Consider the following 57,671-nt stretch of genomic DNA (forward strand, 5'->3'; position numbering starts at 1 on the left):
GGGTCTATATTGATCGCTTACTTTACAAAGGCACCCTACTCTCGCAGCGCTATATATCACCAAATTTACGCAAAGACTTACATGAAACCCAGATTAAAACGGTGGAGTTAACGGCTGAGGTATGGCGTAAACGACTATTTGATATCAGCTGGTTTATGCGTGCACTAAATGAATATATTGCCAGGGCCGCTAATAAAGAGGATGACTCCACTGGGCATTTTTGGGAAGGGCGGTTTAAATCTCAAGCGCTATTAGATGAGTCGGCCCTGGCCGCCTGTATGGCTTATGTTGATTTAAACCCGGTACGGGCAAAAATGGCCAAAACACCCGAGACATCAGACCATACCAGTATTAAATACCGTATTAACGCAGCCAAGGTAGGCAAAACCCCCAAACGACTTATGCCTTTTGTGGGCAATCCAAGGCAAAAGATGCCACACGGTTTACCTTTTACCCTCCCCGACTACTTACAGCTTGTAGATATAACCAGCCGATATATTCATCCAAACAAGCGCGGCAAGGTTGAACATAACCTGCCTACTATTTTAGAACGTCTCAATATTGAACACGAACATTGGCTAACTTTAACCACGCAGTTTGAAACATGCTTTAAGCAGGCTGCTGGCAAGGTGATTCACCTAGAGCAATACGCACACAATCAACATCAGCAACGAGTTCAAGGGCGACAAAGCGCAATGCGATTGCTGGGATAGTGTTGCATCTAAATAACGAACCTCGCAAAACTGATTGTCACCTTACGCTGCTGAAGAAATAAATACGCTTAAGCACCTCACCCCCCCTACACGCACTTCTGCTTTTTCTAACCATTGACTAAAAAGAGACGTTTACCTAAACAATGAGAGACGAATATAGACCTCATAAAAGCAGCTTTAACTTTCTAAAAATGCCTGTCTTGTTTAATCGCAGAATGTATACCGTTGCACACAAAGATGCCTGTCTTGGTTAGTCTAAAACATTTTATTTCGCCACTCCTTTATCAACCATAAGCTTCTTGCTACTAGTTGTTAAAGCGTATACGTAATCATCGTATTCGCTCATGTAAGTCCCATGCAGATACCCACTCTCTTCTAATGATTCAAGTAAATACTCTGTTTTTACTTTATCGTATTTAGATTTTCGAATAATGCCCCGCTTTGTACTCTCACCCCCCTCTAATGTAATTTCTTGTATGATATTTTCTTGTTCCGAGGTTAGGCTTTTAACCTTTTCTTTTGATATAGTGTCAGTTGTATTGCGGAGTGACTCTCTCTCAATTCTTAACTCATCGATCTCTTTCTTGAGTTTCTCTCTAACATCGTCACTATCAATATCTTGAAGTTTCTCGTCTCTTTTAGCCCGATCTATAAGTTCCTCTTCTGCCTTGCGAAGAATCTCAGCTCTCGCATCTTCAAGCTCCTGCTTTTTCAAAAGGAGGTTATGTTCAGACTCAGCCTGCAACGAATTCCGTAATGTAGTTGGTTTTGTAGAAAGATACATAACTAGATATTGCAGCCAAGGGTAAACAATTAAATAACTGACAGATATCAAAAATGGAAACAAAAAAAGAGTTAAGTAATCTGTACCATTTTGAAAGTATTCAATTCGCTCGGTAACCTTACCTTTGTCGACTAATAAATAAAAGATCTCGCTCCAATTCACTGCCAAGAGAGAGAATATATAATATCCAAATAGAGGACTCTTAATCCTTGAATCTATCGCTTCGATAATATCTTTCAACAGAACTCTTCCATACGTTTAACGCCGCAATAACCGGCGCGTAGTTAATTGCCTTGTTATACGTTTCCAATAATCTCAACAAATTTAATCCTATCAGGAGACACAATAACATTTCCTGAATCGAAAAATGTATTTGCGGATGAAGCTGCTTCGAAATGCGTTTCTCCATCTTCAACCAGCTTTAAGTAAAGCAATGCTTGAGGTACTTCATATCCTTTAGATTCAGATGTGAAAGAGACTAGGCAAGGAGTACTTATCTCTTTAAAACTATTTACTAATTGTGAATAGTTTTCACCAAGTAATGTTCCGGAAAAATCCTCTACCATTTCAGGGGAATCTAGATAATTATGGTTTGGTGAGGGGGCATGAATAGCAATATCTCGCATTAGAAATGCAAATGGACCTTCATCATGATCCCCTTGCTTTCCAGAAATAGACATTGAGAATGGATTGGAGCCAAAGCTTTCCATCCCTTCTGATAATTCTTTGAGCCGTGGCTCTATGAATTTTCTTGCCTCACTTTTAGTAAGGATGCCAAGTTTATTAAACAGGCTCAAATCTTCGGTTCGCGTTCCGTGAAACCAGACAACGCTTATATTATCTTTTGGGTGCCCGAGAATATCACAAGCCTCCTCATATAAGACCTCCTCAGCGGGCTTATAGATGCTTTCGAATGGATTTATAGATTGCAAAACTGATGCTAATTTGTCCTCAGTGGTACTAAAAATATCTAATATAGATGTTTTGGTGGACTCATAATTTGAACAATCTAAAATCACGTACGGTTCATCCTAATTATTTACGTATAACGCCCGCATTTGCAGCTGGTTTGGAGCGCAGCGGAAAACCAGTCCGACAACATGCGCTTGTTAAGTTTTCTCTGCATTGGCGACAAAGTGATCATAATATTTACGCGCCTCTTCCTCTGGACCAAGCGCAACATCAATAAGCATTTGAAGACTCCAAACGGGTCCAGGGATTACCTGCTCTAAGTCTAGGTCTTCGGGATACGCTTCTGGATCTATTGCCATTTCTAAGTTTTCAAACCACCAAATTTCTATTTTCCGTAGTAAACCGATCATTTCATCAAACGCGCCTGCGACATCAAAGTCGACACCAGATGATGCAAAGGTGAGCATTTCGTGAGCCAAGGTGTTGCGACATTTTTTTATATGCTCGAATTTCTCTAAGTCTTTATCATCAATCGCATTCATATCTTGTAGCCATTTCAATGATGCATAAAGAGGACTTCTGTTAAGGGAAAGCACCTTTTCTTTATATTCTGGGCTAACTATCATTCCATTTTCATCAAATCCATTTGTAAAAAACCCCTCTATCTTTTCAATAATGCCGCTTTTGAGCATTTCGAAAGCCATTGAAAATATTGAGGCGGTAATAATATTTGTCTTAAGCGTCTCGGGATGAAGTGCTCGTTCCCATGATGCTTTCACTTTCTCGTCCATGCTCGATCTCGATAAAGAAACTTAACGCCTCATTCAGAGGCAATAAAATAGCTGGTGAAATTAGCGAGGCACGAGCAAAAACCAGCTGTTTTTTGTCCTGCTGAAATGACTTTATGCGTTTTTGAAGTTAGCTTTATTGTTAGCTTGTAGTTCTGCAATCGGCTTAGCCCTGCCGTATAGAGCGAGTAACATTTTTAATTGAACTAATTCGTCGCCTTTCGATATTTTATGCAGCGACTGAACCTGACTACTTGTCAAACTGAAACCTTCTTGCAATTGTTTAATAGATTTTTGTACAAAAATAATTTCTTCTCTTAATTGCTTAACTTCAAGGTCTTTAATCTTTAACTGAGTCAATTTACGTTTTTGATATTGAGAATAAATTAAATTATAGGTTCCTGCGATGCTAGCTATAGAAGCACATATAGATGAAACAATAATACCAATGTCTTTTGCTACATCTGAAATTAATGTTAATTCGATAAACCCTGGTGATGCGTATTGAATTTGTTTTACTTCTGGTTTACTTTCGGGAGGAACAAGTTTCCCCATTATGCTAAAGAAACCAACTACACTACCACCGCCTAACCACGGCATTCTTTCGAATTCTAATTGTGAAAGTTGATTACTCTCAACTGAACGCAAGGCATAGAAAAAACCATACAGCTGCATGTACTCTTTTGTAAGAATAGAAAAATCTTCTAATTTCCATCTTTCATCCAAAAGTATGTATGAATTACCTTTTTGCATGATACTCCTTAGCTGAGATTAACATTGACGCATAACGCCGCGCTCTGCGGAAAATTTGTCCGACAGCAGCGCCTTGTTATGCATTGTCTTGGAGATCTTGAAGTAACACATCGAGTTGGCGCGTAAGTTGAGGCTGGACCGAGTGACAACTAAGTGCAGAGGCCAAGTAATCAGCAACGTTCTCCCGTTGTTCCTTAGGGATATCATCAGCTTTCATGATTGAGAGTTCTGTATTGATTTTTTGGCAATCTTGGGGAGACAGCTCTCCTCCATTTTTAACTTGATAAAGTTTTCTAATCGCTGGATTCATATCATGCCCTTTTTTTAAAACGGAATGTCATCATCAAAATCGTCAAATTTGTTATCGACTGGAGCAGGGTCAACAGCCTTCCAAGTCACTCCACCTTCAATGTTCGCGATTGGAATCATCTGGGTTTCACCAAAATAATCACTTCCGTTTCGATATATTCCGGCATGAGCAAACATCATATGAACATTGTGATCTAACATGATATTTTTTGGATAGAATCCGTTTTCATCTTTATAACCTGCTATATAGCTTTGAAGCGCTCGAACAAGGTCTTGAACACTAGGTGGTTCGTGATGAGGCTGGGAAGAAAGAAAACGAGACAGCTCAAAATAACTGATAACATTGTCCCAATCCATTACATGGCATTCTTCAATTTTAGGCATTAAAAATTCTGCAAATGATGCATCGAATCGTTCGCGACTTTTGATTATTTGATAATCACATCGTGCATCCTCAATACATCTTGCCACCTCAAGCAGGTCTCTATCTGGGGAGAGAAGACCATTATTTTCCACATTGATTGCCTTCTGTGCTTTCGCTAACAGAGCTTGTTCTTCACCAGTAAAAAGAAGCCTGCTTTTTTGAGCCCGCCTAGCTTTTAATAGGCCCATTGGAATGGCGAGCACAATAACTACTGGAATCATTATTATATTAATGATCAATCCAATTATTTTTCCTATTAATCTAGCCACTTTTTCCGCTCATGAGTTGATGTGTAAATGCGAAATTTTCACTGCTTACATCCAGCTAAGGATACAAAACGATCGAACAAAATCAGAAATTTATTCTTGGTTTTAATCAGTGTTGCCGCATTTTCATTGTCTGGGCACTGAACCATGAATTTAGCGCTCCCCCCTGTGGAGGCGAAATGTTGACCAGAAAATTGACTAAAGCGATGCGTTGCCTCGCAAACGCACTCATATGGAGCCCCATCGTAAAGTGAGAAGTCTCGATTTTGGAAAGGGGAGTCCCTGCGGCCTTTTTGAACTCTTCCTTATCAAGTATTTTCATAAATTTCTCCAGTGCTTCATAGATGCATAGCAGCTCATTATACGAAAAAAATCCTTCATACAAGATGGAAAGTTTCCGTACATCATTTCCCTAATCAACAAACTTTCGCACGAAAACACTCTATTATCAATCTACTACGTTCCTGCCTTTCAAAACCGCTCCAACATTCCGGAATAATTCCTTTTTATTCCCAACTGCTCAAAAACAGCAGCAAACTGTATAAATACACACCCCACCAATATCCCCCAACCCACTCACTCAAACACTAACCTATTCCCTTCAAAAGCAACTCGGTCTTTCACCTCCAACCGCATATATTCCAAACCCCCTACCTCTTCCAACAAACTCATCAATTCTAAGCTTGGCTGTTCAATGCTATTAAACACATCTAATACACGTTGTAATTTGTATTGATGAAAGCTGAATACAAAACGTTGCTCTTCTACATTTTCAGTTTCGCTTCGCCCTATTTTGAAGTTGTGCTGCCCTATTGTTCTTGGAATAAAGCGTAAAGTATTTTCATTACTCGCATTCTTCTCTCGCCAATCAGCTAACGCTTCTGAAGTGTTTTTCAACACCGGCCATTGCTGGGCAAACATATTCTTTAATAGGGGCAATAAGGTTGAGGGTATTTCGTCGTTTTCTAAAAAGTCAGGGGTATTTATGTCGTTCCTGGCAGCAGCACTTGTGTGCTGTTCAGCGCTTGGGTTATTCATTCGCTTAACCCAGGCGGCTACATTGGGTGCTAGCTTATCCATTAATTGTTTTGGTGCAGGGTCGCGGTATAAATGAGCATACAATGGGCCTAATAAACCAAAGTCGCCGGTGCAGGGTTTATCGCCCAGCAAATAGTTATGGGTGGCGAAATGTTCGTTTAAATAATGCAGAACGGTGTTTTCGTACCAATCTTCAATATGTGGAATGCTTTTCTCGGTAATGCCTAACAGTGGCACGAACCCTTGAAACTTTTTGGCTAGTTTCTTTCCAAAATACGCTTTAACAAATTTTGGTGCTTTAGGGGTAACTACTTGGCCGAACTCTTCATATATAAAAGGGAAGTTATCTTTGTTCCAGCGGTAGTGCATGGCGGGAATAACCAGCCATTCGTCTCCCCATAGGGCGAACAGTTCACTTACAAGGTGCTGTACCGGTGTGTTGGGCACTACTGATAGATGATTGGTGTTGGTATCTGCCTGTGTATTAGCCCGAGCCTGCGCTTCAAAGTAATCAATAATGCGGGCGGTATCTTGTAAGTATTCATCTGAAGGGGTTTTTACCACCGGAATAAAGGTAACACCGGTTTTCGGGCGAATAATTTTTTTGTAAACCGATACGGTAGACAGCACCTCGGTAAAAGGCAGTTGCTTATAGTTAAGGTAAGCGCGAATTTTACCCGTATACAAAGACACTTCAGAACCATACAAAATATACACTACAACATACTCTTAAACGCTGAATAACAACAAGATAATAGTAAGTCATGTTCACGTCTATGAAATGCCTATTTTGTTCAATGATATAGCGCTATAAGGATGGCTATTTATTAGCCATCTACTCTTTACTTACTACCCAGCTACGCACCAATAACTAGCCATCTATGCACCACCAATTAGTCATTTACCAATCGTTTCGTAGCTATACAAACGAAAAATGCAAAAAATATTTCACATCACAATTGTTACAATATAACATATCACCAACTTTCGACTTTATACCGTAAATCAATGACATCAAAATCTGTAATTAGTGCTAGTGAATTATCGGTACGTATAGGCCAACGTACTATTCTTGATAACCTTAATTTTGAAGTAGGCAAAGGTGAAGTGTTTGCCCTTCTTGGTGGAAACGGTGCGGGTAAATCCACAACCCTCAAAACCTTTTTAGGGTTAATGAAACCTAGCGCTGGCACAGCGTCTGTTATGGGTATGTCGGTAGCAGACAATACCAACGAAGTGCAAAAGTCGGTGGCTTATTTGCCGGAATCGGTCACGCTTTATGGTCACCTTTCAGGGTATGAAAACATTCGCTACTTTTTGTCGGTTGCGGGTGTCGAAAAAACGGACGATGCTATACATGAAGCCCTTAAAAAAGTAGCGCTTCAAGAAAATGCGTGGCACAACACCTTGTCGAACTATTCAAAAGGGATGAGGCAGAAAACCGCCATTGCATTAGCCATTCTTCGTAATGCCCCAGTGCTGTTTTTAGATGAACCTACTTCTGGCCTCGACCCTGCTGCTATTGATGAATTTAACTCGCTAGTGTCGGAGTTAGCAAACAATGGTGCCACCATATTTATGGTAACCCATGATGTGTATGGAGCTTGTCAGGTTGCGCACCGTATTGTGTTGCTAAGTAACGGCAAGCTTACGGGGTCGTTTGAACGCTCGGGCGATACGCCTATCGATACCGAAGCCGTTCACGCAGCCTTTGCAGGGCGCAAGTAATGGTTTACAAAGAAAAAAACCACATGGTAAGCAAAACAGTAAAAACCATTTGCGCTGAACAGTGGCGTTATTGGCTTCGAACCAAAGTTGCTACCACGGTGTTAATTTTGGGCAGTGTACTCACCCTAGCTGCACTTGTGGTAAATAGCTTTCATATTGAAGAGGCAGCGCACGCCAGAGAACACCTTCAACATGAAGCTGAAGAACGCTTTTTATCGCAGCCCGACAAACATCCGCACCGCATGGTGCATTACGGGCATTATGTGTTTCGTACACCTACCCCGCTTAGTGTAATAGAACCGGGTGTAGACACGTACACAGGTAACGCTATTTTCTTGGAAGGCCACAGGCAAAACAGTGCCATGTTTGCCGAGCAGCGTCAGTCTGCAGGGCTAACCCGTTTTAGTAGCTTAACGCCAAGCTTTTTGGCGTTGGTGTTAGCGCCACTGTTTATTATTTTAATTGGCTACGGCAGCGTTTCACGGGAACGTGAAGCACGCACTCTCACTTTATTACTTACCCAAGGTGCTAGCCGTTGGCAGTTGGTGTTGGGAAAACTGGTGGCCTTAATGCTGGCTAGCGGTATATTTTTACTGCCCTTGTTATTAGCTTGCGTGTACGTTGCTTTTTCCAATGAAAGCGCCTTAGTGGTAACGCTTTTTTGTTTAGGTTACATGCTTTACTTCATGTTATGGGCTGTGGTGGTTACCGCCTGCTCTACGTTATTTGAAAAAAGCAGTGCCAGCTTTACAGTGCTTATCGTTATTTGGATGAGCGCTTGCATATTGCTACCTAGAATGGGCAGCAGTGTGGCGACCAGTATAGAGCCCTCTATTGGTAAGTTAGAAGCCGACTTTAAAGTAGAAGAAAAGCTTCGTAGCTTAGGTGATGGTCACGATGTTAACGATCCGGCTTTTGTGGCTCTTAAACAAGACTTGCTCGATAAATACAATGTCGATTCGGTAGACGACCTTCCCGTGAACTTTCGAGGCATAGTGGCGCAATATTCAGAGCAGCGCCAAGCGGTTGTCATTAATGAATTTGCTGAAAGCCGCATGCAAGAAGAACTAGCCCAAGCCCGTATTGCAAGGCAGTTTGGCTGGCTTTCCCCTACCGTGGCACTGCGTTCGTTCTCTACCCTACTTGCGGGCACCAGTATTGAAACTCACCACCGCTTTTTGCGTGAAGCCGAAATGCTACGTATGCAGTTTGTACAAGGCTTAAACAAAGTGCACGTAGAAAAGCTTGATTACAAACTTGATATGAACCGCAATGCTAGCGAAGAAGCCGCAAACAAAGCGGTAGTACAGGCCAGTAACTGGGCAGTATTGTCTGAATTTAGTTTCCAGCCCGAAGCCCCCATGGCGCGCTTAAGCAGTGCTGCCATGTACTGTTTACAACTTCTTCTTTGGGTGGGTGTTGCTGTACTACTTCTTAATCTTGCAGTAAGGAGGCTAAACCCATGATGCGGTTTAACGATATTAAGCGCGAAGCGGGGTTTGTGTTTGCACACCGCCAATTTAAATTAACCTTGTTGGTGGTATTTCTATTAAGCACCGTAGCCTTGTGGTCGGGTCATGCTGAAATGCAGGCGCAACAAGCTACTATTGAACGCTTATTAGAAAAAGACACTGTAGAGCGTGAAGCGGTGCTTTCCCATCAAAATAGCTATGGCATGGTGGCGTATTACGCCTTTCACCTAACCTATGCGCCGCCGTCGCCCCTCGCCTTTGCTGTTGTGGGTGAACGTGATGTGTTTCCGTGGAAGCATCGTATACGTATGTTAGCCCTTGAAGGCCAAATATATGAAAGCGACACCGACAACCCAGAATTAGCCTTTTTAGGGCGTTTCGATTTTGCCTTTGTAGTAAGCGTGTTACTACCGCTATTTATTATTTTGTTGCTGTACGACTTAAAAGCAAAAGAGCGTGAAGCCAGACGTTTCGATTTACTTAATGTAACGGCGCGCAATAGCCATGCGGTATGGACCTCTCGTACGCTAGTTACCCTGGTGCCGTTAGCTTTAGTTACACTTATTCCTTTTATTGCCTTTGCCATTGTGAATGGCGCATCGCTACGTTCTATCTTGCTAGCCTGCGTTATTGTACTGGGTACTATAAGCGTGTGGTCTGCCATTGTATTGGCCATTGGCGCGGCGCAACGTTTTGCTAAATACAGTGCCACCCACCTTGCCTCGTTAATGTTGGGTGTATGGCTTATTACCACCGTAATAGTGCCGGTAACCGGTCATACCGTTATTAATGCGATTGTCGATACACCGGAAGGTGGCGATATTGTGCTTACACAACGTGAAGCCGTAAACGGTGCCTGGGATAAGCCGATAGAAGTCACGTGGGAAAAGTTCATTGAAACTCACCCACAGTGGGCTAATTACACGGCGTACGATCCTGAACGTGATGGTTCGTTTAACTGGAAATGGTATTACGCTTTTCAACAAGTTGGCGATGAACGGGCAAGCGAACTTTCTAACGCTTATCAACAAGCCACCCTTAGAAAAAACCAGCTGGCAGGTTATGTGTCTTTGTTATCGCCTTCGTTGCTAACCCAGCGTTTGTTGTCGAACACCGCTAACACCAACGTGCAATCTATGATTGATTATGAAAATAAGGTGCGCGCGTTTCACGCATCGTTGCGCGAGTTTTATTACCAACAACTTTTTGCTGCGCCTGAGTTTACAGAAGCCAGCCTTAAGCAGCTTCCACAATTCACTACAACTTCACAATTTACTACAACAAAAATGAACACACAGGAAAACACCAATGAAAAATAACTGGGTGAAATCTACACTCGCCATCAGTATTGCTGCATTTTTCAATGCCCCTGCTTTTGCTCAAACAAATGACGGTCAAACAAATGCCCAAGGCGCGTCTCAAAAAAACGAAGAAGCAAAGGTCGAGAAAATTACGGTACACGGCATGCACCGCGCTTATCAAGGTGCATTTGAATACAAAGAAGTGCCTGCCGCCGCGCAAGATATCGACTTAGGCTTAATTGGTGATGCAGGTGCCATTAACTTAAATGATGCATTAGATCTTTCTGCTTCGGTAGCCAGGCAGAATAACTTTGGTGGGTTGTGGAATAGTTTTGCCATTCGTGGTTTTTCTGGTGATGAAAACCTACCAAGTGGTTTCTTGGTAAATGGGTTTAATGCTGGCCGTGGCTTTGGTGGCCCTCGTGATTTGGCGGGTATCGACCATGTGGAAGTATTAAAAGGCCCTAAAGCGGCTTTATTTGGCCGTGGTGAACCTGGCGGTGCGGTAAACTTAGTGACAAAGCGCCCACAATTTGTTTCAGGTGGCGAAGTAAAAGCCACTTATGGCAGTTGGGATCAAATGCGCATTGAAGCCGACGTGCAAACGGTAGCGGGCGCAAAAGAAGATGTTGGCGTTCGCTTAGTGGGCTTTTACGAAGACGCTGAAAGCTTCAGAGATACGGTAGAAACCGAAAAGTTAGGCTTTTACCCTTCTGTTACCTGGGAATTTTCTGAAGATACCCGTATTACCTACGAGCTTGAATACACAAATCAAAAAATCCCCTTCGACCGTGGTGTTATTGCGGTGGATGGTAAGTTAGGTATACAGCCTATTGAAACCTTCGTGGGCGACCCATCTGGCGATAGAATTACTACCGACGTGGTTGGTCACCAGCTTGAGATTTCTCACGAACTCAACGATGACTGGAACCTACTTATCGGCGCTGGCCTGCGTGACACTACCTTTGAAGGTAATGCACTAGAAACCAACTTTGCAGGGCGTCAAACCTTGTTTATCGACCCAGATCAAACCTTGCTTTCACGCTTTAAACGCTACCGCGACTTTGAAACCGATTATGTAGTACTGCGCGGCGAAATAGCCGGTGAGTTTGATACGGGTTCAATTAGCCATCGCGTTATTATTGGTGGTGATTACGATAAGTTTGAAAACGATCAGGTTATCTTGCGCTACCGCCCATCTTATTTTTCTGGCGACACAGACATTAACGATTTGGATTTAAGCCAATATCTTGTGGTAGATATTCTTAACCCAGATTACTCGCCTGTGGCTGATGTTGAGTTGTCAGACAACCTAAACCGCCTAGAAACCCAAGAAGCGTGGGGAATGTACATTCAAGACCAAGTGAACATTACCGATAAATTTCAAGTGCGCTTTGGTGGTCGAATTGACAAATTTGAACAAGAAATTCAAAACCGCTTAAGCGATCCGGTAGCCATTACCTCGCAAGATGACACCCAATTTTCACCTCAGTTAGGTGCAGTGTATTTACTTGATGACAGCATTAGTTTTTACGCCACCTACGGTGAAGGATTTCGCCAACTTACGGGTTCTGATTATGCAGGTAATCCGTTTAAACCAAACCAATCTGAGTCTACCGAAGTGGGTGTTAAAACCGACCTAACGTCGTTCTTTAACAACGTTCGCGGCGACATCACCCTGTCTATCTTTAATATCGATCAAAGTAATATTTTAGTGTTCGATAGTAGTGATGAAGCGTCTGACGGTTTCTTTTTAACCCCTGGCGGCGAAGCGCGCAGTCGTGGTGTTGAACTAGATATTAACGCTGAGTTCAGCAATGGTATTGCGTTGTGGGTGTCTTACGCGTATATCGATGCACAAAGTACTAACGATGCGGCTGACGCTAACTTTGTGGCGGCTATTGAAGCGGGCGATCCGCTAATTAACGTGCCTGAAAATCAGCTTAGCGTTCAAGTAGGCAAAAGCCTTATGGTTTCAGATATGCCGGTGCGCTTAGGCACTGGTTTGTTGTACGTAGATGAGCGTTTAGGCCAAACAGCAACAGACTTCTATTTACCTAGTTACACTACCGTGCGCGCGTTTGCGCAAATTGAACCGGTTGAAAACTTAGTGGTACGTGCAGAAGTAGACAACCTTTTCGATAAAGAGCACTACACCAACTCTTTTGCCGATGTATGGGTTGAGCCAGGTGCACCGCGCCGCTTTAGAGTATCGGCGTCTTATCGTTTCTAGGCTTTATAGTTAAAAGCTTTGTAGTAAAAGCGAGAAAAGACGGCTGTAATAGAAAATGGTAATAGCGTGTTGTTCACTCAACCGCTATAACGTAACCGCTCTCATTATAGCTCCATCAGTTGATAAATGACGTAGATAAGCTTTGTTTCCCTCATGCTTGTCTACGTCATTTTTTATGTGTTGAAAGCCTAAAGCTCAGCTTATTGACTAGGCGTAGATTGCACTTTTAATTTGTAGTCTTTCGCTATGCCCTCAACAATGCGGGTTAAGCCCACTATCTCGCCTTGGTCGTCCTTGCTCCATGTGCAAGTAAGCGTGCTGGTGCCTTTTCGAAGTTTGCCCTGCCAGCTTTCACGGCTTACATCTAGTTCGCCTCTAGCATCAGTTAATTCCCAGCCTTTATCTTTAAAGTCGAAAACAATGGTGGCAAACCTTTCGCCTGGGATAGCCTCAATAATTTTTAAGTCTTTACGCTGAAATTTAGAAGCAATTAGTGCACGCCGAATGTTAGTCAATAAGCCCACGTTAATCCTTTATAGTAATGGTCGAAGCTGCGGTTTTTAGTCTGAGCTGCCGCTCATATCAGCGCTGCGGCTTTGTATAGGCGCTGAGGCTCCGTATAGGCGCTACGGCTAATGGGATAACAACCCAGTTCATCGACATCTACATTTAACTACTTTTTAACATGCTTTGCCAATTACTGCTACTTTGCCTTTTATTAGTAGTGTCCAGCGGGCGTACTTTTCTCCTAAATTAGGCTTCGATTAACACAGCTTCGTTAAACTAAGATTTGCGCATTTTAATAACCAACCAAATACCGCCTAATGTCATTAAAGAGGCAACCATAATTTGTACGCTAATGGCTTCGGCAAGAAACGCCCAGCCCATCAGTGTAGCAATAACCGGAACACTTAACTGAACGGTGGCAGCCGTTGTCGATTGAATTAAAGGTAATGCCTTGTACCAAATGGCATAGCCACAGCCAGATGCCACTATTCCAGATGCCAGCGCAAATAACACCCCATCGTTGCTCCATTGCCAGGTATCGGTTACCCATAACCAAACAATTAAAGGCAGGGTAAGAAGCGTGGCATATAAAAAGTTACCCGCCGTTAGCAATAAGGGCGCATTACTCTTTTTACCTAGTAAGGAATAGAAACCCCATGCAATACCGGCGCTTATCATTAATAGGGCTGAAAACAATGGTGGCGCACTAGCCCCTGGAAGCAGCAAGATAACTAAGCCTGCAAAAGCCAGTAAAAACCCTAGCCACTGAAATGTAGCAAAGCGTTCGCCTTTTAATAAGCCCACTGAAATCATTGTGAGCTGCACCGCCCCAAACAATAGCAACGCGCCTGTGCCTGTCGACATCGAGATATACGCATAAGAAAATGCAATAGCGTAAATAAATAAGCTTAACGCCCCTGCTATTGATGCTTGTTGTTTAATTGCTGCTATTGGGCTGGTGTTTTTTGATGAACGGCGGGCAGTAAAGGCCACTAAAAGGGCTAAGCACAATGCGCCACTGGCTAAGCGTATTGTGGTGAAAAGACCCGGGTCGATATCGGTATTAGCCAATGCCATTCGGCATAATAACGAATTGGCCGCAAACGCCAGCATGGCAATACATACTAATCCGTACGGGTTACCCATTCGTTTTCTCCAGCAGCGTATACATAAAAGCCCTTTTTATAATGATGATAATTTTATAACGTTTAGTTGTGCATTTAGCTTTATATAAAATGCACAAAGCTCTTTTTGAACAAGGCTATTTTAAATAAAGCGTTGTTTAATCAAAGCTATGTTAATCAAAGCGATGCTTAATTTACCTTTTTACAGGCAAAAGAAAAGGACCGCAATGGGTCCTTTTTTCGTTCAATCTTTACATTACTATGTAAGTTACAGTGAAACACCTAAGCGTTCTGCAACTTCAATGTAAGTTTCAACTACTGAGCCTAGGCCTTGTCTGAAACGGTCTTTATCCATCTTCTTACGGGTTTCTTTGTCCCACAAGCGACAACCGTCAGGGGTAAATTCATCACCTAAAACAATGTTGCCATCAGGATCAACACCGAATTCAAGTTTGTAATCTACTAGCAACATGCCTGCTTCATCAAACAGCGATTTAAGTACGGCATTTACTTTAAACGTTAACGACTTCATTTCAGCAATTTGCGCTTCAGTCGCCCAACCAAATGACACAATATGATAATCGTTAATCATAGGGTCGTGCAGTGCGTCGTTTTTAAGGAAGAATTCAAACACAGGCGGTGCCAACGTTTGCCCTTCTTCTACACCAAGACGACGAACCAAAGAACCAGCCGCTAGGTTACGAACAACACATTCCACTGGGATCATGTCTAGCTTTTTAACTAAAGATTCAGTGTCAGAAAGCAAGGCTTCTACTTGCGTAGCAATACCCGCTTCTTCAAGTTTAGTCATAATAAAATGGTTAAACTTGTTATTCACTTCGCCTTTACGGTCTAGCTGTTCAATTTTTTCACCATCGAAAGCTGATGTGTCGTTTCTGAAATGCAGAATTAACTTATCGCTGTCATCGGTAAAATACACAGTTTTTGCTTTACCGCGGTAAAGCTCGTCACGTTTTTCCATTCTCAGTCTCAATTATATATCAAGGTTATCTTCTGACATGACCTCGGCAAATGCGCCGTAAAGGTCTGAAACCTGATTGGCTTCAAAAGGTTCGCTTTCATTATTCATGAAAGTCACTGAACTGCGTCTCTCACCGGCACGTGAAACTTTTAAACGGTAGTCACCTTTTTCAAGTAACTCGTTGTCGCTGGAGAACAAGCCGCCCCACCAACCCGTGTCACTACCATTATAGGTAACAAACAGTAAGCCGTTTGATTTGTCTAAATCTTTTACGTCGAAACCAAGTTTACGCAATACTAGCAACATACGTGGCCATACCACGTCGTACTGTGCATCAACCATAAATGCTGGGTTGCCGTCATCGTTAAAGCCCATTTCGGTATTTAAGCCTTGGCGAATACGTGCAATACGGCGGGTTTCTTGTAACTGAATTTGGTATTCGTAATGACCAATCACTTGGTTCAGTACGTCTACTTCTTCGCGGCGCTCTTGCATGCTAGAAATTTCTGCAACAACATCGTCACCCGTGGTGGCCATGTAGTCTTTTAAATCAACAGAAAGCGCTGCGGTTCTACCGTGAGGTTTTACGTCTAGAACGAATTCAAAGCGGCGACCCACTTCACTTTCGGTGCTGGTCCAGCTGTACCAAGGGCTATCCACTTCTTTTTTGATGATCATCCAGTCAGTGTTTAACACTTGCTGTTCAGGATCGAAGAAATCTACGCCAATGCCTTGTTCTTCTAGGAAGCTTAACAAAGAATTCCACACGGCTTGGCTTAACGGCTGGCTATCATCAACTTGGTCAAACCAAATTGTTGCTGTGCTTTTGCCTTCTTCAACGTGTGAACCAGTAACAAGCGGCAATACTAATGCAGGAGACTGCACAAGTAATTTCTTTCCAACAAGACTTTCATCTACGCTTTCGTCTAATTCAGGTACTGCAAACTCTCTAGAAAAAGTGGGCGCATCTAAGTCGGCTGGAACACGTACTGGGGTTTGTTCTTTTGTTTCTAAGTATTTGTACGTTCCTGAAGCCGTCTTTCTATCTGTTTGGCTTGAACAACCTGCAAGTGCGATTACAACCATCGAACTCACTATAGCCAGCGTTCTATTCATCTGTGTTCCTTATTAACCCGAAATCAATGCGTATTTTTGTAATAGTTCTTCGATATGTTTTTGGCTTACAAGTTCCGGTAAAACCATAGGTAATCGCATTTGTGCACTTTCCATCATGCCCATTTTGTATAAAGCCCACTTTGGAATAACTGGATTAGGCTCGATAAATAGCGCGCTGTGAAGCAATTCGATGCTTTCATCTATAGTGCGACATTTATCAAAATCTTTTGCTAAAGCGGCTTCGCACATTTGTGCAATTGCTTTAGGTACCACGTTTGCTGTCACAGAAATAACACCATGACCGCCTTCACACATAAACTCACAACTTGTGCCGTCATCGCCACTTAGTAAAACGAAGTCTGAAGGAACAAGTGCTTGCGTTGCTTTAAGGCGAGCAATATCACCGGTTGCGTCTTTTAATCCAACAATGTTTTTGTGAGATGAAAGTTCGGCAACGGTTTCAGGCAGCATGTCAGCAACGGTTCTACCCGGTACATTGTATAACAACACCGGTAAATCGCTAGCATCAGCAATGGCGTTGAAGTGTGCCACCATGCCTGCTTGTTGAGGCTTGTTGTAGTAAGGAACTACACTTAAGAAGCCGTCGATACCGGCCGCACCCAATTGTTGGGTAAGAAAAATCGCTTCGGCAGTTGAGTTTGCGCCACTACCTGCAATAACAGGAATAGCGCCAGACACCATAGCAACGGTCTCTTTAACTACGTTTACGTGTTCATCAAACGGTAAGGTGGCCGACTCGCCAGTGGTGCCAACAGACACAATACCATGTGTGCCTTGTTCAACATGAAAGCGCACTAGCTTCTCAAGTGACTTGTAATCGATGTCGCCGTTTTCAAACATCGGCGTGACGAGTGCTACGTAACTACCAGTAAACATAATCTCTCCGCAAAATATGAGCGCACATGGTAAATATGTCGGTAGCTAAACACAAGCTATCTCACGCCTAAATGCCAAGAATTTGACAATAATCTGTATCAATACTACAAAAAGCCGCTGGTACTAAAAAAAAACTCTATGCTACCATCACGTAATACGTTTCTTGTGATGTAGGTTTTAATGTCTCAGCAACAACTGATTGTTACCATTTTAGGTTCAGATAAAACGGGTATATTAAGTGAAATTGCATCCACGGTATCAGAAGCCCAGTGCAACATTTTAGATAGTCGGCAAGCTATTTATGGCCAAGAGTTTTCACTCACTATGATTTTAGAAGGCTCGCAGTCAGCCATTACGCGCGCTGAGTGTACTGTGCCTCCCCTTTGTCAGCGTCTCGATCTGCTTTCCATGATGAAACGTACCAGTCACCACGAAAAGCAAAACCTCGATCACTTATTTCACGTTGAATTCAGCGGCGAAGATACCGCTGGCCTTATTGAGGCAGTGACGGGCTTTTTCGCAAAACGTAACGCATCAATCAGTGCATTTAGACAAGCCACGTACAAAGCGGCCGAGTGTAAAAACGAATGTATGCGATGCAAGTTTGTTGTGAACATGCCCGCCTCGGAAGATTTTGCTGCTCTAGAATCAGAACTAACCGCGTTGTTTGAAGAACTCAATGTAACCGGTAAAGTTGTAGACAAACATATTAAGGAATCTAATGAACACGCTTCAAGCTGGTGACAAAGCACCACAGTTTTCACTTCAAAACCAAAATGATGAAACCATTACGTTATCAGATTACCTAGGTAAAAAAGTACTGGTTTACTTTTACCCTAAGGCGATGACGCCTGGTTGCACCGTGCAAGCACAAGGCTTACGCGACAGTAAAGAGGCGTTAGACGGTTTGAATGTGGAAGTAATGGGTATTAGCCCTGATGCGGTTAAACGCTTGCCTAAATTCGCTGAAAAGGAAAGCCTAAACTTTACTTTGTTGTCTGACGAAGACCACGCCGTAGCAGACGCTTTTGGCGTATGGGGTTTGAAAAAATTCATGGGTAAAGAGTATGACGGCATTCACCGCATGAGCTTTTTAGTAGACGAAAACGGCGTTATTGAACACGTTTTTAATAAGTTCAAAACCAAAGAGCATCACTCAGTAGTTTTAGATTACTTAGCCGATAACAAGTAACTCTTTATAAATGTATTTCGTTAGCGGTTTGATATCGATTTAACATTGACAAAAAGATTCATAAAAAGCTCACAAAAAAGGCGGTAGTTCACACTACCGCCTTTTTCGTTTCTATTGGCTTTGTTATTAAAGCCCTATTCGCTTTCAGCCACCGGTAATCCAGCAGGATTACTCGACCACGCTGTTATTACCGCTTTTACCAATGTTGCCAACGGTATGGCAAAGAAAACGCCCCAGAAGCCCCAAAGGCCGCCAAATACCAGCACAGCAATAATAATATACAGTGGGTGCAGGCTTACTGCTTCAGAGAAAAGCAAAGGCACCAATAAGTTTCCATCTAATGCCTGAATAATTGAATAAGCAATAAACAAATACCAGAAATCAGGTGTTAAGCCCCATTGAAACAATGCAACTATGGCAACAGGAATGGTAACCACCGCTGCGCCTATGTAAGGAATTAGCACAGAAATACCTACCAATACGCCAAGCAAAATAGCATAGCGTAAATCCATGAAGGCAAAGGTCACGCACGACACTAAGCTAACAATCACAATTTCTATTACTTTGCCGCGGATATAATTGGCAATTTGTGAATTCATTTCATGGCCAACTTGCGTAATCAACCGGCGCTCTTTAGGCAACAAGTTAGATATGCTTTCTAAGAAATACATTTTGTCTTTCAACATGAAAAACACCATTAAAGGCACAAGCACCGCATAAACTAATAGCGCAGCCACATTCGCAATATTGCTAAAAGATGCCGAAATTAATGTTTCGCCTACACCAACAAGTTTGTCGTTTAGCCCTTCCATCATTTGATGAATTTGGTAAACCTGCACGTAATCTGGGTATTTTTCTGGCAAGGTTAAGATCCAATCTTGGGCCTTTTGCCATATTAAAGGGGTTTCTTGAATAAGATTAATGCTTTGCCGAGTGACAATGGGCACTAAACCAATCAACATGAAAATGACGAGGGTAATGAACCCCATTAATACGATGCCGCAAGCTATCGCGCGGCTTACACCGAATCTAACGAGGTGGGTAACCGGCCAATCAAGTAAATAAGCCACAATGGCTGCCACTAAAACAGGCATGATAAGCTCGCCCCACAAAAGTAGCGCGGCGGTTGTAATAAGTATGAGTATAAGCAGCATAGCTGCATCAGGATCGGAAAATTTGCGTCGGTACCAGCGACCAAACACACTGATCATAAAAGCTTCCTGAGAAATTTGAAGAATAGGATACGCATCATAGTGTAAAGACTTAGCATCGGGCAATACACTTTCTATTTAAATCAATCTGGTAAGACGATTTAATAAGCAATATTCAGGTCAAATGCCAAAGTAATTGATGAGGGTAAATTGCACTAAAACTGGCATAAACCTACTTATCTAGGCAGAATGATAAAATTCATAATAAATAATTGAAACTGAAACGGTACTTTGGTGCTCTAATACGTATTCCAGTATTGTTCAGTAAATCACAGGTACATGAAGAAAAGGTTATCTCAAAAACTCTTGGTGCTGTCTTTCCTTATTACAGCAAGCTTGTCGAGTATTGCGCAAAGCGTGAGTTACACGAATAAAAATGCGCTGCCCGAAATTGGCGTAGTGGCGTCTGACGCTATTTCTTTAGACAAGGAAATGATTGTTGGCGATGCCGTTATGCGTCAAATGCGCGGGCAAAGCCCGCTAATCGCCGATCCAGTTTTAGACGAATACCTACAAGATTTAGGTAACCGCCTAGTTATTCATGCCGAAAATGCTAAATTCCCCTTCCGTTTTTTCTGGGTAAATAACGACGCGATTAACGCTTTCGCTTTCTTTGGTGGGCATATAGGTGTTCACACGGGCCTTATGCGACGGGCAAATACTGAAAGTGAGTTGGCCTCGGTGCTGGCTCACGAAATTTCTCACGTTACACAACGGCATATCGCTCGAAGCATGCAAGCGCAACAACGTTCGTCGCCCTTAGCGATTGCATCTCTTATTGGTGGCGTATTAATTGCCATGGCAAACCCTCAGGCGGGTATGGCGGCAATGCAAGCTGGCCAAGCGGCTTCAGTGCAAATGCAAATTGACTACACCCGCTCTAATGAACAAGAAGCCGACCGCATCGGTATTGCCATGCTGTCTCGAGCAGGTTTTGATGCCAATGGCGCTGCCGACTTCTTTTCAATTATGGCTGAAGAGTATCGAAACGTTTCTCGCCCGCCAGCGCGTTTGTTAACTCACCCATTAACTGAATCTCGTATTGCCGATGCCCGTTCGCGTGCAGACGACTATCCTTCTCGCTTTGTTCCGGTAAGTAAACAGTTTGAACTTGCTAAAGCAAGAATCATGGCCAGGTACTCATTCGAACCTGATTACGCGGTAGAGTATTTTACCGCACAGGTAGATAAAAAGGCTTATCGAGTAAGAGAAGCTTCGCTTTACGCCTTAGCATTGGCGTATATGCGAACGGAAGAGTACGACAAAGCCCAAGAAATCATTATGGGTGAATTGTTAACCAAAGATAGCGGTAATTTGTTTTACTTAGACGCCGCGACAGATATTTACATTGCTAAAGGCGAGCCTCTGAAGGCAGTGGAAATGCTGTCACCTTTTGTAGAGAACAGCCCACGCAATCAAGTACTGGCGCTTAACCAAGCGAATGCCATGATAAGTGCTAGTCGCTACGATGATGCCATTAGCTTGTTGAAAGACTTTTTATTGGTGAACGACGAATACCAAATTGCGCATCAGTTGATGTCAGAAGCGTATCAAAAAGCGAAGCGCTTTTCGCAAATGCATCAAAGTAAGGCAGAAGTGTACGCCTTGTATGGCGCTTATACTCGCGCCGTAGATGAATTACAGTATGCTTATAATTTTGCGAAAGACGACGACCATCTTCAAAAGCAGCGCATTAGGGCAAGAATAAAGCAATTTAGAGATCAAGAAGAGCGGTTACAGCGTTTATAGCGCCTGCGCCTGCAACGCCGCAATTTTGTCTTTTAAGATGTCAGCGGTTACCTCACCTAAAATCTCGGCTTGAACCTGCCCTTTCGGGCCCACAATATAAGTCGCCGGTAAATACGGCGGCTTTGTAATGGGAAGCTGGGTTTCTTCATTAGCCACAATCAAATTTAGCGTAATATCAAACTTGTTTGCCATGGCCTGTAAATCATCTTCCGGTAGCACGTCGTAATTAATCGCGAATAACAAAGTGTTTGGCGGTAGGTTTTCGCTTAAATGATGTAACTCAGGCATTTCTCTTAAACACGGCGCACACCAGGGTGCAAAGTAATTAATGATCACCCAATTACCTTCTAAATCACGCCATTTATATGTTTCGCCCTGAAGGGTTTCAAAGTCGGTTTGATGGTAATGGTAAAACCATACTCCAGCGGTTGCCGAAAGTAACATCACCAATATAATCAACAGCCCTTGCTTCACAGCGTTCGTCATTTTTAGCGCACCTTTTTTGCCGTACTTCTTTACCGTACTTCTTTGCCATACTTCTTTACCAAAAGAGCAGCGTTATTATTTATAAATAATATAAACAACAATATAGATAACAACGGTGTGCAAACATGCCTTGCTGCGTATTTAATAGCAAGTATTTTCATGTGTTTGAGAATGAGATTACCTTGGTATTTACGCCAGATTAACCACGTAGTTTGCACAAGCAGGGTTAATTGCTTAGCATCACCTTTCATTTATGGGGCCTACACACCAATATTATTGCGCTTTTGTCACTAATAAGGCCTTAGCACCTTGAAAAATACCTTCAAACAAGCAATAGTCAGCGCCAAAATTTGGCAATGATTTAACGATGAGGCGACATTATGTCTTCGGTTACTATTTTACATAACCCGCGCTGCTCTAAAAGCCGCCAAACCTTAGCACTACTTGAAGAAAAAGGTATCTCGCCTACCGTAGTAGAATATTTAAAAACGCCGCTGAGTATCGCTGAACTTAAAACCTTGTTTGGGCAACTTAACATAGAAAATGTGCGAGACATGATGCGTACCAAAGAAGAAGCCTATAAAGCGAATGCATTAGGTGGTGCAGATATTACCGATGAGCAGCTTTTTGCCGCTATGGTAGAACACCCTAAGTTAATTGAGCGCCCTGTGGTGATTAACAACAATGCAGCCCGTATTGGAAGACCGCCAGAGGCCGTACTGGAAATCGTATAATGGGCCCTATTTTAATTCTTTATTACAGCCGCCATGGCAGTACCAAAAGGTTAGCCGATGCTATAGCACAAGGTGCAATGGCTGAACTATCAAGCATGGAAGCGAATGCTATCTCTGCATCACCTGCTACCGCTGCATCATTTGTGCGACCTGAAGTAATAGTGCGCAGCGTGGCAAGCCTAAACATTAACTCGAATAGTTCAAGTGATCAGGGCTCAGGCGAAGAAAATGCAGACGCCAGTTTAAAAGAGGCAAACCCTAACGCCGCCCCTACGGTAACCTTACAAGAACTCGAGCAGTGCAGCGCGCTTGCCCTAGGAAGCCCTACGCGATTTGGTAACATGGCTGCACCAGTGAAGCACTTTTTAGACAGCACCAGTAGCCAATGGTTAAAAGGCTCGTTAATTAATAAGCCTGCGTGTGTATTTACATCAAGTTCTTCTATGCATGGCGGTCAAGAATCAACGCTGCTGTCTATGATGCTTCCGCTATTTCACCATGGCATGGTGATGTGCGGCCTGCCCTACAGCGAGCCAGCGCTTCATGAAACTCGCAGCGGTGGAAGCCCTTACGGTGTGAGTCACGTCGCACTCGACAACGCTGTCACACTCACTGAAGATGAAAAATCTTTATGTATTGCTCAAGGTAAACGTCTGGCAAAATTAGCCAATGCTTTGTGGCATGCGAATAACCCGGAGACAACACATGGCGCCTAACACTCGCTTTTACCGTTATTTGGCACTTGGTTGTCATACCCTCTTAATAGCGTGGATTATTGCGTGGCAGTTTTTTCTTAATAAAACGCTAACGTACTCACCAATATTTATTACGCTAGTTTATTTAGTGCCATTACTTTTACCTTACAAAGGCGTTATACAAGGTAAGCCGTATACTCACGCTTGGGCAAATTTCGTGGTACTGTTTTATTTAATGCACGGCTGTACGGTGGCTTACGCTGTACCTGAAGAGCGCTGGTATGCAGCCATTGAAATTCTACTATGTGTGGGAATGTTCGTTGGTTGCAGTGCGTTTGCGCGTAAACGTGGACGTGAGCTTGGCCTAGGATTGAAAAAACTTAAACAAGTTATGCAAGAAGAAAAGGCGCATTTCGAACAAGGGGAATAATGATGAAGTGGCTACTACCGATTTCACTGTTGGCATTATATGGATGCGGCGGTTCAACAGGAGATAGCAACACCACTACACCTACCCCATCTTCACCACCCAGTTTAACCATACAGGGCGCCAGCGAACTTATTGCTGGCGACTCTGCTGATTTTGCCGTTATTGCCCCATCGGGCACATCAATCACCAGCGTAAATTGGACCGTTAATGCGGTGAGTGGTGCAGGCAGTATCGCCCCTCTTGCCTCTCACACCCAAGCCATAGGCTTCGATGTTACGGCGGCCGGCGAATACCTTGTTTCGGTTACCGCATCGTTTTCAGTCGGCGAAACTTCTCCCAACGAAACCTCTACCCAAGAAACCTCTACCCAAGAAACCTTTACCCACGAAACCTTAACCCAAGAGTTTAGCCTTAACGTTATTGAAGGTCAGCCTCCTGAAGCCATTTTACGCTTAGGTCACGAAGCCAGCGAAGGTGGCCGCGTTTCACTGCACGTAGATAACAACAGTTTAAAAACCGTAACGGACATTACCTGGGAACAGCTATCGGGGGCATCCATACCCGCATTTACCTTTGATGACGACGATTTATCCTACAACCTTTATTTTCAAGCACCACAAGTCAGCGCCGACAGCATTGCAGAAATTCAAGCTACGCTAGCTTTCGATGATGGTTCTGTTGCAACCGATACCGTTCAGGTAGTGATAAAGAATATTGATATAAATTCGGATGCGTATTTCGTTGACGACTCAGGCAGTATTCTAGAAACCGTTACTTCGCACATGCAAGCGTACCGTCCCAATAGCCCCTATGCCGCTGCGTTAGAAGCTTGTGTATACAACAATGAACTAACATCAAGCTGCACTTTTGCCCAACTTCCTCTTATTGGGCAGCAAACAGAATCGCCTACTATTGATGATATTTTAGATAGAACCTATGTGTCACACCCTTGGATGGGAGAAGCATTCGAGCAGTTCTTACAAACATCTGACAGCAGCGAAGATTTGCTACAAATGCTAAGAGCAACCAGCGCAGTCGTGATTTCTTACGATATTCGCCCCTCGTTTTATTGGGCCGTAACGGGTGCTATTTATCTGGATGCGAATAATTTTTGGCGCAGCCCTGAAGAACGAGACACCATTAATACCCAGCCCGACTATCGCAGCGGCTTTGGTAGTGATTTAGATTTTTCTATCTTTTGGCGATATGTAAAAGAGGGTGAATACTACTACCCACAAACTGGCTTGGCAGCGTCAACAAGGGCAACCCGCACTCAACAAGGTGTCGATGCCGCACTAACATGGTTGATGTACCACGAACTCGCCCACGCAAATGATTTCTTCGACTATACAACTTGGTCGACCTTATCTAACAGCAATACCCCTTTAAACTACGTTAACAACAACACGCCTCTATCTACAGGCCTTGAAAACACCTTGCCACTGACTTCATCGCAACTTCATGCGCTGGCGCAGGTACGCTACGGGGGCGATGCGGCTAACAGTACACAGCGCGCTTATTCAGCGGCTCAAGTGGCTAATTGGTTTGCTAACGACGGTGCAGTGACCTTTTATTCCTATTATACCGAAAGAGAAGACTTTGCTAATTTGGTCGAGCGCTTCATGATGCTTTATCGAATGGGCGCCAGTGCCGATGTGGGTATATTTTCGGGTGATGCAGTAGACGATGGTTCTTATAATGTCACATGGGGGCAACGAGATCGTATTAACGACGACAACCTTCAATTACGCGTAGATTATGCGGTTAGCCGCGTATTACCCTTGCTCGACATTCCGGCTATTCAAGCGGCGATGCCAAAACCGACTTTATTTCCTGACGGCAGTACGTGGTTTAATACGGTGAATTTAGACAATGAAGAAAGTGTCGAGCTAACTGGCGATGAAAAGAATGCGATTATAGAAGCACAAAAGAAGCTTGAGGAAAGTCAGTATTAGGGGAGAAATATTAGGCGAGAAACGCGGTACTGATATTACGGCAGAGATATTATGGCAGAGCAATAGCGGCAGGAATAAAGCTGTGTTAATTAAGCCCGAGTTCTCGCTTAACCATAGCGACAGAGAGCTTTTTTTGTTCTTGCAATGAGCGGGTATCAAGCCTGGCTAGTAAGTTTAATAAGCTTCGCAAATCTCGGTCGCTGTGGTGCAGCAAAAACTGCAATGCCTGTTCTGACAACCGCAATCCCCGTTGATTAGCCCGCAATCGAACTACTTCCTTACGCGATTCATCATTCAGCGCCGTTAAATGATAAATTACGCCCCACGCAAGCCTAGAGCTTAAATCTGGCAATTGAAATGCGGGGTGTGAAGGGCCGTGCTGACTGCTACCCACAATAAGTGCGTGAGGGTTTTCTATCACCCGATTGAAAAGGTCGAATAAGGCTTCTTCCCATCGTGCATGACCCGCTATGGCATGTATATTATCTAAACAGATAACCGAGAGGTTTTCTAACCCATCAAAGATATCGAAGGACCACTGGGCATGATGGTTTAAATTTAAATAAAGGTGGTTTACGTTCTGCTGCGCCAGTTGATGACACAATGCATACAGTAAATGGCTTTTACCCAATCCTTGCCCACCTAGCAATGTCACTAATGGCAAGTGTAACGCAGAAAGCGACGCTAAAGACGGCGCATCCTGCCAGGCAGGCATAGCACTTGGAATACCCTTCAGCAATGCCACCACTTCTTGGTTTCCCGTATCAACAAAACTGTCAAAGGTTTCATCTGTGGGTAGCGTTACAGGGAGAGTTAGCTGCATAGCAAAAGGGTCATTCATTCCAGTAAAAGGTATATCCTTCTACCACTTGACCGAAAGAATCCGTTACAGGCCGAAGTTTAGATTCAAGCCTTACGGTATTGAGTAAATCTTCCGGGGTGCCAAGCAAAGTTAAATTGTAAGTGGCTACTGAACCAGTTTGCCCAGTTAACATCGCTTCTTCTATCACGCTTAAGCTCTTCAAATACGCATTAGCGTTAGCGTATTTTTTTAATGAATCTATATTGGCAACCGACACAGAAATTTGCACTCTTTCGGCATCTACCGCACCTGGGATCACCGCGTATTGTGAAGATAAGTAGTTGGCATAGGCATCAACCAACTGCTGAGTAAGTGAGGTAGGTTCGTCGGCAAAAATAGACCCGTAGCTTACCTTGCCATTACCCACAAACACCCAATCAAGCGCATATTCACCTTCTTGTGCTTTTTGGGCGTGTTGAGTGAATTCATCCATCGTGAAAGGCGGCATTTCTTGCGCTTCATTCACCAAAGCCGCCGTGGCGGTCACTTCATCGTCTGCAAGGCTGGCTTGTTGCTCTTCGTTTACCTGCAGGTTCGTGCCATCAACCATGTTGTCAACGTCACTTAAATCGAGTTGACCACTTAATGGCTGCGCTGTACCTGCAATAGCGTTTTGGCTTTGATTTTCAGAGTTGGTATTGTCTTGGTAATTAGTATCTTGGTAAGCACCGGACGAAGTAGGTAAGCCTTCAGGAATAGACGGCATTTCACCCGCGGTATTTTTATACAAACGAGCGCCAATAATATTATCAACACCATAACGCTGTGATGATGCTGTTAAAGACTGAACAAACCTACCCCACACATCGTAAATGGAAATACTGGCTGAGTCGGTTAAATCCATTAACGGCAAACTTACCGGCACACCACGGGTTTTCGCGGTGTTAACCAACATTTCCCCTACAGGTGTTGGTGTACTTTCATCTAAAATGATGCGTTCGTTGTCGTCAGTTTCTGTGGCTAACCACACAATAGTTTCTGGTCTACGCTCGCCCCATAAAGGCAGGCCTTCACGTTTCATTAAATCGGTCAGTTTCGTTTTATCAAACTCAGCAACATAAAAGGTGTCGTTGCCTGAATAAGAAAAACGGTACGAGCGAAGGTACGCCTCGGGAGTTCTAAGTGCAGCCCTTACACCAGGGTTCTGCAACACCTCGGTATTTCCCGATACCTTCACCATTACCTCAGTTAGGGCTTTTTTTACTGCATTGGCTTGTGTTTTTTGACTCTGATCACTAACAGGTATCTGTGCTTCATTAACCACCACGTGCTGCGTAGCATGGGCACTCATCGTGCACACCGCTATTGCCACCCCTACACCGCGAATTAATTGTTGCTGAAACATACGCCTAATTTTCCTGTTCCGATAAGAAATCAATTTCTTCACTACTCCACTACAACGCCAAAAGATCGTTGCCCGCTATTCTCTGTCATATTTATGTTTATTTCATCTATAAATATAAAAAACGAAGTTTGAAGCCACCAAAAAAGAGAATTCATACTCAAATTACACTTTTTTCACATGATCTGACCCATATCCGCCCTAGTCAATTGGACTTGTGGTGACTTACTGGTAGAATCCGCGTTTTTCTACCTCTTACTCTTAGTTCTAGGGCGCAAACGTGAGCGAAAATAAAACCTCTCTTAGTTATAAAGATGCTGGTGTCGATATTGATGCGGGAAACCAACTTGTCGACCGTATTAAATCCGTTACTAAAAGGACTCACCGTCCGGAAGTAAAAGGAAACCTTGGTGGGTTTGGCGCATTATGTTCGCTTCCAACAAAATATAAGAACCCGTTGCTGGTTTCTGGAACCGATGGTGTAGGCACTAAGCTTCGTGTTGCTATGGATGCAAACCGTCACGATGGTGTGGGTATCGACTTAGTTGCCATGTGTGTTAACGACCTTATTGTACAAGGCGCAGAGCCGCTGTTTTTCTTAGATTATTACGCTACTGGCAAACTGGATGTTGATGTTGCTGCATCGGTAGTAACCGGTATTGGTAATGGTTGTGAGCAAGCTGGATGTGCCCTAATTGGTGGTGAAACCGCAGAAATGCCGGGAATGTACCACGACGGCGATTACGATATTGCAGGTTTCTGCGTAGGCGTAGTTGAAGCCGAAAAGGTTATTGACGGCACTAAAGTGAAGCCTGGCCAGAAACTTATCGCACTAGGGTCGTCAGGTCCTCACTCTAACGGTTACTCACTGGTACGTAAGATTTTAGAAGTGAGCAACGCCGACGTAAATCAAGATTTAGACGGCAAGCCGCTCATCGAGCATTTACTTGAGCCTACCCGTATTTATGTGAAATCTGTATTGGCATTGCTTGAGAAAGTGGAAGTCAGCGCCATTTCACACATTACTGGCGGCGGCTTTTGGGAAAACATCCCTCGCGTATTACCTGATGATGCAAAAGTGGTGATTGACGAGAAGAGCTGGCAGTGGCCTTCTGTGTTTAGCTGGCTACAAGAGAACGGCAACGTTACTCGTCACGAAATGTACCGTACGTTCAACTGTGGTGTTGGCTTAGTGATTGTTATTGATGAAGCCGATGTAGATACCACTATTGCAACCTTGAAAGAACACGGTGAAAACGCCTGGTTAATTGGTGACATTCAAGCCAAAGACGGTGAACAGCAAGTTGAGATAAACGCGTGAGCACTCCATCAACCAGACTTTGCGTTCTAATTTCAGGTAACGGCAGTAACTTACAGGCCATTATTGATAACATCAGCGCTGAAAAACTTGATGCTGAAATATGTGGTGTTATTAGTAACCGCCCTAATGCGTACGGTTTAACCCGTGCGCAAGAAGCCGGTATTACCGCCATTAGCCTAGACCACATGCAGCATGACAGTCGGGAAAGCTACGACAAGGCTTTGCAAGCAGAAATTGAATCACTAAACCCTGATTATATCGTGCTTGCAGGCTTCATGCGTATCCTAACGCCTGAGTTTGTAAATACTTTTTCTGGAAAATTAGTGAACATTCATCCATCTTTGTTGCCCAAATACAAAGGTTTGAATACACATCAGCAAGCTATCGATAACGGCGACGAAGAACACGGCGTTAGCGTGCACTTTGTTACGCCTGAGTTAGATGGCGGCCCAGTCATCATTCAAAGCCGCGTGCCGGTTTTCGAAGATGACACTGCGGTAGACTTAGCAGATCGTGTTCAAGAACAGGAGCGTCGCATATACCCATTAGTGCTTTCTTGGTTCAGTGCGGGGCGACTTAAGATGGTAAATAATAAGGCTATCCTAGATGAGCAAGAACTCCCAGAATCGGGTTATGCAAACGAGTAAACGCAGCTATGTAGCAGCGTTTCTTTTGGCTTTTGTGGGCGCTAGCGCCCACGCAGCCGATACAACAGAGAGTAAACTTCAACCCTACGAGGCAGTTTATACGGCTTACAAATGGGGCGATGATGTGGGCGAAGCTCGCATTAAACTTGAAGCGTTAAGCAATACACAATATTCCCTCACTTACTCTTCCAAAGTGTCAAAATTCTTTTTATCTGACAAACGCTACGAGCACTCTATTTTTAAAGTAGAAGACAGTACCGTATTACCTATTGAGTATCATTATACTCGCACAGGTACAGGGCCAGATAAAAAGCTCACCGTTAATTTCAACACCGATAACGGCGGCAAAATAGCGGTTGAGAATGGCGAAGAATTTGTTTGGAACGGCCAGTTCGACAACCAAATTTACCGCGTAGACTTGGCAAACCAATTAGCCTCTGGCGAAACGAACCTTTCCTACGACTTTGTTAACTATCGTGGTGAGTTGCGTACCTACGGTGTTGAAGTGGTGGCCAAGGAAAGCCTGTCATTACCCTATGGCGAATTCGAGACGGTGAAAGTGAAGCTTATTCGCGACTCTAAAACCCGTGAAACCTTTGCGTGGTTTGCTCCATCATTAAACTATACCTTGGTGCGTTTGCAGCAATTTAAAGATGGTGAAGAACAAGGCGATATTAAATTGAAGTCTTACGCCACTCAGTAAACGTTGCTTGCACTGTTTGTAGGTGGGGACATCATCGATGGATGAGCCCCCACCTGTTATCTCTTTTCTCTTAAAATCTTTATCATGCCTCGTGGTTGACCACAAGTTAGCTTGGCAACCCATATATACCGCAGTTTAACTTGCACTATAACCATTACTTTTAATGCAAAATTCATGTAAAAATCTTGATCTTTGAGCCATTAAATAATAGGTTTAACCCATGCTGGTCTGACCTCAATTTGATAGTTGCGCACAATCATGCGTAATGAACCAAAATAAGAGGAACGATGAGCGTTACATTTAACGCCTTTTCAGGAGCGAAGTATGGCAGATTTTATTTGGTTTTTATTGGTAGTGTTAGCTTTGGCCGTTGCCAGCTATCAACGTACCAGCTTAGTAACAGCAGTGTGTATTGCTGGCGGAGTCATGATATTAGGGACTCTATTTGGTGATATTGGTTTACTTGGTTGGATTGTATTCCTAGCACTTACGCTGCCGTTTACCCTTTCTAATATTCGTCAGCAGCACATCACTAAAAAGTTATTAGCGTTTTACCGAAAGGTAATGCCAGAAATGTCTAGTACCGAGCAAGAAGCAATCGATGCAGGGACAGTATGGTGGGACGGTGATATTTTCAGTGGTAAGCCTGATTGGGAAAAACTTCACCGTATTCCAAAAGGTCGCTTAACGGCTGAGGAACAAGCGTTCCTAGACGGCCCGGTTGAAGAAGTATGCTCAATGGTAGATGAATGGCAAATTAACCATAAAGATGCCGACTTATCTCCTGAAATTTGGGCATACCTTAAAGAACATAAGTTCTTTGCCATGATTATCAAAAAAGAATACGGCGGCCTAGCGTTTTCAGCATTCGCTCAGTCTCGCGTTCTTCAAAAGCTTGCTGGCGTTAGCGCCGTACTTTCAAGTACGGTTGGTGTTCCTAACTCGTTAGGTCCAGGTGAGCTACTTCAACACTATGGCACAAAAGAACAACAAGACCATTACTTACCTCGCCTAGCGGCAGGTCAAGAAGTTCCTTGTTTTGCATTAACGGGCCCTGAAGCGGGTTCAGATGCCGGCGCTATTCCTGATGTGGGTGTGGTCTGTAAAGGCGAATGGAACGGTGAAGAAGTGCTAGGTATGCGCCTAACCTTCGACAAACGTTATATTACCCTTGCGCCAGTGGCGACAGTTATCGGTCTAGCGTTTAAGCTTCAAGATCCAGACGGTTTGTTAAGTGAGAATAAAGAGCCAGGTATTACTTGTGCACTTATCCCTCGCGATACTAAGGGCCTAGAAATTGGTCGTCGTCACTTCCCGCTAAATACGCCTTTCCAAAATGGTCCTATTCGCGGTAACGACATTTTCGTTCCAATCGATTACATCATCGGTGGCCCAGCAATGGCAGGTAGAGGCTGGCGTATGCTGGTTGAATGCTTATCAGTAGGCCGTTGTATTACCCTACCGTCTTCTGCTGCAGGTGGCGCTAAATCTGTATCATTGGCAACGGGTGCGTATGCGCGTATTCGCCGTCAGTTCCGTATGCCTGTTGGCCATATGGAAGGCGTGGAAGAAATGCTAGCCCGTATCGGTGGTAATGCGTACTTGATGGATGGCGTAACACGCTTTTCAACAGTTGGTGTTGATTTGGGTGAGAAGCCGTCTGTTATTTCGGCAATCTGTAAATACCACCTTACTGAAAAGATGCGTCAGATTATAAATGATTCAATGGACGTTCATGGCGGTAAGGGCGTAATGCTTGGGCCAAATAACTATTTGGGCCGTGGTTACCAAGGTGTTCCAGTTTCAATTACTGTTGAAGGCGCGAACATTCTTACTCGTAACATGATGATTTTCGGTCAAGGCGCAATGCGCTGTCACCCTTTCGTATTGAAAGAAATTCAAGCCGCATCAATTGAAGACAAGAAAGAAAGCACAACCGCTTTTGATAAAGCCGTATTTGGTCACATTGGTTTTGCCATTTCAAATACCGTTCGTAGTGTTTGGTTCTCGCTGACAAGTGGCGTATTTAGCAGTGCACCCTTCACTGACGAAACGGCTCACTACTACAAGCTGTTACAAGGCTACAGTGCAAACTTAGCGTTGCTTACTGATGTTTCTATGGGTGTGTTAGGCGGTGACTTAAAACGTCGTGAGCGCTTATCTGCACGCTTAGGTGACATTTTAAGCGGCTTGTACCTAGGTAGTACTACCTTGAAACGTTTTGACGAAGATGGTCGCTTAAAAGAAGACTTACCACTACTTCATTGGGCAATGCAAAACACCTTGCATGACATTGAAACAGCCATTGATGACTTCTTAGCGAACTTCCCTAACAAAGCCATTGGTGTTGTGCTTCGTGGTATTGTTATTCCGTTTGGTCGTCGTGTTGGTAAGCCTTCTGATAAAACCGAGCATGCTATTGCGCAAATGCTGCAAACCCCTTGTAGCGCACGTAGTCGCTTAGGTTATGGTCAGTATCTGTCTCGTGAAGAAAGTAACTTGTTCGGTGACTTAGAACAGACTCTTGATGACGTGTTAGCAGCCGAGCCAATCTTCGAGCGCATTTGCAAACATAAGAAAGCGAAACTGCCTTTCACACGTTTAGCGGCGTTAGCAGACGAAGCGCTTAGTGAAGACATCATTAATGAAGAAGAAGCTGACTTACTTCGTCGTACAGAAGCAGGAAGACTGAGAACCATTAACGTGGACGATTTTGACCACGAAGAATTAGTGGCTAAGGTTAACTCTTCTAGCGAAATAAAGAAACGAGGAGGCAAAGCTGCTTAGTTTAACCCTTCTCAAAAAGGGCCGCTTCGGCGGCCTTTTTTTATGCACTAAAGTGACTGCTATTTTTTGGTTATCTTTGCTCGTGATTGCGCCTGCTCAGGCAGAATCGCAACACGCCATGGTTTCGTTACCTTCTGATACCTTTCAGTGTGGTAATTCGGAACAAGCCAAAAAACTTGCCCAACTTATTGTGAATGATAAAAACCAAGCCCGAACCCAAATTCACTGTAACCCCACCCTAGTTGCCATTGCAGAGCAAAAGGCAAAAGACATGGCAGAAGAAGGTTTAGTGTCGCATTTCTTAGGTGGCAGCCCAAACACACGTTTGCGAAACGCAGGGTTAACACTCCCGTCGTATTACGGCGATGCGATGAGCAATCAGGTTGAGGCATTGGCTGGTGGTTATCAAACAGCAAAAAAGGTGTGGCACGCATTAAAAAGCTCGTTCTCCCACAAACAGCATTTGCTTGGTGAAATTCCTTTTTATGCTGAACAAAATGAAATCGGGATCGCCTTTTTTAAAGATTATAAAACGCCACATGTAGAATACTGGGCAATTTATCTCACTAAACTAAGTGGTGATGCACAACAGCAATCGTTTAGTGAAGTGCCCGATAAGGGGCTAGGCATTGTTACCGAAAATGGTGAAATTACCCCAATGCAATAGTGAACTACACTCTTAAAAATTGTGGCAATTGCAGTAAAAACAAAAAAGCCGGTGTTTTTAATAACACCGGCTTTTTTAATTTGTAACGCTTGCTTGTACGACTAGCTTAGTTGAAGCTTGTCCATCAACAATACTGCTTGCGTGCGGGTATTGATTTCTAGCTTACGTAGAATTGCGCTAATGTGCGCTTTAATCGTCGCTTCAGTTACATTCATTTCGTGGGCTATTTGCTTGTTCATTAAGCCAGCACGAAGGAATGACAATACTTGAATTTGTTTAGGCGTTAGCTCTCTGAAACGTTGAAGCAACAACTTCAATTCGTCGTCTACTTTCTCAAGTTCGTCTTCCATACCTTCAGGAAGCCATTTTTTACCCGCAATGATGTCCACAATAGCCTGCGCCATTTCACGTGTTGCTGACACCTTAGGAATAAAGCCTTGAGCGCCTAAGCTCATTACCTGTGCTACCACTTCTACCGCATCGCTACCAGACACTACGCCGATAGGAATATTAGGATATTGTTCACGCAAGGTAATAATGCCATTAAAATATTCACCGCCTGGCATGTTTAAGTCGAGTAAGACCAACTCAATGCCGTCGTATTCATTTAAAACGGCCAGCGCAGCATCAAGGCTTCCGGCTTCAAGAATCTGCGCGTTTTCAAAATAAGGTCCTAACGCTCCGCTGAGTGCTTCACGAAACAATGGGTGATCATCTGCTACAAGAATTCTTGTCATTAGCGTTGTTACTTCCTTTAGTTCTTATATCTCTAGGTTAATACTTCCGATTTAATTCTAAAAGCCCTATTCGTTAAAAATCACCGCTTTATTTGATTTTTTTACTGTTTTCCATTGGCATTTAAATTTGTGAGGGTAAAATTGCCGACCAAATTCCCGCTAGCTGAGTACATTTTGTGCAAAAACACGACAGGCTTTATGCCAACCCTCTTAAAAAGGTAGCAGATTTTTCCTTCGATGAGTCAGTGGTTGACGTTTTTCCCGATATGATCCAACGCTCGGTGCCGGGTTATGAAACTATTGTTCATACCATTGGCGAATTAGCGAAAACAAAAGTACAACCCAATACTAGGGTGTATGACCTTGGTTGTTCCTTGGGGGCAGCAAGTTTTTCTGTTGCTCGCGCTACACAAGATGTGCCCTGTGAAATAATTGGTATAGATAGTTCCGATGCCATGGTTGACCGTTGTCGACGCATGGTTCAAGCCTTCAATTTGCCAAACCCAATTTCCATCATTCAGCAAAACGCTCAAGATACCCAAATAGAAAACGCCTCTATGGTAGTCATGAATTTCACATTACAATTCATTCCACCTGCTGATAGAGAAGCGCTATTAAAACAAATTTACGATGGTTTAAATGAAGGTGGTGTTTTAATTCTTTCAGAGAAAATTAAACACCCGACCGTGGCTGGCAACGAACTACTGATAGATTTGCACCACCAATTTAAGCGTGACAATGGCTACAGTGAATTAGAAGTAAGTCAAAAACGCGCCGCCATCGAGAAAGTTATGCTAACCGATACCTTCAGCGAACACGAAACGCGATTAAAGTCCGTTGGTTTTAAAGATGTGGTGATGTGGTTTAAGTGCTTTAACTTTACGTCGCTGGTTGCAATAAAGTAGTTGGCATCGCGGAGCATCACAGTCAAGAATGCAATGCGGTTAAGTGAGCAGCTACGCCCAATGCACTTCTAGCCAGCAACCTGTGATTTAGCATTAAAAATACTGTGAATCATTATGAACACTGAGATTCACAATTAAGAATACCGAGAAGAATATGACGAAACCAGAATCAGCGTGGTTTAACGACTGCTACAAATCTATTTTAGATACGCCTTTAGCGCATTGGCTACAAACCCTACCTGCGCAAATGAATGAATGGCAAAAGAGTCAGAAACACGGTGAATTCGATAAGTGGTGTCGTCTACTTGCAAAAATTCCAACCACGACACCTTCGTCCACTACCCTTGTTGATGAGGTTCGAATTGGTTCAGCGGATGATATAGACCAATATACCCAGAAGAAGATATTAGGGTTGCTGCAACAATTTATGCCGTGGCGCAAAGGGCCTTTCCATATACACGGTATTCACGTTAATACCGAATGGCGTTCAGATTGGAAATGGGACAGGGTTGCCCCGCATATATCGCCACTTAAAGACAGAACCGTGCTAGATGTAGGTTGCGGTAGCGGTTATCACATGTGGCGTATGCTTGGGTGTGATGCATCTCGCGTAGTAGGCATCGACCCCACCCAGCTGTTTCTCATTCAGTTTCAAGCTATCAAACACTTTATTGCTGATAATCGCATTCACTTCTTACCGCTAGGTATTGAAGAAATGCAGCCATTGAACGCGTTTGATACCGTTTTTTCAATGGGCGTACTGTATCACCGAAAAGATCCTATTCAGTTTCTCACCCAACTTAAGCATCAACTGCGAAAAGGTGGAGAGCTGGTATTGGAAACCTTAGTGGTAGATGGCGATGCGCAAACCGTATTAATGGCCGGAGAACGTTATGCTCAAATGCGCAATGTATGGTTTCTACCTAGTACAGACGCCTTAACGGTTTGGCTAGCGCGTCTTGGGTTTGAAAACATCCGCGTGGTTGATAAGAACTTCACAACGCTGGATGAACAACGGGCCACTGAGTGGATTGAAGGCCAGTCATTGAAAGATTTTCTCGACCCTGAAGATATTACTCGCACCATTGAGGGGTATCCTGCACCACAACGAGCCGTGATTGTCGCGAATCGTAAATAAGTTCACCCCTATGTAATGCAATCGTTATGTTGGCATAAATGTTGTAACCTATATTCCCCATGATGTACGTATTCTGCATTTAATAGGGTTGCAACATGGACATACATGGGTTTTTAAAGACACATCAGCTACCAAGTACGTATGCGGACACTGCACAAAAATGGTTCATCCCATTATGCGAACGGTTAGTTAAGCACCAAGACGGTGCGGCAAATTCAATCAAAGCCCCATTGGTGGTCGGAATTAACGGCTGCCAAGGCTCAGGAAAATCTACGCTTACTGATTTTGTTAGCGCGTATTTAACCAGCATTTACGCTAAAAAAGTGGTTTGCCTTTCTATTGATGACTTTTATTTAGATAAATCGCAACGAAATGCGCTATCGATAAAAGTCCATCCGCTGCTTGCAACCAGAGGTGTACCCGGTACACACAATATGCCTCTTGCCCTTGATACGTTTAAGCAGCTTAAAGGCAGCGGCCAAGTGGCCCTTCCCCGTTTCAATAAAGCGATAGACGACCCCTTCCCCGTTAATCAGTGGCCTGTAGTGACGGCGCCACCAGATATCATTATTTTAGAAGGATGGTGTGTTGGGGTAACACCGCAAAACGCTGCCGATATAAAGCAACCCATAAATAGTTTAGAAGAAAACCAAGATCCACTTGGTATTTGGCGTTCGTTTGTTAATACTGAATTATCAAACGACTATCAAAGCTTGTTTGATCAAATCGATTATCGGGTTATGTTAAAAGCCCCCTCGTTTGAATGTGTTTACCGCTGGCGGTTAGAGCAAGAGCATAAACTTGCTGTAGCAACCAAAGGCGCTTCTACAGGGGTAATGTCCGATGAACAAGTTGCACAGTTTATTCAGAATTACCAACGACTAACCGAACATGCACTTAAAACATTGCCTACAAAGTGTGACACTGTGTATTCGCTAGATGAAACAAGAACTATAACCGGCGAGGAAGTAAAGTAATGACAAGAACGCTAGTTTTCACCGATATGGACGGCACGCTGTTAGACCACCATACCTACTCCTTTGAGGCGGCGAAACCTGCTTTAACAGCGTTGGAGTCACGAGATATACCGGTTATTCCAACCACCAGTAAAACCTTTGCTGAGCTACAGCCTTTGCGAGAGCAAATTGGCCTTACTGGGCCATTCATCATTGAAAACGGCGCTGCCATATTCATTCCACATGGTTTTTTCAAAAAGAAGCCTAGCGGAACCGTATGGGTAGATGGTTACTGGTGTAAATCGTTTATATCCAATAAAAATTACTGGATTAAACTTCTCGATAAAATCAAAGCAGATTTTGAAGGTGAGTTTAAACAGTTTTCGCAAATGAGTTTAGAAGAAATTCAAAGCAGCACAGGCTTAGACGAAGCGTCTGCTGCCCTAGCAGCTAAACGTCAATTTGGAGAACCTGTACTTTGGACTGGTTCTGATGAAAACAAACAAAAATTTATTGCGGCAGTTAAAGACCGTGGCGCCTATCCTCTAGAAGGCGGGCGATTTATCCATGTATCTGGCAATTGCGACAAAGGCCAAGCCCTTAAATGGCTAGCGGCTGAATACCAAAGACAACATGAAAGTCATGTTAAAACCGTTGCCCTTGGCGATGGAAAAAACGATATTGCTATGCTTGAAGCAGCACATATCGCTATACGAATTTTATCTCCGGTAAATCCTCCGCCTTCTGTTAAAAAAGACGAGGTTTATACCAGCACGTTACCTGGCCCAGAAGGCTGGAACGAAATGCTAACTCAATTGCTTTCCCTATAATCAGGAGGACACATGGCTGATTTTTATCAAAACGGTGTGGTTACAACTTTACATAATCTTTCTCGTAGACCAACAGAGGAACTAGAAGCCGAGTTACTCCGCTTTTCACAGAAACGCCCCATGGCACTTATCTTGCCATCACTTTTTTCAGAACTAGAAGGTGATGCCTTACCTCATATTGTTGATGAATTAACGGGCGTACCTTACTTATCGGAAATCGTGATAGGGCTAGATCGCGCTGATATGGCGCAATATAAACATGCGCTTAAGTTTTTCGACAAACTGCCTCAGCATCATCGCGTGCTTTGGAACGACGGTCCTCGCTTGAAAGCCCTTGATGAAGAACTACAATCAAAAGGTCTTGCACCGAAAGAGTTGGGTAAAGGCCGTAATGTTTGGTATTGCATGGGTTATGTTTTAGCATCAAACCGTGCTGAGTCTGTTGCTCTGCATGATTGCGATATTGTGACGTACAACAAAGACTTGTTGGCTAAGCTTATTTACCCTGTCGCAAACCCGAATTTTAACTACGAGTTCTGTAAGGGCTACTATGCCCGTGTAGCGAACGGTAAAATTAACGGCCGCGTATCTCGATTATTAGTGACGCCGTTATTACGCGCACTTAAGCGTATTATGGGTGACAACGAATACCTTGAGTTTATGGACAGCTTCCGCTATCCATTAGCCGGAGAATTTTCGTTCCGCCGCGATGTGCTAAACGATATTCGCATTCCAAGTGATTGGGGCTTAGAAATTGGCGTACTATCTGAAATGCATCGCAATTATTCGCACAATCGCCTTTGCCAAGCCGACATTTGCGACATTTACGATCACAAGCACCAAGATTTGTCGCTTAATGATGAACATGGTGGCTTATCTAAAATGTCTATCGACATTACTAAGGCCATCTTTAGAAAGTTGGCTACCCAAGGTTATACCTTTAGTAACGAGATGTTCCGCTCTATCAAGGCTACGTATTTCAGAATTGCGCTAGACTTTATTGAGACCTATCACAACGACGCAGTCATGAACGGTCTTACGCTTGATATTCACAGTGAAGAAAAAGCAGTTGAAATGTTCGCCAGTAACATCATGAAAGCTGGACAGAACTTTTTAGAAAACCCAATGGAAACCCCTTTCATTCCAAGTTGGAACCGAGTAACCAGCGCTGTGCCAGATATTCTCGAGCGCTTGCTGGAGGCCGTTGAAGCTGACACCGCAGAATTTATGGAGTAATAGACAATGACATGGCAAGTACTCCATGACAAAGTGAAGCACCATCTAGAATATATCTATGCTGATGTGCCCCTTGAGCATTCATTAGAAAGCTTAACCATGTCGTTGATGGAGACGATGGGCATTAAGCCTGATGAAGATGTGTCGCTTCCTCAATCCCATTCTAATTATTGGGACGAGGAAGACATCATCATGATCACCTATGGCGATAGCGTTATTGATGGCGACGAGCGACCGCTCGTTACCCTCAATCGCTTTTTAAATCGCTATAGTAAGAACACCATCAATAATGTGCACATTCTGCCTTTCTTTCCATACAGTTCAGACGATGGCTTTTCGGTTATCGACTATTCAAGTGTGAATGAAGCCTTGGGCAGCTGGGACGATATTGAAGCCATTGCGAAAGACTACGGGTTAATGACTGATTTGGTGATTAACCACTGTTCTGCGCGCAGTGTATGGTTCGATAATTTCATCAAAGGTGAAGGTCCAGGTTCAGATTTCTTCTTTACTGGGGATCCCGCTGACGATTTGTCTATTGTTACTCGTCCTAGGGTTTCGCCTTTATTGCGTGAAACAGAAACCAAAGATGGCACTAAACATGTTTGGTGTACTTTCAGTCATGACCAAGTCGATTTTGATTTCAGGAACCCTAAGGTACTTCTTACGTTCATTGATATCATTCGTTTGTATATCGACAAGGGCGCAAAAATATTCCGCTTAGACGCTGTGGCGTTTTTGTGGAAAATTGTTGGCACTAACTGCATTAACCTTCCTCAAACTCATGAGGTTATTAGGTTAATTCGCACGCTGATTGAACATGTCGACCCGTCTATTATTATCATTACTGAGACCAATATTCCCAACAGGGAAAATTTGACCTATTTCGGTAATGCCAATGAAGCCCATGCTATTTATAACTTTTCATTGCCACCACTATTGGTCAACACCTTGGTAACGGGTAATTGTAAGTACTTAAAGAGTTGGATGATGAGCATGCCACCTGCGCAAAACGGTACGGCTTACTTTAACTTCATTGCATCGCACGATGGTATTGGCCTTCGCCCTGCCGAAGGGTTGCTAGACGATGAAGAAATTTCAGAACTTGTGCATACCATGCAAAACTTTGGTGGCAAAATTTCGTGGCGCGCGTCTGATCATGGGCAGCAAAAGCCTTATGAAATAAATATTACGTTATTTGATGCGTTACAGGGAACAACAAAAGGCCCGGATAAATGGCAGATAGACCGCTTTATCTGTGCGCACGCCATTATGCTGGGAATGGAAGGTATTCCAGGCATTTATATTCATAGTTTATTAGGTACGTCTAACGACTATGAAAAAGTGGCTAATACAGGGCAAAACCGTTCAATTAACCGCAGACGTTGGGACTTTAAAGAACTAGAAGCCTTGCTTGATTCGCCCTATTCTCAGCATCACAAAGTATTGACGCGATTGTCTCAGTTAATTCGAATTCGTAAAGCTCAGCCAGCATTCCACCCGAATGCCACGCAATTCACGTTGCAGCTTAACGAAAGTATTTTCGGTTATTGGCGACAAAGTTTAGACAGAAAGCAAAGTATCTTCTGCATTAGTAATGTGTCGGATGAAGAGCAAACTATTCTACTGTCAGATATCAACTTAATTGGTACGGATAACTGGATAGATCTTGTGACTCGCCAACAAATTGCTTTGTCGGATGCCTTTTTGCAATTGAAACCCTATCAAACACTTTGGATAAGCAACCAAGACTTTGAGTAAACTCCAGTTCTTGAGCTTTCCACTCACCTCTTACAAACGGCGCATATAGCGCCGTTTTTGTTATAATTTCCTTATCGTCATTGCCTAATACATTGGTTTATTGGCGCATTTAGGTGATAATCCCCACCCTCAAATTAGGGAGTGGTTTTCATGTCTTCAAAATGGTTATCGTTAGAACACGCATTAGAAAAAGCGATTGATGCAACTAGCACCTTAGGTGAATCTGAAACCATTGCGTTGAGTCGCGCCTTAGGAAGAATCACTGCCTCTGAAGTACATGCTACACTCTCTGTGCCCCCGTGGGATAACTCGGCAATGGATGGCTTCGCTATTAATGCAGCTAGTAGTCAACCAGACACGCTTATGCCTATACAGGGCACCATTACCGCTGGCATGGCCGCAGACGAACCTTTAAAACCCGGCCACGCGATAAAAATCATGACGGGCGCACCAGTACCTCCAGGCGCGGATGCTGTAGTCATGGTTGAAAATACGTCTACTGAAGGCAATCACGTAAGTATTAATAAGCAGCACGCTTGTGGCGAAAACATTCGCAAGAAAGAAGCGGATATTAAAATTGGACAGTCACTGGTAAATCAAGGTATTCGATTACAGCCACAGCACCTTATGTTGTTGTCTTCACAGGGGCTCACCACGGTAGACGTAGTAAAACAAGTTAAGGTGGGTGTTGTCGCCACAGGTTCTGAACTAGCTCAACCTGGCGAACCCTGCTTACCTACCCAAATATATGAGTCGAATCGTATTGGTGTGAGTGCCCTACTTTCAGAGTTGGGCGTTGAGATTATCGATTTCGGCATAGTAAAAGACGATGAACAATCACTCACCGCCCTGTTCAAAGAAGCCAGCGCACGGGTAGATGTGATGGTAAGTAGTGGCGGTGTGTCGGTTGGCGACGCCGATTATGTGAAAGACGTAATAGAAACTTTAGGTAGTATCGACTTTTGGAAAGTGGCAATTAAACCGGGTAAACCTTTTGCCTTAGGCCATATTGGCAATACCTTATTTTGTGGTTTGCCTGGTAACCCTGTTTCTGCCTTTGTAACCGCTAAACTTCTTGTTACCCCGTTAATTAGAAAAATGCAGGGTGAACAGCAAGTTCGTAAGCCGCTAACCGTTAATGCCACGGTAACATGCGACATTAAACGTCGTGCTGGCCGTCGGGATTTTCAGCGCGCCACGATAACCTATGATGAAAACTTCAACCTTCTGGTAACGCCGTTTCGCACACAAAGTTCTGGTGTCATGACGTCTATTACCGCAGCCAATTGTTTAATGGTTATTCACGAAGACATCAGTCATGTTGAAAAAGGCACAACCCTGCCTGTTATTCCTTTTGATTTACTTTCACCTGAATCGGATCTGTAGCCTTGAAGAACAAACGTTATCTACTTGAAGGTAGAGATATTATAAAGCTGGCTTGGCCACTATTAATTGCGCAAATTACCCAAATGTTAATGGGCGTGAGCGATACCATTATGGCTGGCCGTTATAGTGCGACTGATATGGCTGCGGTGGCGCTTGGTTTTAGTATTACCGTACCCTTGTTGTGTTTTATACAAGGTATTGCGCTAGCTTTACCGCCCATTATTTCAAGGCTTCAAGGTACAAAAGACATCACCGGCATTGCCAATGCCAGTCAACAAGCAGGCTACTTAGTGTGTTTCGTTGGTGTAGCGATGGCTGCGCTTATTCCCTTTGCTGGTAACATCGTATCACTATTCCCCATGGCAGATGAGCTACATACCATCACCGTGGATTATGTGGTTTATGTGCTGTGTGCCATGCCGGGATTCGCGCTTTATCAATGGCTAAGAAACTACTGTGAAGGACTGGGTAAAACCAAGCCAACCATGTTAATTACCGTGATTGGTTTAATGGCCAACATACTAGGTAACTACCTTTTCATTTACGGTATTGGCCCTATACCCGCTTTTGGTGGCGCGGGTTGTGGTGTAGCAACAGCTATTGTTATTTACACCATGCTAATTGCTACCTTCATTTACGTACGTTTTAGCCCCGCGCTAAAAAAATATCAGCTTTTCGATACGTACTACAAGCCGTCAGTGGTTGCCATAAAGCGTACCTTCAAGCTTGGCCTTCCCATCGCCATGACATTGCTGTTTGAAGTAACCTTATTTGCGGTAGTGGCATTATTGCTTGCCCCCTTTGGCTCCACCACAGTTGCCGCCCACCAAGTAGCCCTTAATTTTTCTGCGCTCATGTTTATGGTACCCATGAGTATTGGTATGGCAGCGTCTATTCGCATAGGTTACCGCATTGGGCAAAATAATAGACGGCAGGCTAAGGTTGCCGCTAAGTGCTCAATTTTAATTGGGTTTGTTACCGCGGCTTGTACGGCTACTTTCACGCTAAGTGCCAAAGCATTCATCATTGGGCTTTATACCAGCGATGAGGCGGTTTACCAAATGGCGAATGCCCTACTTATTTACGCAGCAATTTTTCAGCTTTCAGACGCTATACAAGTAATATCAGCCAATGCGCTTCGTGGCTACAAAGACACTACCGCCATGTTTATCATTACGTTTGTGTCTTACTGGTTAATTGGTTTGCCCACCGGCGTTATATTAGGCCGTACTAATTGGATAACGGCAGAGCCTATGTCTGCTGGCGGCTTTTGGATTGGATTTATTGTGGGGTTAAGTGCTGCGGCAGTCATGCTAGGTGCAAGACTTTATTATATTCAACGACCAAGCTACCGATTCGCCACGTAATTTAATTGATACCCTGCCTATCGGTTATGCCTCGTTGCTCCGATAGGCGTTCCAATCACTAGGTGCATCAATATCAAATGCAGACTCGGGGTGATTGACACCAATAGCCTGCCCCTTGTCTTTCCAGTCTTCTATTACTTTCTTTGCGCCTTTGTCGCCGCTTAACGCAAGCAAGCTCTCGAATGCTGCTTTGGGGAATATAGCAGGCACTGTCGCTTTTACTTTCACTTGCTCATCAAGACCGCGTTTATGCCACTGACTGTAAATGATGTGATTGGGATTTGATGGGATTTCGTTGAGCAATGCTTGCAGTGTAGCGGTGGTAACACTGGCTAAGTCGGCTAAGTGTACTAACACATGGGTGTACTCATTGCAGGCTGCCTGCATAAGGCTCTTTTCCAGCATAAGAGCCTGCAGACCACAACGAATACTCGACGCAATGCCTTCACGCCACAACGGGTTGTAACACACCTTAGTGCTATTGCTATCTTGAGCTGCGCTTGCCGTAATTATATCGCCAACATCAACAACATCACTGTGCCAACGCCCAGTAACCACATAAGTACCGGCAAGATTAAGCCCGTGTAACTGCTGCAACGCGTATTGGATTAACGGCAACCCATTATGATGCGGGGAGAGTAACTTGTTACCGCCGTAACGCTTACTTTCCCCACCCGCCAACAGTATGCTTGCGACTTTACTCATTTTTTATAACTCTCTGCGTCTAACACACTGACTAATGAGAACGGCTAATGCAAACGGCCTTATAAACAATGCCTAGCGTGAACGGCTGAGCTCTTTAATGGCCTGAGTTAAGCCTTCAAGAGTTAGCCCGTACATTCTATCTTCAACAATTTCTTTTATAATAGAAATAGACGAATAGTAAGGCCAATAATTTTCCGCTTGCGGGTTTAACCAAACCGCTTTATTAAAGTGGTTCAGTATTCGGCCTAGCCATGCACTACCCGGTTCTTCGTTCCAGTGTTCAACGCTTCCACCAGGATAGGTAATTTCATAAGGCCCCATGGTGGCATCGCCAACAAAGATAACTTTATAGTCTTTACCGTACCGGTGAATAATATCGTGAACCGATACCCGCTCTTTTTCACGGCGCAGATTGTCTTTCCATACTTCTTCATACACACAATTATGAAAGTAGAAGTACTCGAGGTATTTAAACTCACTCTGCACTGCAGAGAAAAGTTCTTGCGTGGTTTTAACGTGAGGATCCATAGAGCCGCCCACATCAAAAAACATTAGCACCTTAACCGCGTTATGACGCTCGGGCGACATGTGTATATCTAGCATACCGCCTTTTTTGGCCGTTTCACCAATGGTGGTAGCCACATCAAGTTCTTCACTGGCACCGGTTCTGGCGAACTTACGTAATTTACGCAAGGCCACTTTAATGTTTCGTGTCCCTAGCTCTACATCGGCAGATAAGTTTTTAAACTCGCGCTTATCCCACACTTTTACCGCCGAGTTACGACGATTGCCCTTTTGCCCAATACGAATACCTTCAGGGTTGTCTCCATAAGCGCCAAAGGGAGATGTGCCCCCTGTTCCCACCCATTTATTTCCACCTTGATGGCGCTTTTCTTGCTCTTCAAGGCGTTTTTTAAGGGTATCCATTAAAGCTTCTAAGCCGCCAGACTGGCGTAGCGCTTCACGCTCTTCTGCACTTAAGGTTTTCTCGATTTGTTTACGTAACCACTCTTCGGGGATTTCTTTACCGAATAAATCGATAGATTCTACCCCCTCAAAATAATCGGCAAATGCTCTGTCGAATTTATCGTATTGAGACTCATCTTTCACCATGATGGTTCGAGACAAACTATAGAAGCCTTCTAAATCTGCATAAACAATATGCTTTTCCAAGGCGTGGAGTAAATCAAGTAGCTCTCGCAAGCTTACCTTTACTTGATATTTTCGCAGCGTGAAAAAGAATTGAATAAGCATTAGCGGCGCGCCATAAATACCAATTTTTCGAACAAGTGAATATCTTGCTCGTTTTTAAGTAGTGCACCATATAGCGGTGGAATGGCGGCTTTACCGTCTTTCGACTGCAACGCTTCAGGTGGAATGTCTTCGGCCACCAGCAATTTCAACCAATCGATAAGCTCTGAGGTAGAAGGTTTCTTCTTAAGCCCTGGAACATCACGAATCTCAAAAAAGGCTTTTAATGCTTCATCAAGCAGCTTTTTCTTTAAGTCGGGGAAATGCACATCTACGATTTGCTGCATTTCTTCAGGCGTAGGAAATTTAATGTAGTGGAAAAAACAACGACGTAGGAAGGCATCAGGCAGCTCTTTTTCGTTATTTGACGTGATGATTACTATGGGGCGCTCTGTGGCCACCACACGCTCTTGAGTTTCATATACAAAGAATTCCATCTTATCGAGCTCTAGCAATAAGTCGTTTGGAAACTCAATATCCGCTTTGTCTATTTCATCAATTAATAAAATAGGACGGTTGCCTGCTTCAAATGCCTGCCACAGTTTTCCTTTAACAATGTAATTGCCAATATCGTGAACGCGATCGTCACCCAGCTGTGAATCACGAAGACGAGATACCGCATCGTATTCGTACAAGCCTTGTTGTGCCTTTGTAGTAGATTTGATGTGCCACTGAATTAAATCGGTTCCAAGACTGGCGGCTAACTCTTCAGCCAACATGGTTTTACCGGTGCCCGGCTCACCTTTGATAAGCAGTGGACGCTCTAGCGTAATGGCGGCATTCACGGCAAGTTGCAAATCTTTTGTAGCGATATAATTCGACGTTCCACTAAAAGCCATTATGGTTTTACCTCTTTCGTTCTGATTCGTCATGTAAAATAACAATAACATATAGCGAAAAAGCACTTTGCATTTTCACGTTTGGGACCAATGATATAGGGGTATGACGAAATCCCCAAATTCAGGCTATGAATTATTAACTATTATAAAGGTCGTACCGATCACGACTGCTGGGATTTCCTAACTAGGTAAGGATTAATAATGCAAGTATTTGACGACAACTCTCTGGCTATTGGCCGCACGCCTTTAGTTAAATTAAACCGTGTTACTTCTGGTAACGTTTACGCAAAGGTTGAGTCTCGTAACCCTAGCTTCAGCGTTAAGTGTCGTATTGGCGCCAATATGATTTGGGATGCAGAAAAACGTGGCGTGCTTACCCAAGGTAAGGAAATTGTAGAGCCTACCAGTGGTAACACAGGTATTGCCCTTGCGTTTGTTGCAGCATCACGCGGTTACAAACTAACGCTTACCATGCCTAGCAGCATGAGCTTAGAGCGCAGAAAGCTATTAAAAGCCCTTGGTGCAAGCTTAGTATTAACTGAAGCACCAAAAGGTATGAAAGGCGCAGTTGCCGCCGCACAAGAGATTGTGGCATCTGATCCTGAAAAGTACGTTTTACTTCAGCAGTTCGATAACCCTGCTAACCCTGCTATTCATGAAAATACCACAGGTCCTGAAATTTGGAATGACACCGACGGCAAAGTTGACGCATTCGTAGCAGGCGTAGGTACAGGCGGAACCATTACTGGTGTGAGCCGTTACCTTAAAAACACGCAAGGTAAAGCTATTACCTCTATTGCTGTAGAGCCTACTGACTCACCTGTTATCACCCAAGCAATGAACGGTGAAGAACTCACGCCAGGGCCACACAAGATTCAAGGTATTGGTGCAGGCTTCATTCCAGGTAACTTGGACTTAAGCTTGATTGACGAAGTTGAGCAAGTGACCAACGATGAATGTATGGAAATGGCGCACCGCTTGATGACCGAAGAAGGTATTCTTGCGGGTATTTCTTCTGGTGCAGCAGTGGTAGCAGCAAAACGTTTTGCTGAACGCCCAGAGAACAAAGACAAAATTGTTGTTGTTCTGCTAGCCAGTGGTACTGAGCGTTACCTAAGCAGCCCATTATTTGCGGGCGCATTTGGCGACCAAGAAGAAACACAGTAATCACGCTTACCAACCCGTTAAACGGTGACGAGTGTAAATAACAAAACGAGGCTTCGGTCTCGTTTTTTGTTTTTTGCTTTTTGTTTTTAAAAAGGGGCTCAAACCCTTTTATCTCAACTATCTTTAAATAAAGGCAGTTATTTTCAAGCTTCGTTTAACAGGTAAGTGAATATTATTCGAAAGGTTTAGACGTATTGACTTGCGTCTCATCGGATGAGTATCGATAATGTGGGCGATCATTTTCCTTTGACTTGTTTAGGGTTTTTATTAATGCGCTCTTTTCGTTTACGTTTTTATGCCGTTATGTTTAGCGTGCTTTGTTTAGCGGCATGTGGAGAAAAAGAAGAAGGAATGGGTCGCTACGGTATGCTAGCCGACAGTACGCCAGAATATTCGGCAGTTACGTTTCTAAAAAGTGTGTATGAAGATGATAATCTTGATGTGGCAATTAGCCTGTCGTCCGATCGATTGGCTAGAATTCTGACTAATTACCACAGTAATAGAAATGTACAGCGTCACCTATTAAATTTAAAATACGATACTGTGATTATTACCCCACAAAGTGGCAACAGTGTTGGGCGTTCTGAGTTTTCAGAAAAGGCAACGGTTACCGTATTTTTAAGTGGTATGTACGATGACGATAAAATTGAAGACTTGCGCAGTTTAGATCTTATTAAAGAAGATGGTATGTGGAAAGTTTCTCAAATTCACCCAGACCATTTCATGTAATAAAAAAGGCTGTTCGAATATATAATTCGAACAGCCTTTGGTTATTTAGCCATGGTGCTAAATGAAGCCGCTTAGCGCCCTACCGCAACACCTTCACGTCTTGGATCCGCGCCACCAATAATTTTACCCGATTTAATTTGAATACCATGTAAACCGCTGTTTAAGTCGACAACCTTTACATTATGCCCTAACGCTTTTAACGGCGCTTCAAGCTCAGCAATTGGCGTTCCCTTTTCAAGAGCCGTGTAATCATTTCGGTTAGTAATTTTAGGTAAATTAATGGCCTGCTGTATGTCTAATCCAAAATCTAACACGCCCACTAACGTTTGAGCCACGTAACTTACAATACGTGAGCCACCAGGAGAGCCTACCACCACTTCTAAGTCGCCATCCTTGTCGAATACCATCGTAGGGCTCATTGCGCTTCGTGGGCGCTTGCCTGGCTCAACACGGTTAGGGACAGGGAAACGATTTTGCGTAGGCGAAAACGAAAAGTCGGTCAATTGGTTATTTAGCAAGAAGCCACCCACCATCAAACCCGAACCGAACATAAACTCGATACTTGTGGTCATTGATACCGCATTGCCTTCTTTATCAACAATAGAGAAATGCGAGGTATTAGGCTGTTCCATGTTGCTGCCAAGGCTAATATTGGCATCGCCGTAAGGGTTACCAGCACGTACACGTCGCCACTTCTTATCTGGCGCAATACCTTCAGCGCGGCGATTCAAATACGCAGTGTTAATCATGGCGGCAAACGGAAGGTTGGTAAAATCACTATCCGCTATGTATTTTTCTCTGTCAGCGTAGGCCAGCGCGCTTGATTGAGTGAAAACGTTTGCGAATTCTACCGAGTCAGGCGTGAGGGTAGAAAAATCCTGCCCTTCTAACATTTTTAGAATTTGATACACGTTAATACCACCGGAACTTGGCGGTGCCATGCCACAAATCTGTTTATCACGATACAAGCCACATACCGGCTCACGTCGAATAGGCTCGTAAGCGGCTAAGTCCTCAGTCGTCATTTGACCTGGGTTAATTGACGCAGAATTTACCGTTTTAACAATCTTTTCTGCTAACTCGCCTTTATACAAATAATCAGTGCCGTTTTCGGCAAGACCTTTTAAGGTTTTAGCCAATTGCTTATTTTTACGTATCGCGCCTTCTTTTAACGGAAGCCCCGCAGGAAAGAAGTAGGTAGAACTGGTTGGAAACGTTTTTAAACCTGGGTGGTAATCAAGGGCAATAAGCTTAGCCAGCCGCGGCGACACGCGAAACCCTTCGGTCGCCGTTTTAATCGTATCGTCAAACAATGTGTTCCATGGCAAGGTGCCGAATTCACTTTGTGCAGTTTCCAGCGCTTTAATCGCGCCAGGTACGCCTACTGATTTTCCGCCTACTACGGCATCAAGCCATCGCATAGGCTTATTGCCTTCAATAAACCAATGCGAGTTTACGGCCGCAGGGGCGGTTTCTCTGCCGTCGAAGGTGTGCAGCACTTTGTTTTTATTGTCCCAATACAATATAAACCCGCCACCACCAATGCCTGAGGACTGTGGTTCAACCAGCGATAACATAGATTGCACGGCAACCGCTGCATCAATGGCGCTTCCCCCTTTGGCCAATATGTTTTTGCCTGCCCAGGAGGCGTATGGGTTAGCCGCTACCACCATGTAATCATTCGCAGCAAAGGCTTGTTTATCTACATACCCCGTGGCGGCCTCTGGCTCCCCTACTTCTCTTACTTGCTGTGCATTTGCAGACACCAACAGGCAGCTTGAAACTGCAATGGCTAAAAACGATGAACTAAACCATGAACCACGTTTCAAAATATGACTTCCTCTTTATTTAAATTTCTCCGGATTGATCGGACGTTTTGACAAAAACGCATCAAACGCTTCACGGGCGGCCTCTGAATCCATAGCTTGACCAAACACATCGAATTCGATATCCATATAGTGATGGGTAGATTCCACATCATTCTTTAATAGTGATTTGGTTTGCATCAATGCAAATGAGGGCTTTGCCACCAACTTTTTACATACCGATGTCACTTTCTCGGTTAACTCCTCGGCTGAATAGCTACCGGTAATCAACCCAAACTGACAGGCATCTTCTGTGCCAAATGGTTCGCCTAACATCAGCCACTCGCTGGCTTTTACATGCCCTGCCATTTTCGGAAGAAGATAACTTGAAGCAAATTCAGGAACAAGACCTAAGTTGATGAATGGTAGAACAAATCGGGTGTTTGTCTCAGCATAGATAAAATCGCAGTGTAAAAGCATCGTCGTGCCTATACCCACAGCCATGCCATGAACCTGCGCTACTACCGGCACTTTACAGTTTATTAGCCCACGCATAAATGCCGCAGACTCATTCACGTCATCCCCTTCTTTACGCCCTGCAAAATCACTAATATCGTTGCCTGAAGTAAAACAGTCGCCTTCACCACGGAACAGCACAGTCTTAATGCTATCGTCATTTTCAATACTGAATAATGCGTCAGCCATGCTCTGATACATTTCTCGGGTTAAGGCGTTTTTCTTCTCTGGGCGATTAATGGTGATCGTTAAGATCCCGTTTTTCTTTTCACTTAAAATTAGAGACATTTGTCACCTCATTACGTTTTTATGATTGTTATATAGGCGGAAGCCGACGAAAAAAGCATTTTTACCGATAACGCTTTCCACCCTACTGGCAATTTTATGTATCATACCCAGCACACACGGATTACTAAAATAAATAACAATGATGATGTCACTACCGGTCTCACCTAAGTATAGCGTAGGCCCACTTATTTTAGCGCTTTGCGCTATCGTCGCTTTTTTCTTAGAGCCGCTCTCTGGTGAGTGGTTAGCTTACGATCGTTTCGCCATTCAAGGGTTGGAAACCTGGCGTTTATTATCTGGCAATATTGTGCACACCAATGGGTATCACTTGCTGCTGAATTTATCAGGCCTTACCTTACTGTGGGCGTTACACGGCGAACATTACCGAATAGGTCGTTTTTTAAAAGTATTTGTATGGTGCAGCTTAGGCACAAGTGCTGGCCTTTATCTGTTTTCTGAAGATCTTATTTGGTATGCGGGGTTATCTGGTGCGCTACACGGTATATTCGTATGGGGCGCATTAATGGATATTATGAATAAGATGCGCTCGGGTTGGATTTTACTGGGCGGTGTTGCGCTTAAAGTGATTTATGAACAAATATCAGGCAGTAGTGCTCAGGTTGCTGCACTGATTGACGCCAAAGTTGCCATCGATTCGCACTTATTCGGTGCGCTAAGTGGATTAATCATCTTCACACTTATGTGGCTAACCGCTAAAAAACGGTAGTTAACGAGTGAAATAGCATCGGGTGTGATAATACGACTTCCTTTACTAACTACTGACTACCACCAAAACAAAAACGCCCCTTTATAGGGGCGTTTTTTTATCTTAACAGCCAGCCTTTTCTCACTACAAATTCTCTTCGAATAACTTATAGATTCGGCGGTATTCATCTAACCAAGAGCTTGGTTGAACGAAGCCATGTGGCTCTACAGGGTAAATAGCCGTTTCAAAGTCTTCCTTTTCTAGTTCAATTAACCGCTGAACTAGTCGAACCGTGTCATGGAAAAACACATTGTCATCTACCATGGGTGCATTAATTAAAAGTGGTTTCTCTAGCCCTTCTGCAAAATAAATAGGTGAACTGCGCTCATAGGCAATAGGATCGACATCTGGGGTGTTTAGGATGTTTGACGTATATCCAATGTTATAGTGCGCCCAATCAGTAACTGGGCGAAGCGCTGCACCAGCTGCAAAAAGATCCGGTGCGTTGAACATAGACATAAAGGTTAAGAACCCACCATAAGAGCCCCCATACGTGCCTATTCGATTGCGATCGACATTGGCATTTTCTACCAACCAATTTACACCGTCTCGTAAATCTTGTACTTCAGGCGTCCCCATGTTGCGGTAGATAGCCGTGCGCCAGTCGCGCCCGTAACCTGCCGAGGCACGGTAGTCCATATCAAGTACCACATACCCCTGTTGCACTAGCATGCTATTGAACATGTATTCTCTGAAATACAACGACCACCCTAGGTGGGCATTCTGCAAATAACCGGCACCGTGATTAAAGATTACTGCCTTAAGCGGTTTATCTGCTTGATAGTCTTTAGGTAAGTATACGCGGGCATAAATAGGCGCATCGGTGTGACTAGATGGAATGGCCACCACGTTGGGCACTGCCCACGGCATAGCGGTGAACGCGTCGCTTACCGTATCGGTAATTTTTATAGCCGCTTCTTTGCTATTTACCGCTTTAACATAAAGCTCAGGAGGGCGAGACACTTTGCCATGACTTAACACTAATGTGGCGTTATCTGGACTGAGTTCATACTCTGTTAAACCGTTGAGGTCGGTTAGCGCTTCTATTTCACCGCCGGTAGCCTTCACGCGGTATACTTCAACGATACCAGGATGTTTACTGTTCGCGGTAAAGTACATCCACATGTCATCGCTAGACAACGTTGGGTTGTCGGTAATGAACGTACCTTGAGTTAAGGCTTTAGGCGCTTGCCCTGGTTCTTGCGTATAAAGATGTGCATACCCTGAATGTTCAGACTGATAATACAAGGTTTCGCTGTTATTAAACCAACCGAAGCTGTTAAAACGATAATTTACCCACGCATCATCATGTAGGCGATGTTGGTTAACTAAACGCTGATTGTCTAAGTCTACCGTAGCAATCCAGCGATCTTTGTTGTCCCAAGCCTCTACCATTACCGCAACTTGCTCACCGTCTTTATGCCAACTTATAGACGGTTTTTGCCAGTTCCAGCTAGACAGCAAAGTAATAGGTCTTGGTAAGCGATTAACATCATAACTTTCACCCTTAGCTTTTGCATTTTCAGCCTTTACATCGGCTAATACATCATCGTTATAGCCCGGTAAGCTAAAATAATTTAATAGAGACTTTTCGCCACTTGCTAAGTCTAAAAGCCAAAGCTGATGATTAATCGGTTCAGCGTCAGCTACTTTTCTACGTACAGGCTTGCTCGCTATGCGGCTATCTTCCTGAATGTAGTGCGGCATAATGTCACTATCATCTCGGGAAGGTGTATCTGGCGTGGTCGCCACAATCGCAAAATTCCCTTTCGGAGATACACTCACGCCCACTAGCTTATGGGTTTTATCAAAATAAAATGCATCAGGGGCAATACTGGTGTTATTTGCCGCAAGCGTATCTTGCGCATTTGCTTTCGCTTCACGATCTTTACGCTTTTTAGCAATATACTGAATTAATGATTGTTGCTGCTCGGCAATATAATCTTTTGGCGCGGCGACTGGTTCTGGTTCATCGCTGAATGCCCAACTTACCAATTCTTCTCTGCTGCCGTTCGTTAGGTCTATGGCAATGGCGCTGTTGCCACTTAATGCCATTAAACGCCCATCAGTCATAAAAGATAGCGATGAGAGAAAGCTACCACCACGGGTAAGTTGCACAACGTCATCATTAGCAAATTGCACATATACGCTGTCTTTAAACCGATAAGCAATGACACCGTCTTCACGCTCTACCCGCTCATCGTATTTATATTGGTGTAATTGAGATAATGGAGCTTTTACACTTTTATCTGCCGCATTAAGACTCGCTATATAAACATCTTTTAGCTTGCTGTTAGGTTGTTCTCTTTCGTAAACAATGTGGCTACCATCAATTGACCACCCCATATTGGTCGGCGCTCGGCCCAACCATTGTGGGTCTGCCATAATTTGTTTTAAGGTAATCTCACCGTTTTCTGAATACTGTACAGGGCCCTGCTCAATGTCGGGAGTGTAGGAAGCAATTGGCTCATTACGGATACTTTTAGGTGCCCTAGATGAAAGGGTGTCACTTTGGGCGGAGCTACTTTTAGCGTTTAATTCAGTAGTTGAATCTGTATTGGCGCATCCGCTAAGCAGAAGCGTAATACTAGAAGCTAAAACAAGGGAAGACAATTTCTGCATAATAACGACTTTATTTTTTAGTTATGCCCACATTATACCCAGAGAATCGAGCGATTGACTATTAGGCTGTAAACCCTAAGTGGAAATTACTCAATTCGACAAATCCCTGATATAAAAATCTCTGAATAAAAAGCCGCGCATAAAAAAGCCCCGCATAATATGCGGGGCAATCAAGCACACTCAACTTGGAACACACTTTAGCTCAAACGCACTCATTGCGTTTTGCTAACTGCATAGATTTAGTCAGCGACTTTTTGGGTTAGTTCAATTATTTTACCCTTCGCATTAGCGATACTTTCATTAGCACTGTCTTCACCCATACTAAGTCCTTCTGCATAAACAAATTTCACGTCAGTAATACCGATGAAATTTAAAAAGTGAGTTAAGTATGGTGTTTGTGTATCGTAATCACCGCCTTCGTAAACGCCGCCTCGACTAGCAAATACCTTCGCTTGCTTGCCTTCAAGCAAACCTACCGGCCCAGTTTCAGTATATTTAAAGGTAATACCCGCCCGTGCAATACGGTCGAAATAGGCTTTAAGTGAAGAAGGAATACCGAAGTTGTACATAGGAACTGCTAGCACAATTTCATCTGCCGCTTGAAGTTGTGCAACGAGGTCATCGGAAACCGCAGCTAAACGCTTTTGTGAAGAAGTACGCTCGCTAGCGTCTGTCATCCACGCTTGCATTTCTTCACCGGTTAGATGTGCCAACGCTAGTTCTGCTACATCAACTTTTGTAACCGATGTTTCGCTGCCCTCACGTGACTGAAGATAATAGTCAGCGAGCTCGGTTGATTTACTGTTTTCGCCATTAAGGCTTGAATACACAACAAGAATAGACGTCATTACATTTCTCCTATTAATTTAGTGTGTAAATAATAAAAGACTGTAAATCGAATATATATTAGGAAAATACCCACCTATCGTTCGAATTTAATTGATGAATGACCCGTGTTATAGAATTCATTAGCGTAATATGACTAACAGGAATACGGAACGGTAAATTAGACATTGCATGGTTGGAGGGATTTAAATGGAAAGAAAGGGCAAGAAGCTGATCCTCTCACTGCTAACCCAGAATCAATCGAGTTTGCCACAACACAACTAAGAGAATTAATGCGATGAAAAGGATCTAGCTACTTCTTGCAGAATTGATAATAACACCACTTTTTGTTCGTTACTGCTCCGATGACGAACAAAAAGTGAAATTGACGTTAAATCAATGAAACAGAGAATTTATTCTGCTGCATATTTGCGGTCGAAGGCATTCGTAAAATCATTAATAAGATCGTCGGTATCTTCAATACCTACCGATATTCTTATCATGGTATCTGAAACACCCATAGCTTCCCGCTCTTCTGCTGTATTTTCAAAGTAAATCGTTGGAGCAACAGGCAACGCCAGCGTACGGTTATCACCTAAGTGCGTAGCGCAAATTACCAACTCTAGGGCATTTAAGAATTGAACTGGGTCAATATCATCAACAAGGGTAAAGCTAAGAATAGCGCCATAGCCTCTTTTTAACTGCTCTCGCGCCATAAAGTGCTGCGGGTGGCTAGCCAGCCCAGGATAAAATACGTGTTTTACTTTGGGGTGGTTATCTAAAAACATAGCGAGCTTTTGTGAATTCTCACATGCTCGAGCTAAGCGCAAGCTTAACGTTTCCATACCTAGCGCAATGGCGGTTGCAGACTGAGGGGCCAGTGTGGCGCCTAAATCGCGTAACCCTTTTTTCTTAATTTGTGTTAAACCCCATTGGGCTTCATCGGCAACTTGGTAAGCACTTTTAATGTTTCCAAAGCCTTTCCAATTGAACAGGCCGGTATCAATAACAGCACCGCCCAACACATTACCATGACCAGAAATGTATTTGGTCAGTGAGCAAAATATTAACGAGGCTTTTAGTTCTTTGGCGTAAAAAAGCGGTGGCGGTGTCATGGTGTTATCAACCATAAACAAAATATTACGCTCTTCGCAGTACTGACCGATAGCACGTAGGTCGGCAACTTGGGTTACCGGGTTGGCTACCGTTTCAGTATAGACCCCTTTCGTGTTAGGTAAATAAGCTTCTTTAACGTTTTGGATATCCGTTACATCAGCAAAGGTAATCTGAACACCATAATCGGCAAGCGTATCGAAGAAGCTTCGCGTATTCCCAAACAGATATTGGCTAACGATAAGGTGATCGCCAGCTTTTAAAAGCGAAAACAAGGTACTGCTAATGGCAGACATCCCTGTTGAGAAGCATAAAGCCCCTAAGCCGCCCTCAAGGTCGTTAAGCATATTTTGCAATGCGGCAACCGACGGAGATGATGAGCGCGAATATACGTGGGCTGCACGTTTGCCCTGAAAAGCATCAATGATACCTTGGGCATCAGAAAATTCGAAAAGTACAGAATTAGAAGTGCTGGTATGCACGCCGCCATGCTCTGGGGTATTGAGCAAACGATCTGCGTGAACCTGCCGGGTTGTAAATCCCTGTTTTGACACGGGTGAACGCTCCGTTACGTTAGCTGGTTATACAGTTTTTTGGATAA

56 protein-coding genes (1 of these 56 running past the window's edge) are annotated in these 57,671 nt (G+C 43.7%); 28 read left to right on the top strand and 28 right to left on the bottom strand.

Annotated features, from left to right (window positions below):
• A partial coding sequence (locus C7Y69_RS17005; protein ID WP_126873485.1) for a transposase occupies positions 1-713 on the top strand: 713 nt, incomplete at its 5' end.
• A gap of 265 nt (positions 714-978) precedes the next feature.
• On the opposite strand, the gene C7Y69_RS17010 is transcribed toward C7Y69_RS17005, so the two are convergent.
• The 8 genes from C7Y69_RS17010 to C7Y69_RS17045 form a co-directional block, all read right to left on the bottom strand.
• Positions 979-1,737: a hypothetical protein gene (locus C7Y69_RS17010; protein ID WP_126873487.1), complete on the bottom strand. Its 759-nt coding sequence runs from the start codon at positions 1,735-1,737 to the stop codon at positions 979-981.
• A gap of 56 nt (positions 1,738-1,793) precedes the next feature.
• Positions 1,794-2,516: a hypothetical protein gene (locus C7Y69_RS17015; protein WP_126873488.1), complete on the bottom strand. Its 723-nt coding sequence runs from the start codon at positions 2,514-2,516 to the stop codon at positions 1,794-1,796.
• Positions 2,517-2,606: 90 nt separating this feature from the next.
• The gene (locus C7Y69_RS17020; RefSeq protein ID WP_126873490.1) at positions 2,607-3,200 is read right to left on the bottom strand and encodes a hypothetical protein; all 594 of its coding nucleotides are present in this window, start codon (positions 3,198-3,200) and stop codon (positions 2,607-2,609) included.
• 111 nt (positions 3,201-3,311) lie between these two features.
• The gene (locus C7Y69_RS17025; RefSeq protein ID WP_126873492.1) at positions 3,312-3,950 is read right to left on the bottom strand and encodes a hypothetical protein; all 639 of its coding nucleotides are present in this window, start codon (positions 3,948-3,950) and stop codon (positions 3,312-3,314) included.
• Positions 3,951-4,026: 76 nt separating this feature from the next.
• Entirely contained in the window at positions 4,027-4,260 is a 234-nt protein-coding gene (locus C7Y69_RS17030) for a hypothetical protein (protein WP_126873493.1), read from the bottom strand.
• Between the two features lie 14 nt (positions 4,261-4,274).
• Positions 4,275-4,952 carry a hypothetical protein gene (locus tag C7Y69_RS17035; protein ID WP_126873494.1) on the bottom strand — a complete coding sequence of 226 codons (678 nt, stop codon included), beginning with the start codon at positions 4,950-4,952 and terminating at the stop codon, positions 4,275-4,277.
• A gap of 106 nt (positions 4,953-5,058) precedes the next feature.
• Complete coding sequence (locus C7Y69_RS17040) at positions 5,059-5,271, bottom strand: hypothetical protein (RefSeq protein WP_126873495.1); 213 nt, start codon at positions 5,269-5,271, stop codon at positions 5,059-5,061.
• A gap of 254 nt (positions 5,272-5,525) precedes the next feature.
• Entirely contained in the window at positions 5,526-6,704 is a 1,179-nt protein-coding gene (locus C7Y69_RS17045; protein ID WP_126873497.1) for a glutathione S-transferase family protein, read from the bottom strand.
• A gap of 291 nt (positions 6,705-6,995) precedes the next feature.
• Between C7Y69_RS17045 and C7Y69_RS17050 the strand changes: the two genes are divergently transcribed.
• The 4 genes from C7Y69_RS17050 to C7Y69_RS17065 are packed head-to-tail and all read left to right on the top strand — an operon-like array spanning position 6,996 to position 12,721.
• Positions 6,996-7,715 (top strand): ABC transporter ATP-binding protein, encoded by a 720-nt coding sequence (locus C7Y69_RS17050; RefSeq protein ID WP_126873499.1) that lies wholly within the window; start codon positions 6,996-6,998, stop codon positions 7,713-7,715.
• Positions 7,715-9,181: an ABC transporter permease gene (locus C7Y69_RS17055; RefSeq protein ID WP_409513439.1), complete on the top strand. Its 1,467-nt coding sequence runs from the start codon at positions 7,715-7,717 to the stop codon at positions 9,179-9,181. Before C7Y69_RS17050 ends, C7Y69_RS17055 begins: the two co-directional genes overlap by 1 nt.
• Positions 9,178-10,506 carry a DUF3526 domain-containing protein gene (locus C7Y69_RS17060; protein ID WP_126873501.1) on the top strand — a complete coding sequence of 443 codons (1,329 nt, stop codon included), beginning with the start codon at positions 9,178-9,180 and terminating at the stop codon, positions 10,504-10,506. The genes C7Y69_RS17055 and C7Y69_RS17060 overlap by 4 nt, the downstream gene beginning before the upstream one ends.
• Complete coding sequence (locus tag C7Y69_RS17065; protein WP_126873502.1) at positions 10,496-12,721, top strand: TonB-dependent siderophore receptor; 2,226 nt, start codon at positions 10,496-10,498, stop codon at positions 12,719-12,721. Before C7Y69_RS17060 ends, C7Y69_RS17065 begins: the two co-directional genes overlap by 11 nt.
• 200 nt (positions 12,722-12,921) lie before the next feature.
• Here C7Y69_RS17065 and C7Y69_RS17070 read toward each other — a convergent pair whose 3' ends face one another.
• The 5 genes from C7Y69_RS17070 to dapA all read right to left on the bottom strand — a co-directional run bounded on the left by C7Y69_RS17070 (position 12,922) and on the right by dapA (position 17,347).
• Positions 12,922-13,236, bottom strand: coding sequence for a hypothetical protein (locus C7Y69_RS17070; RefSeq protein ID WP_126873504.1), 315 nt, complete (start codon positions 13,234-13,236; stop codon positions 12,922-12,924).
• Positions 13,237-13,504: 268 nt separating this feature from the next.
• On the bottom strand, positions 13,505-14,374 hold the full coding sequence (locus tag C7Y69_RS17075) for a DMT family transporter (RefSeq protein ID WP_126873506.1): 870 nt from the start codon (positions 14,372-14,374) through the stop codon (positions 13,505-13,507).
• 246 nt (positions 14,375-14,620) lie between these two features.
• Positions 14,621-15,334 carry a phosphoribosylaminoimidazolesuccinocarboxamide synthase gene (purC, locus tag C7Y69_RS17080; RefSeq protein WP_013784230.1) on the bottom strand — a complete coding sequence of 238 codons (714 nt, stop codon included), beginning with the start codon at positions 15,332-15,334 and terminating at the stop codon, positions 14,621-14,623.
• A gap of 12 nt (positions 15,335-15,346) precedes the next feature.
• Positions 15,347-16,450 (bottom strand): outer membrane protein assembly factor BamC, encoded by a 1,104-nt coding sequence (bamC, locus tag C7Y69_RS17085; RefSeq protein ID WP_126873508.1) that lies wholly within the window; start codon positions 16,448-16,450, stop codon positions 15,347-15,349.
• Positions 16,451-16,462: 12 nt separating this feature from the next.
• Positions 16,463-17,347, bottom strand: coding sequence for a 4-hydroxy-tetrahydrodipicolinate synthase (dapA, locus tag C7Y69_RS17090; RefSeq protein WP_013784232.1), 885 nt, complete (start codon positions 17,345-17,347; stop codon positions 16,463-16,465).
• Between the two features lie 180 nt (positions 17,348-17,527).
• Here dapA and C7Y69_RS17095 point away from each other — a divergent pair, with 180 nt between their 5' ends.
• Both C7Y69_RS17095 and bcp read left to right on the top strand, forming a co-directional pair.
• On the top strand, positions 17,528-18,091 hold the full coding sequence (locus tag C7Y69_RS17095; protein ID WP_013784233.1) for a glycine cleavage system protein R: 564 nt from the start codon (positions 17,528-17,530) through the stop codon (positions 18,089-18,091).
• Positions 18,069-18,539 carry a thioredoxin-dependent thiol peroxidase gene (bcp, locus tag C7Y69_RS17100; protein ID WP_126873509.1) on the top strand — a complete coding sequence of 157 codons (471 nt, stop codon included), beginning with the start codon at positions 18,069-18,071 and terminating at the stop codon, positions 18,537-18,539. The genes C7Y69_RS17095 and bcp overlap by 23 nt, the downstream gene beginning before the upstream one ends.
• 134 nt (positions 18,540-18,673) lie before the next feature.
• Here bcp and C7Y69_RS17105 read toward each other — a convergent pair whose 3' ends face one another.
• Positions 18,674-19,750 carry an AI-2E family transporter gene (locus C7Y69_RS17105; RefSeq protein WP_057792036.1) on the bottom strand — a complete coding sequence of 359 codons (1,077 nt, stop codon included), beginning with the start codon at positions 19,748-19,750 and terminating at the stop codon, positions 18,674-18,676.
• A 279-nt stretch (positions 19,751-20,029) separates the two neighbouring features.
• Here C7Y69_RS17105 and C7Y69_RS17110 point away from each other — a divergent pair, with 279 nt between their 5' ends.
• Positions 20,030-21,499, top strand: coding sequence for a M48 family metalloprotease (locus C7Y69_RS17110; protein WP_126873510.1), 1,470 nt, complete (start codon positions 20,030-20,032; stop codon positions 21,497-21,499).
• On the opposite strand, the gene C7Y69_RS17115 is transcribed toward C7Y69_RS17110, so the two are convergent.
• Both C7Y69_RS17115 and C7Y69_RS17120 read right to left on the bottom strand, forming a co-directional pair.
• Positions 21,494-21,985 (bottom strand): TlpA family protein disulfide reductase, encoded by a 492-nt coding sequence (locus C7Y69_RS17115; RefSeq protein ID WP_126873511.1) that lies wholly within the window; start codon positions 21,983-21,985, stop codon positions 21,494-21,496. The two genes, C7Y69_RS17110 and C7Y69_RS17115, sit on opposite strands and share 6 nt — an antisense overlap.
• A gap of 29 nt (positions 21,986-22,014) precedes the next feature.
• Positions 22,015-22,236, bottom strand: coding sequence for a hypothetical protein (locus C7Y69_RS17120; RefSeq protein ID WP_013784238.1), 222 nt, complete (start codon positions 22,234-22,236; stop codon positions 22,015-22,017).
• A gap of 129 nt (positions 22,237-22,365) precedes the next feature.
• Here C7Y69_RS17120 and arsC point away from each other — a divergent pair, with 129 nt between their 5' ends.
• From arsC to C7Y69_RS17140, 4 genes are read left to right on the top strand one after another with little or no spacing between them, the layout of a single operon-like run.
• The gene (gene arsC, locus C7Y69_RS17125) at positions 22,366-22,719 is read left to right on the top strand and encodes an arsenate reductase (glutaredoxin) (RefSeq protein ID WP_013784239.1); all 354 of its coding nucleotides are present in this window, start codon (positions 22,366-22,368) and stop codon (positions 22,717-22,719) included.
• Entirely contained in the window at positions 22,719-23,435 is a 717-nt protein-coding gene (locus C7Y69_RS17130; RefSeq protein WP_126873513.1) for an NAD(P)H-dependent oxidoreductase, read from the top strand. Before arsC ends, C7Y69_RS17130 begins: the two co-directional genes overlap by 1 nt.
• On the top strand, positions 23,425-23,844 hold the full coding sequence (locus C7Y69_RS17135) for a DUF2069 domain-containing protein (RefSeq protein ID WP_126873515.1): 420 nt from the start codon (positions 23,425-23,427) through the stop codon (positions 23,842-23,844). The genes C7Y69_RS17130 and C7Y69_RS17135 overlap by 11 nt, the downstream gene beginning before the upstream one ends.
• Positions 23,844-25,799 carry a hypothetical protein gene (locus tag C7Y69_RS17140; protein WP_260563614.1) on the top strand — a complete coding sequence of 652 codons (1,956 nt, stop codon included), beginning with the start codon at positions 23,844-23,846 and terminating at the stop codon, positions 25,797-25,799. The genes C7Y69_RS17135 and C7Y69_RS17140 overlap by 1 nt, the downstream gene beginning before the upstream one ends.
• Positions 25,800-25,884: 85 nt before the next feature.
• Here the strand turns inward: C7Y69_RS17140 and hda are convergent, their stop codons facing one another.
• Together hda and C7Y69_RS17150 are read right to left on the bottom strand one after the other, a co-directional pair.
• Positions 25,885-26,622, bottom strand: a complete 738-nt coding sequence (gene hda / locus C7Y69_RS17145) for a DnaA regulatory inactivator Hda (protein WP_041452882.1) — start codon at positions 26,620-26,622, stop codon at positions 25,885-25,887.
• A 10-nt stretch (positions 26,623-26,632) separates the two neighbouring features.
• The gene (locus tag C7Y69_RS17150; RefSeq protein ID WP_126873516.1) at positions 26,633-28,006 is read right to left on the bottom strand and encodes a DUF2066 domain-containing protein; all 1,374 of its coding nucleotides are present in this window, start codon (positions 28,004-28,006) and stop codon (positions 26,633-26,635) included.
• Positions 28,007-28,283: 277 nt separating this feature from the next.
• On the opposite strand from C7Y69_RS17150, the gene purM reads away from it, so the two are divergent.
• The 5 genes from purM (at position 28,284) to C7Y69_RS17175 (ending at position 34,128) form a co-directional block, all read left to right on the top strand.
• A complete protein-coding gene (gene purM / locus C7Y69_RS17155; RefSeq protein ID WP_126873518.1) occupies positions 28,284-29,324 on the top strand; it encodes a phosphoribosylformylglycinamidine cyclo-ligase in 1,041 nt (346 codons plus the stop codon).
• Entirely contained in the window at positions 29,321-29,971 is a 651-nt protein-coding gene (gene purN / locus C7Y69_RS17160; protein ID WP_126873520.1) for a phosphoribosylglycinamide formyltransferase, read from the top strand. Before purM ends, purN begins: the two co-directional genes overlap by 4 nt.
• Positions 29,931-30,674, top strand: a complete 744-nt coding sequence (locus C7Y69_RS17165; RefSeq protein ID WP_185864192.1) for a DUF3108 domain-containing protein — start codon at positions 29,931-29,933, stop codon at positions 30,672-30,674. Before purN ends, C7Y69_RS17165 begins: the two co-directional genes overlap by 41 nt.
• A gap of 324 nt (positions 30,675-30,998) precedes the next feature.
• Entirely contained in the window at positions 30,999-33,461 is a 2,463-nt protein-coding gene (fadE, locus tag C7Y69_RS17170; RefSeq protein ID WP_126873522.1) for an acyl-CoA dehydrogenase FadE, read from the top strand.
• A 118-nt stretch (positions 33,462-33,579) separates the two neighbouring features.
• Positions 33,580-34,128, top strand: a complete 549-nt coding sequence (locus C7Y69_RS17175) for a CAP domain-containing protein (RefSeq protein ID WP_246604375.1) — start codon at positions 33,580-33,582, stop codon at positions 34,126-34,128.
• 101 nt (positions 34,129-34,229) lie between these two features.
• Here C7Y69_RS17175 and C7Y69_RS17180 read toward each other — a convergent pair whose 3' ends face one another.
• Complete coding sequence (locus tag C7Y69_RS17180; protein ID WP_126873525.1) at positions 34,230-34,865, bottom strand: response regulator transcription factor; 636 nt, start codon at positions 34,863-34,865, stop codon at positions 34,230-34,232.
• Positions 34,866-35,041: 176 nt separating this feature from the next.
• Here C7Y69_RS17180 and cmoA point away from each other — a divergent pair, with 176 nt between their 5' ends.
• From cmoA to C7Y69_RS17220, 8 genes are all read left to right on the top strand, one after another.
• Complete coding sequence (gene cmoA, locus C7Y69_RS17185) at positions 35,042-35,770, top strand: carboxy-S-adenosyl-L-methionine synthase CmoA (protein WP_013784251.1); 729 nt, start codon at positions 35,042-35,044, stop codon at positions 35,768-35,770.
• A 154-nt stretch (positions 35,771-35,924) separates the two neighbouring features.
• On the top strand, positions 35,925-36,908 hold the full coding sequence (cmoB, locus tag C7Y69_RS17190) for a tRNA 5-methoxyuridine(34)/uridine 5-oxyacetic acid(34) synthase CmoB (protein WP_126873527.1): 984 nt from the start codon (positions 35,925-35,927) through the stop codon (positions 36,906-36,908).
• Between the two features lie 95 nt (positions 36,909-37,003).
• The gene (locus tag C7Y69_RS17195; protein ID WP_013784253.1) at positions 37,004-37,885 is read left to right on the top strand and encodes a kinase; all 882 of its coding nucleotides are present in this window, start codon (positions 37,004-37,006) and stop codon (positions 37,883-37,885) included.
• The gene (locus C7Y69_RS17200) at positions 37,885-38,694 is read left to right on the top strand and encodes an HAD-IIB family hydrolase (RefSeq protein WP_013784254.1); all 810 of its coding nucleotides are present in this window, start codon (positions 37,885-37,887) and stop codon (positions 38,692-38,694) included. The genes C7Y69_RS17195 and C7Y69_RS17200 overlap by 1 nt, the downstream gene beginning before the upstream one ends.
• Before the next feature lie 12 nt (positions 38,695-38,706).
• The gene (locus C7Y69_RS17205) at positions 38,707-39,930 is read left to right on the top strand and encodes a glycosyl transferase (protein WP_013784255.1); all 1,224 of its coding nucleotides are present in this window, start codon (positions 38,707-38,709) and stop codon (positions 39,928-39,930) included.
• A gap of 6 nt (positions 39,931-39,936) precedes the next feature.
• On the top strand, positions 39,937-41,691 hold the full coding sequence (locus C7Y69_RS17210) for a sugar phosphorylase (protein WP_126873529.1): 1,755 nt from the start codon (positions 39,937-39,939) through the stop codon (positions 41,689-41,691).
• Between the two features lie 150 nt (positions 41,692-41,841).
• The gene (glp, locus tag C7Y69_RS17215) at positions 41,842-43,077 is read left to right on the top strand and encodes a gephyrin-like molybdotransferase Glp (RefSeq protein ID WP_126873530.1); all 1,236 of its coding nucleotides are present in this window, start codon (positions 41,842-41,844) and stop codon (positions 43,075-43,077) included.
• Between the two features lie 2 nt (positions 43,078-43,079).
• The gene (locus C7Y69_RS17220; protein ID WP_126873531.1) at positions 43,080-44,444 is read left to right on the top strand and encodes an MATE family efflux transporter; all 1,365 of its coding nucleotides are present in this window, start codon (positions 43,080-43,082) and stop codon (positions 44,442-44,444) included.
• A gap of 24 nt (positions 44,445-44,468) precedes the next feature.
• On the opposite strand, the gene C7Y69_RS17225 is transcribed toward C7Y69_RS17220, so the two are convergent.
• The 3 genes from C7Y69_RS17225 to C7Y69_RS17235 all read right to left on the bottom strand — a co-directional run bounded on the left by C7Y69_RS17225 (position 44,469) and on the right by C7Y69_RS17235 (position 47,239).
• On the bottom strand, positions 44,469-45,149 hold the full coding sequence (locus C7Y69_RS17225; RefSeq protein WP_126873532.1) for an NTP transferase domain-containing protein: 681 nt from the start codon (positions 45,147-45,149) through the stop codon (positions 44,469-44,471).
• A 72-nt stretch (positions 45,150-45,221) separates the two neighbouring features.
• Positions 45,222-46,403: a vWA domain-containing protein gene (locus C7Y69_RS17230; RefSeq protein ID WP_062086405.1), complete on the bottom strand. Its 1,182-nt coding sequence runs from the start codon at positions 46,401-46,403 to the stop codon at positions 45,222-45,224.
• Positions 46,403-47,239 carry an AAA family ATPase gene (locus C7Y69_RS17235; RefSeq protein ID WP_126873534.1) on the bottom strand — a complete coding sequence of 279 codons (837 nt, stop codon included), beginning with the start codon at positions 47,237-47,239 and terminating at the stop codon, positions 46,403-46,405. The genes C7Y69_RS17230 and C7Y69_RS17235 overlap by 1 nt, the downstream gene beginning before the upstream one ends.
• 201 nt (positions 47,240-47,440) lie before the next feature.
• On the opposite strand from C7Y69_RS17235, the gene cysK reads away from it, so the two are divergent.
• Positions 47,441-48,406 carry a cysteine synthase A gene (cysK, locus tag C7Y69_RS17240; RefSeq protein ID WP_126873536.1) on the top strand — a complete coding sequence of 322 codons (966 nt, stop codon included), beginning with the start codon at positions 47,441-47,443 and terminating at the stop codon, positions 48,404-48,406.
• Positions 48,407-48,676: 270 nt separating this feature from the next.
• Positions 48,677-49,135 carry a hypothetical protein gene (locus tag C7Y69_RS17245; protein WP_013784263.1) on the top strand — a complete coding sequence of 153 codons (459 nt, stop codon included), beginning with the start codon at positions 48,677-48,679 and terminating at the stop codon, positions 49,133-49,135.
• A 71-nt stretch (positions 49,136-49,206) separates the two neighbouring features.
• Here C7Y69_RS17245 and ggt read toward each other — a convergent pair whose 3' ends face one another.
• The gene (gene ggt / locus C7Y69_RS17250; RefSeq protein WP_126873537.1) at positions 49,207-50,964 is read right to left on the bottom strand and encodes a gamma-glutamyltransferase; all 1,758 of its coding nucleotides are present in this window, start codon (positions 50,962-50,964) and stop codon (positions 49,207-49,209) included.
• A gap of 15 nt (positions 50,965-50,979) precedes the next feature.
• Positions 50,980-51,744: an enoyl-CoA hydratase gene (locus tag C7Y69_RS17255; protein WP_013784270.1), complete on the bottom strand. Its 765-nt coding sequence runs from the start codon at positions 51,742-51,744 to the stop codon at positions 50,980-50,982.
• 142 nt (positions 51,745-51,886) lie between these two features.
• Between C7Y69_RS17255 and rrtA the strand changes: the two genes are divergently transcribed.
• Positions 51,887-52,471 (top strand): rhombosortase, encoded by a 585-nt coding sequence (gene rrtA, locus C7Y69_RS17260; protein WP_041452885.1) that lies wholly within the window; start codon positions 51,887-51,889, stop codon positions 52,469-52,471.
• A 123-nt stretch (positions 52,472-52,594) separates the two neighbouring features.
• On the opposite strand, the gene C7Y69_RS17265 is transcribed toward rrtA, so the two are convergent.
• From C7Y69_RS17265 to C7Y69_RS17280, 4 genes are all read right to left on the bottom strand, one after another.
• A complete protein-coding gene (locus C7Y69_RS17265; protein WP_126873539.1) occupies positions 52,595-55,132 on the bottom strand; it encodes a S9 family peptidase in 2,538 nt (845 codons plus the stop codon).
• A 239-nt stretch (positions 55,133-55,371) separates the two neighbouring features.
• The gene (locus C7Y69_RS17270) at positions 55,372-55,980 is read right to left on the bottom strand and encodes an FMN-dependent NADH-azoreductase (protein ID WP_013784273.1); all 609 of its coding nucleotides are present in this window, start codon (positions 55,978-55,980) and stop codon (positions 55,372-55,374) included.
• Between the two features lie 390 nt (positions 55,981-56,370).
• On the bottom strand, positions 56,371-57,624 hold the full coding sequence (locus tag C7Y69_RS17275) for a cystathionine gamma-synthase family protein (RefSeq protein ID WP_013784274.1): 1,254 nt from the start codon (positions 57,622-57,624) through the stop codon (positions 56,371-56,373).
• 19 nt (positions 57,625-57,643) lie between these two features.
• Positions 57,644-57,671, bottom strand: partial view of a 1-acyl-sn-glycerol-3-phosphate acyltransferase gene (locus tag C7Y69_RS17280; protein ID WP_013784275.1) — the end only. It continues 578 nt past the right edge of the window; only the last 28 of its 606 coding nucleotides appear in the window; its start codon lies beyond the right edge, outside the window; the stop codon is at positions 57,644-57,646.

The sequence above is a fragment of the Alteromonas sp. KS69 genome (assembly GCF_003989595.1).
Taxonomy (GTDB): domain Bacteria; phylum Pseudomonadota; class Gammaproteobacteria; order Enterobacterales; family Alteromonadaceae; genus Alteromonas; species Alteromonas naphthalenivorans.

Bases quoted from the DNA above. Each gene is read 5' to 3' on its own strand.
- C7Y69_RS17140 (WP_260563614.1), top strand. From the start codon at position 23,844: ATGATGAAGTGGCTACTACCGATTTCACTGTTGGCATTATATGGATGC.
- C7Y69_RS17265 (WP_126873539.1), bottom strand. From the start codon at position 55,132: ATGCAGAAATTGTCTTCCCTTGTTTTAGCTTCTAGTATTACGCTTCTG.
- C7Y69_RS17115 (WP_126873511.1), bottom strand. From the start codon at position 21,985: ATGACGAACGCTGTGAAGCAAGGGCTGTTGATTATATTGGTGATGTTA.
- C7Y69_RS17095 (WP_013784233.1), top strand. From the start codon at position 17,528: ATGTCTCAGCAACAACTGATTGTTACCATTTTAGGTTCAGATAAAACG.
- C7Y69_RS17025 (WP_126873492.1), bottom strand. From the start codon at position 3,950: ATGCAAAAAGGTAATTCATACATACTTTTGGATGAAAGATGGAAATTA.
- C7Y69_RS17065 (WP_126873502.1), top strand. From the start codon at position 10,496: ATGAAAAATAACTGGGTGAAATCTACACTCGCCATCAGTATTGCTGCA.
- C7Y69_RS17230 (WP_062086405.1), bottom strand. From the start codon at position 46,403: ATGCTTATTCAATTCTTTTTCACGCTGCGAAAATATCAAGTAAAGGTA.
- rrtA (WP_041452885.1), top strand. From the start codon at position 51,887: ATGATGTCACTACCGGTCTCACCTAAGTATAGCGTAGGCCCACTTATT.
- C7Y69_RS17205 (WP_013784255.1), top strand. From the start codon at position 38,707: ATGGCTGATTTTTATCAAAACGGTGTGGTTACAACTTTACATAATCTT.
- C7Y69_RS17270 (WP_013784273.1), bottom strand. From the start codon at position 55,980: ATGACGTCTATTCTTGTTGTGTATTCAAGCCTTAATGGCGAAAACAGT.
- bamC (WP_126873508.1), bottom strand. From the start codon at position 16,450: ATGAATAGAACGCTGGCTATAGTGAGTTCGATGGTTGTAATCGCACTT.
- C7Y69_RS17225 (WP_126873532.1), bottom strand. From the start codon at position 45,149: ATGAGTAAAGTCGCAAGCATACTGTTGGCGGGTGGGGAAAGTAAGCGT.
- C7Y69_RS17135 (WP_126873515.1), top strand. From the start codon at position 23,425: ATGGCGCCTAACACTCGCTTTTACCGTTATTTGGCACTTGGTTGTCAT.
- C7Y69_RS17245 (WP_013784263.1), top strand. From the start codon at position 48,677: ATGCGCTCTTTTCGTTTACGTTTTTATGCCGTTATGTTTAGCGTGCTT.
- C7Y69_RS17130 (WP_126873513.1), top strand. From the start codon at position 22,719: ATGGGCCCTATTTTAATTCTTTATTACAGCCGCCATGGCAGTACCAAA.
- C7Y69_RS17110 (WP_126873510.1), top strand. From the start codon at position 20,030: ATGAAGAAAAGGTTATCTCAAAAACTCTTGGTGCTGTCTTTCCTTATT.
- C7Y69_RS17195 (WP_013784253.1), top strand. From the start codon at position 37,004: ATGGACATACATGGGTTTTTAAAGACACATCAGCTACCAAGTACGTAT.
- dapA (WP_013784232.1), bottom strand. From the start codon at position 17,347: ATGTTTACTGGTAGTTACGTAGCACTCGTCACGCCGATGTTTGAAAAC.
- C7Y69_RS17165 (WP_185864192.1), top strand. From the start codon at position 29,931: ATGAGCAAGAACTCCCAGAATCGGGTTATGCAAACGAGTAAACGCAGC.
- C7Y69_RS17210 (WP_126873529.1), top strand. From the start codon at position 39,937: ATGACATGGCAAGTACTCCATGACAAAGTGAAGCACCATCTAGAATAT.
- C7Y69_RS17050 (WP_126873499.1), top strand. From the start codon at position 6,996: ATGACATCAAAATCTGTAATTAGTGCTAGTGAATTATCGGTACGTATA.
- C7Y69_RS17020 (WP_126873490.1), bottom strand. From the start codon at position 3,200: ATGGACGAGAAAGTGAAAGCATCATGGGAACGAGCACTTCATCCCGAG.
- C7Y69_RS17120 (WP_013784238.1), bottom strand. From the start codon at position 22,236: ATGAAAGGTGATGCTAAGCAATTAACCCTGCTTGTGCAAACTACGTGG.
- C7Y69_RS17105 (WP_057792036.1), bottom strand. From the start codon at position 19,750: ATGATCAGTGTGTTTGGTCGCTGGTACCGACGCAAATTTTCCGATCCT.
- C7Y69_RS17075 (WP_126873506.1), bottom strand. From the start codon at position 14,374: ATGGGTAACCCGTACGGATTAGTATGTATTGCCATGCTGGCGTTTGCG.
- bcp (WP_126873509.1), top strand. From the start codon at position 18,069: ATGAACACGCTTCAAGCTGGTGACAAAGCACCACAGTTTTCACTTCAA.
- C7Y69_RS17175 (WP_246604375.1), top strand. From the start codon at position 33,580: ATGGTTTCGTTACCTTCTGATACCTTTCAGTGTGGTAATTCGGAACAA.
- glp (WP_126873530.1), top strand. From the start codon at position 41,842: ATGTCTTCAAAATGGTTATCGTTAGAACACGCATTAGAAAAAGCGATT.
- purC (WP_013784230.1), bottom strand. From the start codon at position 15,334: ATGGAAAAACGTGACGAGCTTTACCGCGGTAAAGCAAAAACTGTGTAT.
- cysK (WP_126873536.1), top strand. From the start codon at position 47,441: ATGCAAGTATTTGACGACAACTCTCTGGCTATTGGCCGCACGCCTTTA.
- C7Y69_RS17255 (WP_013784270.1), bottom strand. From the start codon at position 51,744: ATGTCTCTAATTTTAAGTGAAAAGAAAAACGGGATCTTAACGATCACC.
- hda (WP_041452882.1), bottom strand. From the start codon at position 26,622: ATGCAGCTAACTCTCCCTGTAACGCTACCCACAGATGAAACCTTTGAC.
- fadE (WP_126873522.1), top strand. From the start codon at position 30,999: ATGGCAGATTTTATTTGGTTTTTATTGGTAGTGTTAGCTTTGGCCGTT.
- C7Y69_RS17180 (WP_126873525.1), bottom strand. From the start codon at position 34,865: ATGACAAGAATTCTTGTAGCAGATGATCACCCATTGTTTCGTGAAGCA.
- C7Y69_RS17150 (WP_126873516.1), bottom strand. From the start codon at position 28,006: ATGTTTCAGCAACAATTAATTCGCGGTGTAGGGGTGGCAATAGCGGTG.
- cmoB (WP_126873527.1), top strand. From the start codon at position 35,925: ATGACGAAACCAGAATCAGCGTGGTTTAACGACTGCTACAAATCTATT.
- arsC (WP_013784239.1), top strand. From the start codon at position 22,366: ATGTCTTCGGTTACTATTTTACATAACCCGCGCTGCTCTAAAAGCCGC.
- C7Y69_RS17040 (WP_126873495.1), bottom strand. From the start codon at position 5,271: ATGAAAATACTTGATAAGGAAGAGTTCAAAAAGGCCGCAGGGACTCCC.
- C7Y69_RS17030 (WP_126873493.1), bottom strand. From the start codon at position 4,260: ATGAATCCAGCGATTAGAAAACTTTATCAAGTTAAAAATGGAGGAGAG.
- C7Y69_RS17060 (WP_126873501.1), top strand. From the start codon at position 9,178: ATGATGCGGTTTAACGATATTAAGCGCGAAGCGGGGTTTGTGTTTGCA.
- C7Y69_RS17055 (WP_409513439.1), top strand. From the start codon at position 7,715: ATGGTTTACAAAGAAAAAAACCACATGGTAAGCAAAACAGTAAAAACC.
- C7Y69_RS17200 (WP_013784254.1), top strand. From the start codon at position 37,885: ATGACAAGAACGCTAGTTTTCACCGATATGGACGGCACGCTGTTAGAC.
- C7Y69_RS17235 (WP_126873534.1), bottom strand. From the start codon at position 47,239: ATGGCTTTTAGTGGAACGTCGAATTATATCGCTACAAAAGATTTGCAA.